General features: G+C 72.2%; 51 protein-coding genes and 2 pseudogenes. 29 read left to right on the forward strand and 24 right to left on the reverse strand.

Going from position 1 to position 48292, the window contains the following annotated elements; all coding sequences use genetic code 11:
* The 3 genes and pseudogenes from E6U81_RS34340 to E6U81_RS34350 all read right to left on the reverse strand — a co-directional run.
* Positions 1–102: pseudogene (locus E6U81_RS34340) on the reverse strand (ectoine/hydroxyectoine ABC transporter ATP-binding protein EhuA); the annotation flags it as partial.
* Positions 103–268: 166 nt separating this feature from the next.
* Positions 269–1225, reverse strand: coding sequence for an ABC transporter substrate-binding protein (locus tag E6U81_RS34345; protein WP_136233913.1), 957 nt, complete (start codon positions 1223–1225; stop codon positions 269–271).
* A gap of 91 nt (positions 1226–1316) precedes the next feature.
* Complete coding sequence (locus tag E6U81_RS34350; RefSeq protein WP_136233957.1) at positions 1317–2840, reverse strand: PLP-dependent transferase; 1524 nt, start codon at positions 2838–2840, stop codon at positions 1317–1319.
* Positions 2841–2918: 78 nt separating this feature from the next.
* Here E6U81_RS34350 and E6U81_RS34355 point away from each other — a divergent pair, with 78 nt between their 5' ends.
* Together E6U81_RS34355 and E6U81_RS34360 are read left to right on the forward strand one after the other, a co-directional pair.
* Positions 2919–3836, forward strand: a complete 918-nt coding sequence (locus tag E6U81_RS34355) for a LysR family transcriptional regulator (protein WP_136233914.1) — start codon at positions 2919–2921, stop codon at positions 3834–3836.
* A gap of 167 nt (positions 3837–4003) precedes the next feature.
* Complete coding sequence (locus E6U81_RS34360; RefSeq protein ID WP_168714822.1) at positions 4004–4438, forward strand: hypothetical protein; 435 nt, start codon at positions 4004–4006, stop codon at positions 4436–4438.
* A 44-nt stretch (positions 4439–4482) separates the two neighbouring features.
* Here E6U81_RS34360 and E6U81_RS34365 read toward each other — a convergent pair whose 3' ends face one another.
* Both E6U81_RS34365 and E6U81_RS34370 read right to left on the reverse strand, forming a co-directional pair.
* Positions 4483–5349 (reverse strand): hypothetical protein, encoded by an 867-nt coding sequence (locus E6U81_RS34365; RefSeq protein WP_136233916.1) that lies wholly within the window; start codon positions 5347–5349, stop codon positions 4483–4485.
* 88 nt (positions 5350–5437) lie between these two features.
* Positions 5438–5839 carry a GntR family transcriptional regulator gene (locus E6U81_RS34370; protein WP_136233917.1) on the reverse strand — a complete coding sequence of 134 codons (402 nt, stop codon included), beginning with the start codon at positions 5837–5839 and terminating at the stop codon, positions 5438–5440.
* Between the two features lie 176 nt (positions 5840–6015).
* Between E6U81_RS34370 and E6U81_RS34375 the strand changes: the two genes are divergently transcribed.
* Both E6U81_RS34375 and E6U81_RS34380 read left to right on the forward strand, forming a co-directional pair.
* On the forward strand, positions 6016–7173 hold the full coding sequence (locus E6U81_RS34375; protein WP_136233918.1) for an ALF repeat-containing protein: 1158 nt from the start codon (positions 6016–6018) through the stop codon (positions 7171–7173).
* 287 nt (positions 7174–7460) lie between these two features.
* Positions 7461–9191, forward strand: a complete 1731-nt coding sequence (locus E6U81_RS34380; RefSeq protein ID WP_136233919.1) for a PKD domain-containing protein — start codon at positions 7461–7463, stop codon at positions 9189–9191.
* Between the two features lie 537 nt (positions 9192–9728).
* On the opposite strand, the gene E6U81_RS34385 is transcribed toward E6U81_RS34380, so the two are convergent.
* Entirely contained in the window at positions 9729–10946 is a 1218-nt protein-coding gene (locus E6U81_RS34385; RefSeq protein ID WP_136233920.1) for a PP2C family protein-serine/threonine phosphatase, read from the reverse strand.
* A 159-nt stretch (positions 10947–11105) separates the two neighbouring features.
* Between E6U81_RS34385 and E6U81_RS34390 the strand changes: the two genes are divergently transcribed.
* The gene (locus tag E6U81_RS34390) at positions 11106–12374 is read left to right on the forward strand and encodes a bifunctional GNAT family N-acetyltransferase/ATP-binding protein (protein WP_136233921.1); all 1269 of its coding nucleotides are present in this window, start codon (positions 11106–11108) and stop codon (positions 12372–12374) included.
* Between the two features lie 11 nt (positions 12375–12385).
* On the opposite strand, the gene E6U81_RS34395 is transcribed toward E6U81_RS34390, so the two are convergent.
* The 4 genes from E6U81_RS34395 to E6U81_RS34410 form a co-directional block, all read right to left on the reverse strand.
* Complete coding sequence (locus E6U81_RS34395) at positions 12386–12670, reverse strand: hypothetical protein (RefSeq protein ID WP_136233922.1); 285 nt, start codon at positions 12668–12670, stop codon at positions 12386–12388.
* A 58-nt stretch (positions 12671–12728) separates the two neighbouring features.
* Positions 12729–12995: a hypothetical protein gene (locus E6U81_RS34400; protein ID WP_206310099.1), complete on the reverse strand. Its 267-nt coding sequence runs from the start codon at positions 12993–12995 to the stop codon at positions 12729–12731.
* Positions 12996–13089: 94 nt separating this feature from the next.
* On the reverse strand, positions 13090–13278 hold the full coding sequence (locus E6U81_RS34405) for a hypothetical protein (RefSeq protein WP_136233923.1): 189 nt from the start codon (positions 13276–13278) through the stop codon (positions 13090–13092).
* Between the two features lie 5 nt (positions 13279–13283).
* Complete coding sequence (locus E6U81_RS34410; RefSeq protein ID WP_136233924.1) at positions 13284–13859, reverse strand: DUF5994 family protein; 576 nt, start codon at positions 13857–13859, stop codon at positions 13284–13286.
* Positions 13860–14143: 284 nt separating this feature from the next.
* Here E6U81_RS34410 and E6U81_RS34415 point away from each other — a divergent pair, with 284 nt between their 5' ends.
* Both E6U81_RS34415 and E6U81_RS40225 read left to right on the forward strand, forming a co-directional pair.
* Entirely contained in the window at positions 14144–14626 is a 483-nt protein-coding gene (locus E6U81_RS34415; protein WP_136233925.1) for a DUF5994 family protein, read from the forward strand.
* Between the two features lie 78 nt (positions 14627–14704).
* Positions 14705–14872 carry a hypothetical protein gene (locus E6U81_RS40225; protein ID WP_168714823.1) on the forward strand — a complete coding sequence of 56 codons (168 nt, stop codon included), beginning with the start codon at positions 14705–14707 and terminating at the stop codon, positions 14870–14872.
* A 63-nt stretch (positions 14873–14935) separates the two neighbouring features.
* On the opposite strand, the gene E6U81_RS34420 is transcribed toward E6U81_RS40225, so the two are convergent.
* Together E6U81_RS34420 and E6U81_RS34425 are read right to left on the reverse strand one after the other, a co-directional pair.
* A complete protein-coding gene (locus tag E6U81_RS34420; RefSeq protein ID WP_136233926.1) occupies positions 14936–15163 on the reverse strand; it encodes a hypothetical protein in 228 nt (75 codons plus the stop codon).
* A gap of 237 nt (positions 15164–15400) precedes the next feature.
* Positions 15401–17110, reverse strand: a complete 1710-nt coding sequence (locus tag E6U81_RS34425; RefSeq protein WP_136233927.1) for an allantoin permease — start codon at positions 17108–17110, stop codon at positions 15401–15403.
* Positions 17111–17658: 548 nt separating this feature from the next.
* Between E6U81_RS34425 and E6U81_RS34430 the strand changes: the two genes are divergently transcribed.
* The 3 genes from E6U81_RS34430 to E6U81_RS34440 all read left to right on the forward strand — a co-directional run bounded on the left by E6U81_RS34430 (position 17659) and on the right by E6U81_RS34440 (position 20607).
* Entirely contained in the window at positions 17659–18447 is a 789-nt protein-coding gene (locus E6U81_RS34430; RefSeq protein ID WP_136233928.1) for an ATP-grasp domain-containing protein, read from the forward strand.
* A gap of 87 nt (positions 18448–18534) precedes the next feature.
* Positions 18535–19983, forward strand: coding sequence for a DUF6493 family protein (locus E6U81_RS34435; protein WP_136233929.1), 1449 nt, complete (start codon positions 18535–18537; stop codon positions 19981–19983).
* Between the two features lie 78 nt (positions 19984–20061).
* Positions 20062–20607, forward strand: coding sequence for a GNAT family protein (locus E6U81_RS34440; protein ID WP_136233930.1), 546 nt, complete (start codon positions 20062–20064; stop codon positions 20605–20607).
* Positions 20608–20707: 100 nt separating this feature from the next.
* Here the strand turns inward: E6U81_RS34440 and E6U81_RS34445 are convergent, their stop codons facing one another.
* The 3 genes and pseudogenes from E6U81_RS34445 to E6U81_RS41435 all read right to left on the reverse strand — a co-directional run.
* Positions 20708–21766 (reverse strand): DUF1152 domain-containing protein, encoded by a 1059-nt coding sequence (locus tag E6U81_RS34445; protein ID WP_168714824.1) that lies wholly within the window; start codon positions 21764–21766, stop codon positions 20708–20710.
* Entirely contained in the window at positions 21763–22281 is a 519-nt protein-coding gene (locus E6U81_RS41430) for a hypothetical protein (protein ID WP_240804185.1), read from the reverse strand. Before E6U81_RS41430 ends, E6U81_RS34445 begins: the two co-directional genes overlap by 4 nt.
* A 271-nt stretch (positions 22282–22552) precedes the next feature.
* Positions 22553–23284, reverse strand: a pseudogene (locus tag E6U81_RS41435) (radical SAM protein); the annotation flags it as partial.
* 137 nt (positions 23285–23421) lie between these two features.
* On the opposite strand from E6U81_RS41435, the gene E6U81_RS34455 reads away from it, so the two are divergent.
* From E6U81_RS34455 to E6U81_RS34470, 4 genes are read left to right on the forward strand one after another with little or no spacing between them, the layout of a single operon-like run.
* Positions 23422–24675, forward strand: a complete 1254-nt coding sequence (locus E6U81_RS34455; protein ID WP_136233932.1) for an ATP-grasp domain-containing protein — start codon at positions 23422–23424, stop codon at positions 24673–24675.
* Positions 24676–24682: 7 nt separating this feature from the next.
* The gene (locus tag E6U81_RS34460; RefSeq protein WP_136233933.1) at positions 24683–25933 is read left to right on the forward strand and encodes an ATP-grasp domain-containing protein; all 1251 of its coding nucleotides are present in this window, start codon (positions 24683–24685) and stop codon (positions 25931–25933) included.
* The gene (locus E6U81_RS34465; protein ID WP_136233934.1) at positions 25930–27180 is read left to right on the forward strand and encodes an MFS transporter; all 1251 of its coding nucleotides are present in this window, start codon (positions 25930–25932) and stop codon (positions 27178–27180) included. The genes E6U81_RS34460 and E6U81_RS34465 overlap by 4 nt, the downstream gene beginning before the upstream one ends.
* Before the next feature lie 5 nt (positions 27181–27185).
* The gene (locus tag E6U81_RS34470) at positions 27186–28199 is read left to right on the forward strand and encodes a peptidogalycan biosysnthesis protein (protein ID WP_136233959.1); all 1014 of its coding nucleotides are present in this window, start codon (positions 27186–27188) and stop codon (positions 28197–28199) included.
* Positions 28200–28212: 13 nt separating this feature from the next.
* Here E6U81_RS34470 and E6U81_RS34475 read toward each other — a convergent pair whose 3' ends face one another.
* Entirely contained in the window at positions 28213–29262 is a 1050-nt protein-coding gene (locus tag E6U81_RS34475; protein WP_136233935.1) for a winged helix-turn-helix domain-containing protein, read from the reverse strand.
* A gap of 88 nt (positions 29263–29350) precedes the next feature.
* On the opposite strand from E6U81_RS34475, the gene E6U81_RS34480 reads away from it, so the two are divergent.
* The gene (locus E6U81_RS34480; RefSeq protein WP_240804180.1) at positions 29351–30649 is read left to right on the forward strand and encodes an MFS transporter; all 1299 of its coding nucleotides are present in this window, start codon (positions 29351–29353) and stop codon (positions 30647–30649) included.
* Between the two features lie 93 nt (positions 30650–30742).
* Here E6U81_RS34480 and E6U81_RS40660 read toward each other — a convergent pair whose 3' ends face one another.
* Positions 30743–31261: a hypothetical protein gene (locus E6U81_RS40660; protein WP_136233936.1), complete on the reverse strand. Its 519-nt coding sequence runs from the start codon at positions 31259–31261 to the stop codon at positions 30743–30745.
* Positions 31262–31321: 60 nt separating this feature from the next.
* Between E6U81_RS40660 and E6U81_RS34490 the strand changes: the two genes are divergently transcribed.
* The 3 genes from E6U81_RS34490 to E6U81_RS34500 are packed head-to-tail and all read left to right on the forward strand — an operon-like array spanning position 31322 to position 34012.
* On the forward strand, positions 31322–32095 hold the full coding sequence (locus tag E6U81_RS34490; RefSeq protein WP_136233937.1) for a CPBP family intramembrane glutamic endopeptidase: 774 nt from the start codon (positions 31322–31324) through the stop codon (positions 32093–32095).
* A 1-nt stretch (position 32096) separates the two neighbouring features.
* Entirely contained in the window at positions 32097–33416 is a 1320-nt protein-coding gene (locus E6U81_RS34495) for a sensor histidine kinase (protein WP_240804181.1), read from the forward strand.
* The gene (locus E6U81_RS34500; RefSeq protein WP_136233938.1) at positions 33368–34012 is read left to right on the forward strand and encodes a response regulator transcription factor; all 645 of its coding nucleotides are present in this window, start codon (positions 33368–33370) and stop codon (positions 34010–34012) included. The genes E6U81_RS34495 and E6U81_RS34500 overlap by 49 nt, the downstream gene beginning before the upstream one ends.
* Positions 34013–34135: 123 nt before the next feature.
* On the opposite strand, the gene E6U81_RS34505 is transcribed toward E6U81_RS34500, so the two are convergent.
* The 4 genes from E6U81_RS34505 to E6U81_RS34525 form a co-directional block, all read right to left on the reverse strand.
* Positions 34136–34510: a hypothetical protein gene (locus E6U81_RS34505; RefSeq protein ID WP_240804182.1), complete on the reverse strand. Its 375-nt coding sequence runs from the start codon at positions 34508–34510 to the stop codon at positions 34136–34138.
* A gap of 19 nt (positions 34511–34529) precedes the next feature.
* Positions 34530–36098, reverse strand: a complete 1569-nt coding sequence (locus tag E6U81_RS34510) for a hypothetical protein (protein WP_168714821.1) — start codon at positions 36096–36098, stop codon at positions 34530–34532.
* Positions 36099–36534: 436 nt separating this feature from the next.
* Positions 36535–37590 (reverse strand): serine hydrolase domain-containing protein, encoded by a 1056-nt coding sequence (locus E6U81_RS34520; protein WP_168714827.1) that lies wholly within the window; start codon positions 37588–37590, stop codon positions 36535–36537.
* Positions 37591–37658: 68 nt separating this feature from the next.
* Positions 37659–38789 carry a helix-turn-helix transcriptional regulator gene (locus tag E6U81_RS34525; protein WP_168714828.1) on the reverse strand — a complete coding sequence of 377 codons (1131 nt, stop codon included), beginning with the start codon at positions 38787–38789 and terminating at the stop codon, positions 37659–37661.
* Positions 38790–38912: 123 nt separating this feature from the next.
* Here E6U81_RS34525 and E6U81_RS34530 point away from each other — a divergent pair, with 123 nt between their 5' ends.
* Entirely contained in the window at positions 38913–39272 is a 360-nt protein-coding gene (locus E6U81_RS34530) for a hypothetical protein (RefSeq protein WP_136233944.1), read from the forward strand.
* Between the two features lie 81 nt (positions 39273–39353).
* Complete coding sequence (locus E6U81_RS34535; protein WP_136233945.1) at positions 39354–39773, forward strand: hypothetical protein; 420 nt, start codon at positions 39354–39356, stop codon at positions 39771–39773.
* A 68-nt stretch (positions 39774–39841) separates the two neighbouring features.
* Here the strand turns inward: E6U81_RS34535 and E6U81_RS34540 are convergent, their stop codons facing one another.
* A complete protein-coding gene (locus E6U81_RS34540) occupies positions 39842–40474 on the reverse strand; it encodes a TetR/AcrR family transcriptional regulator (protein WP_136233946.1) in 633 nt (210 codons plus the stop codon).
* Positions 40475–40581: 107 nt separating this feature from the next.
* Here E6U81_RS34540 and E6U81_RS34545 point away from each other — a divergent pair, with 107 nt between their 5' ends.
* The 4 genes from E6U81_RS34545 to E6U81_RS34560 all read left to right on the forward strand — a co-directional run bounded on the left by E6U81_RS34545 (position 40582) and on the right by E6U81_RS34560 (position 43067).
* Entirely contained in the window at positions 40582–41625 is a 1044-nt protein-coding gene (locus E6U81_RS34545; protein WP_136233947.1) for an ABC transporter permease, read from the forward strand.
* 60 nt (positions 41626–41685) lie between these two features.
* Positions 41686–41931 (forward strand): antitoxin MazE7, encoded by a 246-nt coding sequence (locus E6U81_RS34550; RefSeq protein ID WP_136233948.1) that lies wholly within the window; start codon positions 41686–41688, stop codon positions 41929–41931.
* Between the two features lie 2 nt (positions 41932–41933).
* The gene (locus tag E6U81_RS34555; RefSeq protein WP_136233949.1) at positions 41934–42314 is read left to right on the forward strand and encodes a toxin Doc; all 381 of its coding nucleotides are present in this window, start codon (positions 41934–41936) and stop codon (positions 42312–42314) included.
* Positions 42315–42398: 84 nt separating this feature from the next.
* Positions 42399–43067, forward strand: coding sequence for a glyoxalase (locus tag E6U81_RS34560; protein WP_136233950.1), 669 nt, complete (start codon positions 42399–42401; stop codon positions 43065–43067).
* A gap of 22 nt (positions 43068–43089) precedes the next feature.
* Here E6U81_RS34560 and E6U81_RS34565 read toward each other — a convergent pair whose 3' ends face one another.
* Positions 43090–43578, reverse strand: coding sequence for a hypothetical protein (locus tag E6U81_RS34565; RefSeq protein WP_136233951.1), 489 nt, complete (start codon positions 43576–43578; stop codon positions 43090–43092).
* 94 nt (positions 43579–43672) lie between these two features.
* On the opposite strand from E6U81_RS34565, the gene E6U81_RS34570 reads away from it, so the two are divergent.
* Positions 43673–44104: a GNAT family N-acetyltransferase gene (locus E6U81_RS34570; RefSeq protein WP_136233952.1), complete on the forward strand. Its 432-nt coding sequence runs from the start codon at positions 43673–43675 to the stop codon at positions 44102–44104.
* 15 nt (positions 44105–44119) lie between these two features.
* On the opposite strand, the gene E6U81_RS34575 is transcribed toward E6U81_RS34570, so the two are convergent.
* Positions 44120–45112 (reverse strand): helix-turn-helix domain-containing protein, encoded by a 993-nt coding sequence (locus E6U81_RS34575; RefSeq protein ID WP_136233953.1) that lies wholly within the window; start codon positions 45110–45112, stop codon positions 44120–44122.
* Between the two features lie 72 nt (positions 45113–45184).
* Between E6U81_RS34575 and E6U81_RS34580 the strand changes: the two genes are divergently transcribed.
* The 4 genes from E6U81_RS34580 to E6U81_RS34595 all read left to right on the forward strand — a co-directional run bounded on the left by E6U81_RS34580 (position 45185) and on the right by E6U81_RS34595 (position 48169).
* Positions 45185–46477 (forward strand): MFS transporter, encoded by a 1293-nt coding sequence (locus E6U81_RS34580; protein ID WP_240804183.1) that lies wholly within the window; start codon positions 45185–45187, stop codon positions 46475–46477.
* A gap of 83 nt (positions 46478–46560) precedes the next feature.
* A complete protein-coding gene (locus tag E6U81_RS34585) occupies positions 46561–46860 on the forward strand; it encodes a hypothetical protein (RefSeq protein ID WP_136233955.1) in 300 nt (99 codons plus the stop codon).
* Positions 46861–46918: 58 nt separating this feature from the next.
* The gene (locus E6U81_RS34590) at positions 46919–47404 is read left to right on the forward strand and encodes a hypothetical protein (protein ID WP_240804184.1); all 486 of its coding nucleotides are present in this window, start codon (positions 46919–46921) and stop codon (positions 47402–47404) included.
* 357 nt (positions 47405–47761) lie between these two features.
* Positions 47762–48169, forward strand: coding sequence for a PPOX class F420-dependent oxidoreductase (locus tag E6U81_RS34595; RefSeq protein ID WP_136233956.1), 408 nt, complete (start codon positions 47762–47764; stop codon positions 48167–48169).
* Positions 48170–48292 lie beyond the last annotated feature (123 nt).

Consider the following 48292-nt stretch of genomic DNA (forward strand, 5'->3'; position numbering starts at 1 on the left):
GCCGACCAGGCAGAAGACCTCACGCGGGGCGACCTCCAGGTCGATGCCCTTGAGGATGTGCGCCGCACCGTAGGACTTGTGGACGCCCTCGGCCTTCACCATGGCAGTCATCAGGCCACCGCCTTGCGGTCGCCCAGCGGCCGTGGTGGCGGACCGGAACGGCCCGGATGGCCCGCTGGGGGACCCCGGCCGGAGCGGGCGTCGCTCCGGCCGGGGGAGACGGGTCGATGACGTCAGTCACTACGACTGCCCTTCGGTGTGCTGGGGTTCAGGAGCCGGTGTTGACGTCCGCCGTGGCGACGGCGCCTGTTCCGGCGCCCCACTTGTCGAGTGCCTTCTGGTACGAGCCGTCCGCGATGCTCGCCGCCAGTGCCGCCTTGAGTGCGTCGCGCAGTTCGGGGTTGCCCTTGGCCACGGCGATTCCGAAGGGCCCGGCCTGGATCTGGTTGCCGACGACCTCGAAGGCGTTCCCGCCGTCGGCCTTGAGGGCCAGGTGGGCGGCCACGGGGTAGTCGTTGACCCCTGCGACGGCGCCGCCCGCCTTCACGCGCGTCTGCGCCTCGGCGTCCGTCGGGAAGGACTCGATCGCGAGAGCCGGCTTCCCGGAGGCTTCGCACTCCTTCGAGCGAGTCCTGGCCACCTCCTCGAAGGTGGTGCCGCGCTGGACGGCGGTCTTCTTCCCGCAGAGGTCGGCGATGGATCTGATCTGTTGGGGATTGCCCTTCTGGACGTACACGACGGAGCCCGCGACGAAGTAGTCCACGAAGTCCACGCCGTTGCCGGTCTTCTGTCCCTTGTCGTCCAGTCCCTGCTGGCGGGCCATGGTGTCGCTCATCGACGACATCACGACGTCCTGGCGTCCGGAGTTGAGGGAGGTGATGAGGCTGTCGAACGTACCGCTGGTGAACTCGAACCTGACGCCAAGGTGCTTGCCGAGCGCGGCGGCGACGTCCGGGTCGACGCCCACGATCTTTCCGTTCTCGACGAACTCCATCGGGGCGTAGGTGGCGTCCGTGCCGACCTTGATGACACCGGCTGCCCGGATGTCCGCGGGCAGCTTGGCGAACAGCGGAGCGTCGCTCTTCGCGGCTCCCGCGCCGACTCCGTCGGCGCCGGAGCTCCCGCCCGCTGCGGTCCGGTCGCCGCAGGCACTCAGCAGCAGGGAGGCGGTGGTTGCGGCGAGGACGGTGGCGAGGGTCCGTCGGGTCGGTATGCGTACGGCCATGGCAGTGCTCTCTCTCGGGGGCGGTGTGCGCGGGAAGGGGGGTGCGGGGGCGCGGGCGCCGGCCGGCCGGTCGGCCGGTGGGCCCGCGGTCTCAGGCGACGACGCGCAGGCGCGTCACGCCCGGGTCGAGCGCACCGCGTACGTGGCCGTTCGGTGCGGCAGCGGTCCGCTGGAGGAACCGGACGACCTCGGCGGTGACGACCTCGCCCGGCAGGACATTGGGGATGCCCGGCGGGTACGCGGCCAGCGTGTCCGCGGAGATCCGGCCGACGGCCTCCTCGGCGGCCACGACGCGGGTGGGACTCAGGAACGCCTCGCGGGCGGTGAGCTTCGTGGCGCCGGGCTCCGGCAGCCGCAGCATCCCGCCGGCGCCGCCCGGGTCGGTGAGCGGGGAGGGCAGGGTGTGCAGTGCCTCGACGAACCGGTCGGTGTCGGGGGCGGAACCCGCACCGATCACGGCGACGATCGCCGCGTCGGTCGCCACCTCGACCATGATCTGGTGGTCCCGGAAGAGCCGGCGCCGAGCCTCGTGGCCAGTGATCCCGCCGACGCGGGTGTCGATCGCGATCCGCAGCGGGTCGGCGCCCACGACATCGGGGAAGACGTGGAATCCGTCGCTCACCACCGTGAATCGGCCCAGTGCGCGGACCGCGCTCCGCACCCGGTCCGCGGCCCCGACGCTGCCGCCCGTCGCCACGGCGTCGGCGACCAGACTCCTCCGGGCGAGATCCAGCGACGCCGTCAGCAGGGCACTCGCGCTGGTCGACTGGACCAGCCGGAACGCCCGGTCCACGAGCGGTTCGAGCCGGTCCGCGAAGGGGCCCTGCGCCAGGTGGAGCATCGCCGACTGCGTCAGGCTGCCCGCCAGCTTGTGCGTACTGGAGGTCACCAGGTCCGCGCCCAGGGACAGGGCGCGCGCGGGAAGCGCCGGATGGAAACCGAAGTGCGACCCCCACGCCTCGTCGACGATCAGCGGGACGCCCGCCGCATGGGCGGCGTCCGCGATGGCGCGTACGTCGGCGACCGCGCCGAAGTAGCTCGGCGAGACGATGTACACGGCGGCCGCGTCCGGTGTCCGCTCCAGCGCCGCCGCCACGTCCGAGGCGGTCACCCCGTGGGCGATGCCCTGCCCGGGGTCGACGGACGGCTGGACGAAGACGGCGTCCATGCCGGACAGCACCAGCCCGTCGATGACGCTGGAGTGCACGCTGCGCTGTACGACGAGCGTGCGCCCCAGGGCGGGGGCGACCATCGAGGCGATCTGGTTGCCCTGCGAGGCGCCGTTCGTCAGGAACCACGTGCGCCGCGCCCCCCAGGCCTCGGCCGCCAACCCCAGCGCCCGGTCCAGCGGGGTGCCCGGGCCGAGGTCGATGCCGTCCAGCAGCGGCGGGAAGTCCAGGGCCGTGATCCTCGCGCCGAAGAAGCCGGCGAGGTCCGACCCGGGGGTGGCGGCGTGCCCGGGGACGTTCAGCCTCAGCCAGTCCCGTCCGGCATGGCGCAGCACGGCCTCGGCGTACGGGGCACCCAGTTGGCCGGCTTCGGAACCGCAGGAGGCCGGGACGGGGGAGGGGGACGGGGAGGGGGAGTACGGGGTGTGCTGATCGGTCGTTCTCATGTTCACGGTGGGAGCGTGACAGCCCCTGCCCCATCGAAGAAGGGTGGACTTTTCGTTACCCCTCCATAGGATGTCTATATGCTCGACGTCAGGCATCTCCAGGTGCTGCGGTCCATCGCGCAGGAGGGCTCGCTCGCCGCCGCCGGCCGCGCACTGCACTACAGCCAGCCCACGATCACCCACCACCTCACCGCCCTGGAAGCCCACTTCACCGCCCGGCTCGTGCAGCGCGGACCGCGCGGGGCCACGCTGACCGAACTCGGCGAAGCCCTGCTGCCACACGCCGAGGCCGTACTGGAGCGGCTGCGTCAGGCTGAACTGGAGGTGCGCAGCCTCGCCGAGCGCGGCACGCGCACGCTGCACATCGGTACGTTTCCCACAGCCGGCGCCCTGCTGCTCGCGCCTGCGGTCAAGCGCCTCCACCGCCAAGGGGTGCACATCTCGCTCACCGAGGGCGAACTGCCTTTGCTACTGCGCGGGTTGAGAGCCCGGGAGCTCGATGCCGCCCTCGTCTTCTCGCAGCCGGGCGATCGTCTCGACCTCGACGAGGACTTCGAGGTGCACCCGCTGCTCGCCGATCCGCTCCTCCTGGTCATGCCGGAGGACCACCCGTGCGCATCGCTGGAGCGGGTGCCGCTCGGCGAGCTGCGGCACGCCGCGTGGGTGGGGGCGGCAGACCCCCACGACCCGTGCGACCGCGTGCTCGCCTGGGCGTGCGCCCAGGAGGGGTACGAGCCCCTGCACGTGATGCGCACCGACGACTACGCGGTGGTCCAGGGCCTCGTCGCGGCGGGTACGGGCGTGGCCCTCGTACCCCGGCTCGCCCTGGGGCACCCCCGGCCGGACCTGGCGGTGCGCCCCCTGGCCCACCCCGACCTCGCCCGCGAGATCAGCGTCGCCCTACTGCGCTCCACCTCGGCCGCCGCAGCCCAGGAGCTGATCGCCGCCCTGCAGGAACAAGCCGCCTTGATCGCGGAGCGCTGGTCCGCGACCTAGTGCTGTGGCAAAGGTTTGCGGGCGCCGCGACACGGTGAACCTTTCCGGTCACAGCACCAGCCCCGGCGGAAGTGTGTGAGCGCCATGGCGAGGGCCCCTGGGGAAGCCGACCCCGTCAGGGTTCCCGGGAGGAGGCCCGCGTCGGCCCTTCGCACGGCTGGGATACCTTGAACGCGTTCAAGGCGTCGAGTCGGATCCTGGGGGCGGCCATGCCGGTCATGTCGGTCGCGGCACGCGAGCGCGTTCATCCGTGGCAGTTCGGTCTGGCGGTGTGCGCCGCGGTCACCCCGTTGCCGCCGGTCCTTGCCTCCGGGGAGGGCCTCTTCGCGCTGCCCCTCGTGGTGGCGACCACCGCGGTACTTGCCGTGCCGCTGTTCCTCCACGCCCGGCGTTCCGCCTTCGAGCGGGCCGCCCGGGTCGTCGCGGCGGTGCTGGTGCCGTGGTCGCTGATCGGCGCATGGTTCGGGATGTTCGTCTACCTCCCTTCGGCCCTCCTCCTGCTCCTCGCGTCCCTGGCGGACCCGCGTCGGCGTCCGACGGCCGCCGTGGCCGCGGCCGGCGCCGGCCTCCTGCTGGCCGCCGCGGTGGTGCTGTCCTGCTGAAGCCGCGGGCAGGGGGAACCCTGCCCGCGGGCGGGTGGTCTGCGTCAGCGGTGCCGGCGGCGCAGGAGAGTGAAGGCCGCGACGATCGCGACGGCGGCGAGCGTCAGCAGGATCGCGCTCTCGACCAGTTGCAGCGGCCAGAAGTGGGACTCGGGGTGGTGGCGGACCCCGATGCGATCGACCGGACCGGAGAGGTCCCAGACGTTCCCGCCGTGCGCGGGCCCGTCGAGGGCGGGCCAGAGCCGGGGGCGGAGCAGGTCGAGGGCCACGCCGACGGTACCGGCCGAGGCCATGGCCGCAGCGACGGCGGGTACCGTGCGTCCGATCGCCAGGCCGGTCATCGCCCCGACGGCGATGCCGAGGAGGGCGTGGGCCACCGCCACCGGTCCGATCGCCCCGTAGAAGGGAAAGACGTACCAGTGGATGGGGTACCAGGTCTCCAGGGTCCCCCGCCGGATCCAGGCCGCCAGCACCACGAAGCCGGGCAGCAGGAGCAGCACGGCGGCGACCGGCACCGCAAGCCTGGCGGCGAGCCAGCGGGCCGGGCTGACCGACTGGCTCCACTGGAGTCGGTAGGTTCCGGATTCCAGCTCGCGCCCGATCAGCGGGCCCGCGACGAACGCTGCGAGGAGCAGAGGCAGCGCCGCCGCGGCGAGCGCCACGAAGTGGGACACCTTTTCTAAGTACAGGCTGCGGGAGAGGAAGCCGCGGACCTGGATGCCGCAGCCGGAGACCGTCTGCTCCACCTTGCAACCTGTCGCGGCGAGCTCCTCGCCCAAGGACTGGACGTACCAGCGGCCGGCAGGCAGGGCGAGGGAGACGAGCAGGACCAGGGCGAGTGCGACCCACAGCACGTGGCGGTGCAGGCGGACTGTGGCCCGGACGGGGCCGCGCAGGTCGGAGAGCGTCATGCCGCTGCCTCCCCGGCCTCGGCGAGCCTGCCCCCGGCGACCGGGTCCCGGAACCTTCGTCCGAGGCAGTGCGCTTCGATGGCTGCAGTCATTCTTCGTCCCCCTGGTTCGGTTCACTGCCGGATTCGCTCAGCACGGAGGTGACCAGTGCGGTGATGTCGTCCTGCTCCAGGCCGGCCTGCCGAGCCCGTGCGAGCCACTGGGCGAGTTCGGCGCGCAGCGCGGTGTCCGCCGCCCTGCCTTCGCCCAGCGTCCGCCGGACGAAGGTGCCGAGCCCCCTTCGGCCCTCCACCAGACCCTCGCGTTCGAGCTCCCGGTAGGCCTTGAGCACGGTGTTGGGGTTGACGGCGAGGGCCTCGACCACCTCGCGGGCGGTGGGCAGCCGGTCCCCGGGCTCCAACAGCCCCAGACGCAGAGCCTGTTTGGTCTGCTGCACGATCTGGAGATAGGTGGCCACACCGCTGCGCCGGTCGATGCGGTACTCGATCACGCCTGCTCATCCTCCTTTCACTAAGGAAGTAGTGAAATCGTGCCCGCGGGTGCCCCGACTGTCAATCGCCAAGGGCGATCGCGAGGGCAGGCTCGAAAGGATGCCGCACCGGTGCAACCATCGGCGCAGCTCAAGCGTCTGGTGTGGCGAAGAAACGTTTCCAGGGGGTTTTGTCTGTGAAGTTGTCCCGGATCGCTGCAGCGGTCACCACCGCTGCCCTTGCTCCGGCCGTCCTCATCGCGTCACCGGCGTTCGCCGCCGGTTCGGACGCTCCGGCCGCCGGCAACCAGCCGGCTCCGACCACGCCGGACCAGTCCGTGCCCGACCAGGCCGAAGAGGACCGCAAGACCATCCTCGCGATCATCGCTCACCCGATGGCAAGCGAGTACATGAAGGAGGCCGGCCGGAAGGCCATAGCCGACGGCCCGCAGGCCATGAGGAAGTTCATCGAGGTGGATCAGCACAAAATCCGCATCGACGACTACCGCGTGGCCATCATGCGGCTCAGCCACGATGCGGGCCCGGCCCTGAAGGCGGGCATCGACAAGGTCTTCCAGGGCGGGGAGACCCTGGAGCAGCTGCGCCACTTCTACGAGGTGACCCAGCACGAGCTCCGCGACGAGGACAACAAGGTCGAGATCTCCAGGCTGATCGGCACCGGCGGTTCGGCGGTGAAGGAGGCCGGCAAGAAGGCGCTCCAGGGCACCCCCGCCGACCGCACCGCCTTCCTGAAGACCGGCCGCTACCTCGCCCAGGCCTCTGACGACCGCGTCGAACTTTCCCGCATCGACGAGGGCTGGGACGGCCCGATCCTGAGCGAGGCGATCAGCAAGCTGCTCAACGGGTCGCCCACCCCGGCCGAGCTGCGTCACTTCCTGGAGGTGACCCAGCACGAGCTGCGCGACCAGGACAACAGCGTCGCCATCGCCCAGATCATCCACGGTGGCGGGCCGGAGCTCGTCAAGGCGGGCCGCGCCGCGCTCAAGGGAACGCCCGCCGACCGGGCCGAGTTCCTGAAGACGGGCCAGCACGAAGCCCGTGCCAAGGACCAGGCGGCCAAGGACAAGGAAAAGGAAAAGGACAAGACCGACCCGGGCCAGGACGGGAAGGACCAGCGCCAGGGCAGCGGCTCCGGCCAGGGCTCCGGCAGCGGCTCCGACAGCGGCTCCGGCAACTCCGCCGTCACCGCCCAGAGCGGCAACGGCGCGCCCCTCGCCACCACGGGCGCGGGCGACAACACGACCCTGATGGCGGGCGGCGCGGGCACCGCCCTCGTCGCCGGCGCCGGGCTCCTGCTCGCCGCCCGCATGCGCCGGGCCGGCGCGAAGGCCTGACCGGGTCCGCCCGTCGCACACCTGCGCGATGAAGGGCCGTCACCCTCACGGGTGGCGGCCCTTCATCGCGTTCGAACAGCTCGCGGATCCGGCAGGTCGTGCCCGTCGTCCCGAGGGAACGGCAGGCGAGCTCCGGTCGATCGCAAACCGCACAGCCGGTAAAGCGTTGGCCCCTATGGAGTGAATCGTGCCAGAACCCCGTGACCCTTGGCCGGAACTTTCCATACGGTGGCCCCTCTTCGCTCATCACCACACCTGGGGGGCCGGTGCGCAACCACCGACTCGTAATGACCGCTGCCTTCGTGGCGGCCGGTCTCGGCATCATTCCGGGCACCGCGCAAGCGGCTGATCCCGTACCCGTCGCGGCCGGCGTGGCCGAGGCGATCACCAAAGCATCCACGTCCGAGGGCTTCCACAGCCCCGCGGACCGCACGATCCGCACCACCCTGCCCGCTGCCGCCAAGGGGAAAGCCGGGCCAGGGACCGAGGCCGGGACCGGGGGCGGGGCCGGCGCCAAGACCGCCGCACCACAGACCGCCGCGGCCGCGGCGGCCGAGCAGGCCGCACTCGACGCGGGAGCCAACCCCACCCTCGCGGTGGACGTCAGCGGCACCAGCTACACCGCGCACGGGATCGAGCTCACCACCCTGATCACGAGCGCCGACTTCGCACTCGGCGTCGTCATCGACTGGGGCGACGGGAAGACCGACACGGTCACCGCCCAGGGCAACGCCGAACTGCACCACTCGCACACGTACGACAAGTCCGGCGAGTACCAGGTGAAGGTGACGGTGACCGACACCACCAACGCCGTCCAGGCCACCAACGGCGGGGCCTTCGTCACCCCCGGCGCCGACTTCACCCCGCACGCGCCGACCCGGCTCCTCGACACCCGCAACGGCACCGGCGCGCCCGTGGGCAAGGTTCCGGGCCAGGGATCCGCGCGGGTCAAGGTGGCCGGCAACGCCTCCGTCCCGGCCGGCGTCACCGCGGTCGCCCTCAACGTCACCGTCACCGAGACCGTCGACAGCGGCCACGTGACCGTGTGGCCCGGAGCGGGCTACGACCGCCCGATCACCTCGAACCTGAACTACACGGCCGGCCGCTCCGTGCCGAACCTGGTGATCGTGCCGGTGGGCGAGGACGGCTACGTGGAGCTCTTCAACGGCGGCTGGAGCTCGGTGGACCTCATCGCCGACGTCACGGGCTACTTCACCCGGGCCTCGGACAGCGGCTACACCTCGATGGCGCCCGCCCGCTTCGTGGACACCCGTGAGGGCGTCGGCACGACCAAGGGCATGCTCGCCTCCCGCAGTGCCTTCACGACCCGGATCGGCGGCCTGCAAGGCGTGCCCCAGAACGTCACGGCCGTGGCGCTGAACGTCACGGTGACCGAACCCCAGGGGCCGGGCCACCTGACCGCCTTCTCCGGCACCGGCGCCGTCCCGACGGCGTCGAACCTGAACTTCGTGCCCGGCCAGACGGTGGCCAACGCCGTGATCGTGCCGGTCGCCGCCGACGGAACGATCAAGATCTTCAACGGGGCCTGGTCGCCGACCCACGTGGTCGTCGACGTCGTCGGCTACTACAGCAAGGACAGCAAGGCCGCCTTCCTGCCCTTCACCCCGTTCCGGACGCTGGACACCCGGGAGGAGGCGTACGGCTGGCCCGGCGGCAGGTTCCGGGCCCGGGAGTACATCACGCAGGGGTTCACCCCCGAGAGCGCGACCCCGGCGGGCGTCGAGGCGTACGTGCTGAACGCCACCGTCACCGAGACCGGCGGCACCGGATTCCTCTCGGTCGCGCCGAGCCCCTACGCGCTGCCGGCGGAGGGCGGGCCCGCCGCACCCGCAGCGACGCGTCCCGTCGCTTCCACCCTGAACTGGACGGCCGGCACGACCGTGCCGAACCTGGTGCAGGCGAGCGACGGCGACCACGGCGTCATCAACTTCTGGAACCAGGGCCACGAGGACGCCGACCTGGTGCTCGACGTCTTCGGCGTCTACCAGACGAAGTGACCCCCGGGGGTGGCGCACGGGCGCGCCTCCCCTCCGCAGGGGTCTGCACGGCGCCGGCAGCAGCCGCTGAAGCACAGGTGGGCGCCATGACCCCCGTGACGGCACCGGCCACGGCGAGCGCCACCGAAGCCGCGCCGGGCGGCCGCTCCGGGGGCGGCTCCGGCGACCCGGCCGGTTCCGGGTCCGGTGCCGTGCCCGGTTCGGCATCCGGTTCCGGCGCCGGCTCTTCGCGCGCAGGACCAGGAACGGCACGCTCGTGCGCGTTGCGAGCAGCGCGGCCGCTGCCGGGGGCAAACGGATCGGCACGGGGGAGCCCGCAGCGGTCTGAAGGTGACCGGCCTGACGTCGCAGACGCCACGCTCGCCGCACCTCCCGCCGCCGAGCCGGCCCTCGGCGTGACCGGCGCCGCGTACATCGACAACGCCCTGGACGCGGCGACGGCCACCATCCTGTCCGGCGTCGACGCCGGACCCGGCGCGGGCTTGACGCCGGGCGAGGGGCCATCACTCTTCGGACATGGTGCGGCACGGCCTTCCGTCATCCACGCCATTCGAACAGGACGATCGTCGCGTCGTCCGACGTGGTTTCGCCGCGTGCCCTCTTGAGGGTGTGGGACAGGTCCCGGGCCACCGCGCGGATCCCGTGGTCGGCCTGCTCCAGCTGGTTCACCCAGTCGATCAGCCGTTCCTCGCCGAACTGTTCCTGCCCGCTTTCGTGTTCTTCGATCAGGCCGTCGGTGAAGCAGAGAACGCGGTCGCCGGGCTCCAGCTCCACCGCGCTGACCTGTGGCTGGTCCCCTCCGAAGCCGACGGGAAGGGTCGTGGGGCTGTCCAGACGGCGTACGACGCGGTGCGCGCGGATCAGCATCGGCGCGGGATGCCCCGCGTTGACCCACTGGAGGCGCCCCGTTGCCGTGTCCAGACGCATCATCTGTGCGGTCACGAAGTGGTCCGGGTCGAACTGCTCGGCGACGGCCCGGTCCATGAAGAGGTAGATCTCGGACAGTTCGATGCTGATCCGGCGGGCGTGACGGTACGCACCGATGGCCACCGTGGCCATCGTGGCCGCGTCCAGGCCGTGCCCCATGGCATCGACCATGGCGAGGTGCAGGATCTCGCTGTTCAGGGCGTAGTCGAAACTGTCTCCCGCCACGGCGTACGCGGGCTCCAGGACTCCGGCGACCGCGACGCGAGGCATCAGCATCGACAGCGGGGGCAGCAGGGACCATTGGATCTCCGCGGCCACGCTCATCGGTTCGCTGCGGCGGGTCCGGAAGAAGAGGTCGGTGTAGCCGTTCTTGGTCTGCAGCAGGTCGGCCACCAGGCCCGCGATCCTGCGCAGCAGGCGGCGGACGTCGTCGTCGATCCTGCCCAGGGTGACCGAGAGGACCCCGACCTGGTCACCGCCGTCCAGCAGGGGCAGGTGGACCCGTACGCCGTCGGGCGACAAGACTTCGACGGTGCGTGACTCCAGGAAGCACCGGCCGGCTTCGGACCGGTCGATGGGCTGCGGATCACCGGTGGCCACACCCTCGACGGGCAGGGGGACCAGCTGCTGCTGGCCGTAGTCCTGGAGCAGGATCTGCGGCACGCGGCCACCCATCCGGGCCAGTGTCTCCGTGACGAGCGGTCCGACCAGATGGGGTGGCAGCTCATGCGCACGATCCAGGAACACCCCGAGCAGCTCCTCGCCGAAGCTCTCCGAGCGGTCCCAGCGGTCCCAGCGGTCCGGGTCCCCGCGCCCTCCGACAGTCATCCTGTTGCCTCCAACCAGGCGGCGGGGCGGCGTCCGGTTGCACGGGCGGCGTGGCCTCCAGGATGCACCCCGGTGACCGGGCACGCCACGCGGCTTCCGTGCGCGCCCCGGCTCGCGTCGGCCGATGATGGGAGTACGGCCGAGCAAGCGGAGCTGACCATGACGGGTTGGCATGTCAGGGACTACACCCAGGACGATCTCGAAGCGGTGCTCCGAGTCGACGCGGAGAGCGGCACGGCCGAAGAGTCACCCCTCTTCCCCCTCTCGGACACCGTAGCGGCCCTACAGGCCCTCCACCCGGCGGTGGTGGCCACCGCCGACGAAGAGGTGGTCGGTGCTGCCGTGAGCAGGGTGGAGGGTGAGCGGGCGTGGATCCTGCGCATCAGCATGGCGCCCGCCTGGCGGCACCAAGGGCTGGGCAGCGACCTGATCACCGCCCTGGAGCACCGGCTGTTCGCCAGTGGAGTCCGCACGGTGCACGCGGTCCTGCCCGACGGTGAGACCGGTGCCACCGCCCTGCACAACTGCGGCTTCGGTGCCCGGCCCGGCCTGGTCTTCTTCGAGAAGCGAGGGCGGGTGACCCCGCAGGCGGTCAGCATGCTCGCGTCGCTGGGAGCGGAGCTGCCGCCCGGGGGACTGTGGCAGAAGGTCGCGGGCATGCAGAAGGAGAAGGAGCTCATCGAGCGGCGCCTGGTCCTGCCACTGGCCCACCCCGAAATGGCCGCTCAGCACGGGGTGGAGCTGCCACGGGCGGTGATGCTGTTCGGTCCGCCCGGAACCGGCAAGAGCACGTTCGCGCACGCCATCGCCAGCCGTCTGGGATGGCCTTTCCTCGAACTGTTCCCCGCCCGGCTGGCCGCCGAATACGGGCTTGCCAGCGGGCTGAACCGGCGCTTCGACGAGATCGCCCGGCTCGACCACGTCCTGGTCTTCATCGACGAGGTCGAGGAGATCGCGGCGACCCGGAGCGGCGCCGACGCAACCGCCGTCGGCGTCGTGAACGAACTGCTCAAGGCGATCGTCCGGTTCCGGGGCCAGGACGGACGGTTGCTCGTCTGTGCCACGAACGACGTGACCACGCTCGACTCCGCGTTCCTGCGGCACGGCCGGTTCGACTACGTGCTGCCGATCGGCCCGCCCGACGACCGGGCGCGGACCGCGTTGTGGGAGAGCTATCTGACCCGGGCGGGCGCGGAGGCCGACAGCGCGGCGCTGGCGTCCGCCAGTGAGGGCTTCACTCCTGCCGACATCGCCCATGTCGCGCGCACCGTCTCCCAGGTCCAGTTCGAGCGCACCTTCGACACCGGAGCCCGGGCCCGCCCCACCACCGACGACTACCTGCGCACGATCGGCGGGACCAGGCCCACGGTCAACGCGGCCATGGCACAGGAGTTCGCGCACCAGACCGAGAGGTTCGCCCGCATCTAGTGCTGTCCGGATCACGCCGAGCCCGTGGCCGTCCCTTCCTCCTCGGCCTCCATGCGCCGGATTCCCTCGTGGGTGAGGGTGACCATCGCCGGGGTGTTGCCGGGTTCCCAGTCGACGGTGATCAGTCCTTCGCCCGCCAGGTAGGTACAGGCGGCGGCCAGGTCCTGTTCCGGTACCCGGAGGTCGCGCCGCAGCTGTGATCCGGTGATGCCGAGGAGGCGGTTGCCCTCGACGGCTTCGTACAGGACCCGGAGCACTTGATCGCGGTACGTCTTGCGTTCGCGCAGCGTGGCCATGACCGCGTCCTTTCGTGTGTGGGGTGTCGGGGTGGGCTCCGGGGCCGGTCGGGGCTTCTCAGAACTCGTCGGAGTGCGCACCGGTGCCGGCCGGGGTCCTGCTGGCGGCCAGCCACGAGCGGGCGGGACCCGGGGGTGTCGCCGTGTCCACGGTGAGGTGGAGGCGGGTATTGCCGCCGAGGGCGGGGTAGCTGCGCTGTTCCGTGCCTGCGAAAGCGAGGCGGAGCACCTCCGCGACCGCTCGGGCGGCTTCCGGGTTGTGCGCGATGATCCGGACCTCGGCGTGCCCGAAGGAGGGCAATGTTCGGGTCTCGATGTGCTTCACGGACGCGTGTCCCTTTCGGAGTGGGCGAGAAGTCGGCGGGGCGGGGCGCCGGGGCGCCCCGCCCGCTGCCCCCGGTCGGAGGAAGGTCCGTTCCTCACCGGTCGGCACCCTTGTGGTGGGCTCGACGACCGGTGTCGTCCGGCAGGCCCGGAGGCCTCGGCAGGGGGTCGCTGAACCGATGGGCCTCGATCCGCGCGTCGTGCTGGGCGTTCGGCAGGTGGATCCAGCGCACGCCGATGGCGATTGCGAGGATGACCACCGAGACGAGGACGAGGGTCTCCACGGAACTCACCTCCAGCCGTTCGCGGACAGTGGGAGGGCGCTTCGTCCGAACGGCTCCCCGAAGGTGGACATGCAGGCCCCGCCCTCGTCCTCCCAGGCGGCTTCCCGGCGGCGTGCGTCGCTGGCGCCGCGTCCGATGACGGCTTCGTTGGCCATCAGGACGCCTGCGGTGAGGACGCTGCCCGGGATCGCCGCGGCAGCCATCAGGCGGGCCGCAGCCGCGACTGCGGTCTCGGGCGGGACGACGAGGAGGTCCCAGCGGCCGACGGTGTAGGAGAGCAGGATCAGCTTGTCGGGGTCCTGTTCGGTGAACCAGCCCACGTGCAGCACGCGCCCGGCCACCTCGACCGTGCGCGGGACGACGGGCCAGCGGGCGGGATTCACGGTGACGCGGGTGACGCGGCCCCAGGTCTCGTCCAGAGCGGCGGCGAGAGGGGGGAGTTCGACTTCGAGGTCACGCGTGCGGGGCCACCAGGCACCGTCCAGCTGACCTGCGAGGGTGGTCTTCGGGGTGAGGGACAAGCGTGCCGGAAGCCCTGTGGCGAGGTCGCGGGGCGCGGTCCGGTCGAGGGTGGTGGTCATGGTGTGGACCTGCCCCCGGACTGCCCGTCGGCAGCCCGGTTTTTAGGCGATCGCCGGAAATGACACCCGCGTGAAAGCCGGTGTGCGAAGTACTCCCGGTGCTTTCACTGTACGCCTGTTCGGCGTGATAAAGCCGATCTGACCAGGTATTTTCCGGCGGGCGAGGGGGCTGGGAGCGGGAGTACCGTGAAAGGACGACAGGTCGTGCACCTCGCCCGGTCGGCACCGCACCGGTGCCGACCTGCGACGCGGCTACGGCCCCACCCCCTAGGCGGGCGACTCGCATGGCTGATTCCGACGTCCCCCTCACGCCCACGACACCGCTGCTCCTGCCGGATGAGATCCACTGGGCGATCAAACCGGGTACGGCCCTGCTGCGGCTTGAGACCACGAGCTCCCGGGAGGGGCTCCTGGACGGCGCCTGGTGGCCGCGGACCCGCGACATCGTGACCGAGCTGCCCGCGCTGATCAGTGTCCTCACCGAGCACCTCGGCCCGATCACCCGGGTGGGCGTGGACGCGTCCGCCTGGAACGACCCGCCGGCCCGCCTGGTCGTCGACGGCCGGGTCGTGCACCTGGACTCCGACCCGGTCGGCGACGACACCGTCCTCGTAACGCGCGGCCACAACGACCACTTCGCCCTGCTGGTGGTTCCGCCCGGCACCACCGCCGACGCGGCCCGCAAAGCGATGGCCCGCGCGGTCCGTGCCGACAACATCACCCAGGCCGCTCAGATCCTCATCACCACCACGCCCGAACCCGAGTAGAAGGAGGCCCTTCGTCCGGCACGGACGACATCGCGGCCGCCGCTCGGCCCCTCACCCCTCCGAGGAGGTATCCACGTCGTGAAGGTCTTCTTGATCCTGGTCATCGTGGCGATGGTGCTGGGCATCATCGGCGCTGCCGTCGAAGGCATGCTCTATCTGCTGTTCATCGGCATTCTGGTCCTCGTGGCGGCCCTGGTGTACCTGGGCATGCACGGGCGGCGTTCCGGACGCCGGCACATCCGATGAGCCGACCGGGTTGGTCACCTCCGCGCCGTGGGCCACGCGCGTTGGGGGTCAGGACTGCGAAACTCAGAGGTTCTCGTCGTGCAGGTCCTCTTCGCGCAGCAGGTCGTCCTCAGGGCGACGCTCGGTCTCCTTCCTGCCCTGGCCCTGGCCCTGTTTCTGTGACTGCTCACGCTGTGACTGCTCACGCGACGGCCTGCCCGGCTGGGGGTGCGCGGGATCCCCGGGGCGGTGATGGGCCTGCGCCTCACTGCCCCTGCCCGGCTTCTGACCCTTGTGCTGCTTACCACCCATGACGACGACTCCTCGTGATGCGGGGGGTTCGGATCCTTCTCGGATCACGCTGACACGCACCGTCACGCTCTGCATCACGTCGCCGACGAAACGAGGCACTCGGATGAAACGGGTGGTCCGCCGCCGGACCCGCCTTCCTGCGTGCGTCCGGGGAACAGCGGGGTGCCTTTCGCCCACCTACAGGCACGGCCCGGCCCGGCTCATCCCCCACGAGACGGACCACTTCGAGGGCCACCCCTACGACGACCGGATGCGGGATGGCGTCACCCCCACCGCGGTTGCCGAGGTGGCCGGAAGGACGTGGTCGCCTGCCTTGTCGGTGCTCAGGCACAGCGAGCAGACCACCGCCTCGTGCCTGACACAGGCCGTGAGGTCGGGACGTTCGTAGGACTGGGCGCAGACGTGGCAGTCGAGGGTGACCCCGCTCGGGTTGCCGTCGCCGTCCAGCAGGGGCTCGGTGATGCCGTCGTCGGTGCGGCGCAGGTAGTAGCGGCCCTTGGTGACCACGGCCATCAACGGGGTGAGCACGAAGGCGATCACCGCCGCGGCCACGGGCGAGTACGGCTGGAGGGCGTCGCCGAGGAGGTGGAAGTACATGGCGATCGACAGGCCCGACGCGGCGACGAACGCCACGACCCCGACCGGATTGACCGCGTGCAGCATGCCGCGGCGGAACTCCGGCTGGAGCGGCGACAGCTTCAGCACGTACTTGTTGACGCCGATGTCGGTCGCCACGGTGACCACCCAGGCGATCGCGCAGTTGGAGTAGAAGCCCAGCAGGCTGTTGAGGAAGCTGAACATGTCGGCTTCCATCAGCACGAGTGCGAAGGCCAGGTTGACCAGGACGAAGACCATGCGGCCGGGGTAGTGCCCGGTGACGCGCGTGAAGGAGTTCGTCCAGGCCAGCGAGCCGGAGTACGCGTTCGTCACGTTGATCTTGATCTGGCTGATGACCACCAGGACCACGGCCAGCGGGACGACCATCCAGGACGGCATCATCGCCTCGAAGGCGCCGCGGAACTGCTGGATGGGCTCCGGAGCGGCGACCGGCCCGACCTCGGCGAGGATGTAGACGGCGAGGAAGACGCCTATGGCCTGCTTGAGCGCGCCGAGGACGACCCACCCCGGGCCGGCCATGACCACGGCGGTCCACCAGGTGCGCTTGTTCGCCTCGGTCTTGGGAGGCATGAAGCGCAGGTAGTCGATCTGCTCGCCGATCTGCGCGATCAGGGACAGGCACACCCCTGCCCCCAGCATGACGGAGGCCGTGCTGACGGCGCCGTCGCCGTCCGTGCCGGGGTGGGCCAGGAAGCGGTCCACCGTGCCGGGGTCGTTGGCGATCAGGTGGACCAGCGGCGCGACCATGAGCAGCAGCCAGATCGGGGTGGTCCACACCTGGAGCTTGCTGAGCGCCTTCATGCCGTACACGACCAGCGGGATCACCATGAGCGTGGAGACGGCGTAGCCCAGCCACAGCGGCAGACCGAAGCCGATTTCGAGGCCCTGCGCCATGATCGAGCCTTCGAGGGCGAAGAAGATGAAGGTGAAGCTGGCGAAGATGATGCTGGTCAGGACCGAGCCGTAGTAGCCGAAGCCCGAGCCGCGGGTGATCAGGTCCAGGTCGATGTTGTAGCGCGCGCCGTAGTAGGCCAGGGGGAAGCCGGTGACGAAGATGACGACCGCGGCGAGCGCGATGGCCAGGAGCGCGTTGCTCGTTCCGTGGGCCAGGCCGATGCCGGCGCCGATGGAGAAGTCGGCCATGTAGGCGATGCCGCCGAGGGCCGTGGTGGCCACGACCATGGGGGTCCACCGGCGGTAACTGCGCGGTGCGAAGCGGAGCGTGTAGTCCTCCAGGGTCTCCTTGACCGCCTGGTCGGCAGCGGTCTCCGCCGTGCCGGCCGTGCCGGCCGTGTCCGTTGTCGTCCGTGGTGACTCGGTGGTGCTCATGCGACGCCTCCCGATGGGGCTGGGTGCAGGTGCTGCGATGACGTGCGGAGCCCCGTGCGGCACCTTTGGCAGGACGGGGGAGTGACGGGCCGTCATGAAGGGTCTCCGGCGACCCTGTTCAAGGCGTTGGTCCTACGGTCGGTCACGGTAGAAAGCGGTTGTTACCCCGGGTGCGCCATGCGGTGAACACCATGTTGCTGCAGGCGACCACAACTCGCCGGCTGGGCGCAGGCCGCCGCCGGCAGTGCGTGGGGGCGCGGGTGCCGGTCGTACGGCGGCATGCGGACGCGGCCCTGCTTGAGGTGCCGCATCAACTCGACGGCACCGAAAGGCTCCCGCCCGTGGACGAGGACCCAGGGCCTGAACCGGATGCACGGCGCGTGCGCCCTGGTCTCGTCGAGCCCGGTCCCGCCCGTCCACGCCGCCGTTGCCCCGACCACCTGGGCGGGGCAACGGCGCACGCACAGGCCATGCGGGGCCCCGGTCCTTCCCCCGGGTACCCACGGCACGTGAGGACCACCACGTGAGGGTTCGTTAGGCTCACGGGAATGGAAGCCCTCGCCGCGCCCGTCCTCCTCCTGTCCGCCCCCCGGACCTCGACCGCCGAACTCATCGCCCGGGCGGCGGCCTGGCGGGGCTACGACGTGACCGAGCGGGCCACGGGTGTCGCAGGGCGCACGGTGCACTGGTACGGAGGGCCCCGTGCGGCCGCCCGCCATGCCGGCCCCCTGGGCATCGGACTGCTCGAACCGCACGACGACTGGCTGACGCACGTACCGCGCCCCCTCCTGCGGCGCAGTGTCCGGCTCACCACCCTCGGCGAGGCCCGGAAGCTGCGGGAGCGGGTCTTCGTGAAGCCGCCGTCGGCCAAGATCGACCTTCTGCCCGCCGCGGTTCACGAGGACGGGACCAGCCTGCCCGCCGGGCTCGACGGCTCCACGCCGGTCCTGGTGAGCGGCGTGGTGGAGTTCGCCGCGGAGTACCGGCTGTTCGTCCTTGACGGCGAGGCCGTCACCGGCAGTCGGTACGCCGTCCACGGGCGCCTCGATCCGGCTCCCCTGGACGCCGGGAGCCGGGCCTTCGCCCGTACGGTCCTGGACGCCACGGCCGCCGGCCTGCCCGGCGCGGTGTGCCTGGACATCGGCCGGCTCGGCGACGGCGACTGGGCGGTGGTCGAGGCAAACATGGCATGGTTCGCCCACTGCTACGCCGCCGAACCGGACCGCGTCCTCGATACCGTGCTCCGTGCAGCCGGCCCGATCGCCGCGGTCGCGGACCGGGACCGGCCGTACCTGAGCGGGTCGGCGGCCCGCCCGGAACAGGTGCAGGACGCCTGACGCGGCACACGGCGCGGCCCGGGGCACGGCCACCACTGCGCGCAGGGCCGGTGCCGGGCCCGACGGCCACAGCACTACCGTTGCGGCATGACCTGGACCGCTGCCAAGGACATCCTCCCGCCCGTGCCTCCCGCGCGGCGGCTCGACGCCGCGCCCGAGGGGCTGGCCGAGACCGTCGAGCTGACGGCGGCCCACCTCGAGTCACGCGCCCACACCGTGGCGGACTTCGAGCGCTCCCTCGACGGGCTGGTGCGGCACGCCCACCGCGATCGCCACCCGCTCGCGCGCGCCCTCTCCTCCGCCCTCGGCCACCGCTACAAGGAGCAGGAGATCGAGGCGCAGCGCCTCGGCGGGGTGGACGCCGTCGTGGCCTCGCTGCTGTGGCTGGTCCCGGGATACAGCCTCAAGCCCGAGTACGTGCGCCGCCATCGGGGACACGAGGAATGCGCCCAGGAAGGCCTGGAGGTGGTGATCGCGGCGCGGCTGCGCGAGGTCGGGTACACGCTCATGTCCAAGGACCCGCTGCCGTTCCTGCTGTCCACGCCGACCTGGGACACGGGCGCCCTGGATGCGGCCGAACTGGTCGAACGGCTCACCGAGTACCGGCGGCTGGGCGTCCGGCCCGGCCCGGCCGACTTCGGGCAGGCGCTGCTGCGCATACGCCGCGACGACCCGGCAGCGGGGGCGGCCGCCGAAGCCGCCGCCCGCCTCGGCACCGCCGAAGGCACCCGGCTCGCCGCCTGGCTCGGGCCGGACGGTGAACCGGCCCCGGCGCTGCGCCGCGTCGCCGAACCCGACCCGCAGGTGCACAGGGCCTGGCAGCGGATCGGCACCACCACCGCGCAGGTCGTCTTCCGTACGGGTGAACGCCCTGCTCTGCAGCGGGAGTTCCCGGAGTCCTTCCACTGGCTGGGCCGCCCGCACGAGGGATTCACCCAGTGCTATCACTGGCACCAGGGGCACCCCGTACGGGCGTCGGTGCTGCCCGAGGACCGGGACACCCAGGCTGCGTGGCTCCTGCCGCACATCACGCTGGCCGCGACGGCCGACGACCACGGAGGCGCGTGGATGCTGCCGCAGCTCGCCCTGCTGGGCGGGCCCGCGGGGCCGGCCCTGCACGCCGCCGTGGCGGCGGGACTGGGCGGCCGGTACGCGGACAGCCGCCGCCCTGCCGTGGAGGCGCTGCTGCTGCTGGCCGCCCGGGGAGAGCTCGACGCCCCGCTGCTCGGCCGCGAGCTCGCCGCCATGACGGCCCTGGGCACGGTCAAGCCCAACCGGCTCGCGGACGCGGCCCGTTGCGCCGCGGCGGCGGGCGCGCACGCGACCCTGTGGACCGTCCTCGCCGAGGTACTTCCCGCCCTCCTGCCCTCGGTGCGCGGCGCGGGCGAGGTACTGGCGGTCGCCGCCTCCTGCGCCGAGCGCTCCGGAGCCACGGGCCCGGTCCCCGAAGCGGTGGCGGCCGCGGCGGCCCGGCGCGGCACGTCCGCCGTGGCCACCGAGGCCCGCCGGCTGAGCGCCGCCCTCACCTGCGGGTGAGGCGAGCCGGCGCCCGGACCTGCGGGCCACCGAAAAATCAAGATCACCGACACCGTGTCAGCCCCTACGATCATGTGCATGATCGATGGAAAGCTGGTGAGGCTGCGCGCACTCCGCGCGCAGGACGCGGGACACCACCTCAAGTGGCGCAACGACCCGGAAGTGGTCCACTGGGCCACCGGGGGCGACCCGTGCTTCGGTCCGGTCACCGCGGAGGCCGTGGACCTCGGATTCGACACGATGCTGCGGCTCAATCCGAGGGAGTCGGCCGTCTTCACGGTCGAGGACCTGGCCGACGGCACGGTGATCGGCATGGCGGACTACCGCGACCTGGATCCGATCACCGGGCTCGCCACGGTCGGCGTCACCATCGGTGAGCGGGACCGCTGGGGCCACGGCCACGGCTCCGACGCGCTGCGCCTGCTGGTGGGGCACCTGTTCGGAGCCCTCGGACTGCACCGGATCGAACTCGACACCTGGAGCGGCAACGAGCGGGCCGTCCGCGCCTTCACCAGGGCGGGCTTCCGTGAGGAGGGCCGCCGCCGGTCCGCCGTCCTGGTCGCGGGCAAGCGCTACGACAGCGTGCTGTTCGGAATGCTGCGCACGGAATGGCCGGGCGCGTAGCCACGGCACCCGACGCCCGGCACCCGACGCCCGGCACCCGACGCCCGAGGCCCGACGGCCGGGTCCGGCCGCACTGTGGTGCGGCCGGACCCGGCTGCGTTCACGGCAGCGGGAGCAGCGGGGTGTCGCAGCCGAGGAGCCTGCGCAGGGCCGGGATGTCGGTCCAGTCGAGGCCGAGGGCGCGGGCGGCGAACCGGAGGGTGACGTGGCCGGCGCCGCCGGCGGCCTCGTGGAGGGCCTTGACGGCCGTGTCCCGGTCGAGGAAGGCGATCCCGCCCGCGGGCCGGTCCTGCCGGGGCGCCCGGGCGTGCTCGGGAGCCAGCCCGTGGATGCCGGTCAGCCGGTGGGAGAGGTCGGCCGCCTCCTGGAGGGTGGCGGGCCGCTCGTCGAGGAGAGCGCGTGCGACCGGGTTGTGGCCGATGGCTTCCGCGAGGGGCAGGGGGTACAGCCCCGGCGAGGACTCGGTGAGTTCGAGGGTGTGGCTGACGGCGCGGACCGTTCCCCGGGCGCCCAGGACGGCGGCGGCCCACAGGGCCGATGCCTCGGAGGGGTGCCAGGCCAGCGCACGGCCGGCCGCCGAGACCGCGGCCGCCCCCGGGGTGAGGGGGTGGCATCCGGCGAGGCGCCCGAGCAGGGACCGCTCGTCGATCTCCCCGTCGAGGCCGGGCCCCGCGACGTGGACGGTCGTCGGGAGCCCGGTGAGGTGGCAGGCGGCGAGGGTGAGGGCGTCCCCGAACGGGCTGCACAGGCCCGGCTCGTCGCCGTGCGTGAGGATGTCGCCGCCGATGTCCACGATGCGGATGCGGCCGCCCGTGGCGGCGGCCACGGCTCCGATCTGCCCGGCCAGGGCCTGCAGCCCCCGGGAGGGGTCGAGCAGCAGCAGCCGGGCCGGAAGGTCCCGGGCCAGAGCGGGCAGGGTGGATCCGGCCGGGCGTCGGGCACGCGTGTCAGGGGTGAAAGCGGCGGCGCCGCCCGCATCGCGGACGAGCCCGGTGAAATGCTCCTCCCCGAGCGGCCCGTGGGTGGGATCGACCTCGGGGCGCTCCCACGCGTACGTGGCGATCAGCGCCCGCTCCGGGACCGCGGTGACGGTCCGAGCGGCGATCAGGGTGCCGAGGGGGTCCCCGCCCCCGCCCGCCGCGACGTACAGGTCGCTCACGCCACGCCCTCGCGCAGGTCGACGCCGGTGATGCGCACGGGAGTGGCACCCATGTTCTTGCGGGCGCGGACGTTCACCGCGTGCAGGTTCTCGTAGTACTCGCGGTCGAGCCCCTTGACGGTCCCGGAGTAGAACATCCAGGACAGGACGTCACGGTACTTGAAGCCCTTGGGGGTGAGCTGGATGCGGCGGCCGAGCCGGTGGAGGAGCCCGTTGGCCTCGGCGGCGTCCAGGATCGGCTCGAACTCCGCGGCGTGCTTCTGATAGCCGAAGCGGTCGAGTTCGGTGAGGTCGAGGTCGAAGGAGTCGAGGACGAGGCGCTTGCGGACGATCTCCTCGCCGGTCAGCTCGATGCCGGTGACGGGGGTGATCTCGTGGTTGCGCGCCTTCCTGATGTAGTCGGCCACCTCGCCCGTCGAGGGCTTCACGCTCCCGGTCATGTAGTCGAGCACGCTGGTGTACGAGCGGGCGCCTACACCGAGGCCCAGCAGGGGCACGCCGTGGAAGGTGAGCACCTTCTGGGCGTAGCCGCCACGGCCGGGGATCTTGTAGCGGACGGACCCCTCCTGGACGTAGCCGTGGTCGAGGAAGACCTGGCGGGCGTAGTCGTAGCTCGTACAGCTCGGGCTGCCACATGTACTGGTAGGCGCCGGTCTTGGAGAACCAGGCGTCCGGCCGCACGGTGAGGAAGTAGGTGCTGATGGTGGTGGGCCGCAGGGCGGCCAGCTCGTCGACGCTGTGGCGCCAGGTCTCCGGCGTCTGTCCGGCGAATCCCATGATCAGGTCGGTGGACAGGTCGGGCAGGCCCAGTTCCTGTGCGGTACGGACCGCGCGGCGGATGGCGCTCTCGTCCTCGCCGCCGCGCCCGGCCTCGCGGATCTCGCGGGGGACGAGGGACTGGATGCCGACGTTGGCGCGGGTGAGGCCCATGTCGATGAGGGCCTTGAACTCGTGGGGCGCGTCGGCGATGGAGGACGGGGTGGCCTCCACGGCGACCTCCTCCACGGTGGAACGCCAGTTGGGGTAGATGCGGGCAAGAGTGGTGAAGATCTGCTCGAAGTGGCGGGGCTTGAGCAGGGCCGGGGTTCCGCCGCCGATGTAGACGGTGCGCAGCCGGCGGGCCCGGATGATCTCGGCGTGGTCCTCCAACTGCGTACACAGGGCGTCGGTGTAGGCGTCGAAGACGTCCTCGTCGGTGCTGATGATCGTGTAGAGGTTGCAGAAGCCGCACTTGCGGTCGCAGAAGGGGACGTGCAGGTACAGGTTCAGCTCGGGGACCTGGTAGTTGGCGAGGTCCGAGGCCCATACGTCAGGGATGGTCCACTTGCCCTCCGGGAGGGGGCGGTAGGTGGAGCGGGGCGGATAGGAGTACTGGTAGGGCGGTATGACGCCCTGCTCGATCTGGTCGGCGAGCTGCTGGCGCAGGCTGGTCACTATGCTCGTTCCCCGTTCGGGTCGCGGGTGGTGCGGGTTTGCCCGGCCCGGCGATCCGACCACGGGACGCGCGCGCCGCTCCATGGGTCGTGTGCACCAAATGCCGCCCTGTTACTCACCGGTTGATTGGTCTTTGCTCCAAGTCGGCGTGCTTTGCGGCGAGTTATTTTCGTCTGTCAGGCCCATAGCCGCCCCGTCCCGCCTGCGGCTTTGCTGGGCGAATGACTATCGGTGCGGGCCCGGGCGGCCCGGGAGTACTGGTCATCGAGCCGATGGGGAACGCGGGCCGTTTCCTCGTCGAGGCCGCTGACCGGCTGGGATTGCGCTTGTACGCCGCCACCCACAAGGAGGTCCACGACGCCTACCCCGACCGGCTGCGCTCCGCGCTCGCCGGGGTGTGCGCGACGGACCTCACGGACACCCCGAGGGCGCTGGCCGACATGGAGGCCTTCTGCCGCAGCCACGCCCTGGAGGGCGTCGCCGCCTGCTTCGAGCTGTTCACTCCGCTCGCCGCACTCCTGGCCGAACGCCTCGGCCTCCCCGGCAACGATTCGCTGCTCGCCCGGGCGGCCAGGAACAAGATCCTGATGGGCGAGGCGTTCGACGCCGCCGGGATCCCGGCACCCCGCTGGGCGGTCGCGCACGACGCCGACGAGGCCCACCGGGTGGCGCGGACGGGCGGGCTCGGCTGGCCGCTCGTGGTCAAGCCCGCCGAGCAGGGCGGCTCGTGGGGGGTGTCCGTCGTGGACGGCCCCGACCGGCTCACCGCCGCCCTGGCCGCGGCGCAGCGCTTCACCCACGCGCAGCCGCACGGCCTCCGGCTCGACACCAGGGCCCTGCTGCAGGAGTACGTCCCCGGGGCGGAGTACTCCTGCGAGACGGTCGTCGCGGACGGCGTGGCCCATCCGCTGCCGGTCGTGGCCAAGGACACCACCCGCGGCAGGTACCGCATCGAGACCGGACACACCTGCCCCTCGGGCCTGGACGGCCCGCTCGAACGGGCGGTGCAGCACACCGCGGCGCGCGCCGCGCTCGCCGTCGGCGTCCGCAACGGCATCGCGCACACGGAGCTGAAGATCCCACCGGGCTCGCGGACGCCCCACGTGATCGAGACCGGAGCACGCCTGCCCGGGGACAACCTGTGCGAGGTCGTGGAGGCCGCGACCGGCGTCAGCGAGGCCGTGGCCCACCTCCAGGCCGTCCTCGGCCGGGTCCCCGACACCGCCGCCACCACCACGGCCGCCGCCTCGATCCGCTTCCTGCTGCCCGTACGCGGCGGGGTACTGCGCCGGGCCTCCATCCCGCAGGTCCCCGGCACACACGGCGAGCTGCACCTGCAGCCCGGTGACACGGTGCCGGAGCCGGCGGACTCCGCATGCCGGATCGGACACGTCGTGGCCCGCGCGGCAACCGCCGGCCAGGCGCGCGACCTGGCGGCCGGCGTCGTCGCCCGGTCCCGAGTGGAAGTGGGCTGACACACCGATGCGGAAGATCGCATTCCTTCGGTCGGTGGGCATCCGCCGCGCCGATCCCTACATCCAGCAGGCCGTACGCGCCCTCGCCGCCCAGGGGATCGAAGCCGGTCTCTTCCACACCAGCGGCAGCGCCGGCGACGACGACTTCCCCGGCCACCGGCACAGACTCGACCGCGCGGTCACCCCCCGGCAACTGGCGAACACGGTCGCCGCCTGGGGAGCGGACGCCGCGGTGTCGATCTCCCTGCCCTGCGAGAACGCGCTGCGCGATGCCACGGCCGCGTCCCTCCTCGACGCCGCCGGCATCCCCACCGTCATGACACCGCTCGCGGCGACGATGCTGCTGGTGGACAAGTGGGAGACCAAACAGCTCTGTAGACGGGCCGGTCTCCACGTACCGGACGGCATCCGCGCGGACTCCGGGCTGCTGGCCGGCGGGGGCCTGCCCGTACCCGCGTACCGGGACGCACTGCGCGCGCAGGCCGCCCGGATCGGCTACCCGCTCATGGCCAAACCCGTCTGGGACTCCACCAGCGCCGGCATCCGCACCCTGCGCACCCCGGCCGACCTGGACGCCTGGCTGGCCAGCCCCCCGGAGGCCTCGGCGGTGCTGGAGGAAGTCGTCGAAGGGGACCTCTGCACCGTGGACATCGTGGGACGCCCCGGCTCCTACCAGGTCCTGCCCCTGTGCTGGACCGGACGCGCGGGCGCGGACCCGGTCTTCACCTTCGCCGACCTGCGCTGGTGCGGGCCCCACCCCGAGGCCGACGCCGCGTTCGCCGCAGTCGCCCGTGCCCTGGTCCGGCTCTGCGGGGAACTCGGGGTGTACGGCTCGGTCAACGTCGACATGGTCCACACGGGCGGCCGCTTCGTGGTCCTGGAGGTCAACCCGCGCATCGGCGGCGCGACGACCCTGTCGTGCGCCGCGTCCGGCACCAACACCTTCACCACCCTCGCCCGCATGGCCCGCGGCCTCCCCCCGGGCGGCGGGCCGGTACGGCGCACCGGGTGGGCGGTCGAGTTCCTCACCGACGGTCCCGTCCCCCCGGCTGCGCTGGCCGAGCTCCGTGAGCACGTCACCGTCGTCACCGCGCACGAGCTGGTCATCGACGGAGCCCCGCGCGGCGACATCGTCGTCCTCACCCTCCCCGAAGGACAGGAGGCGCCGACCGTGCGGGCCCTGACGGACCTGCACGCCAGGACCGGCTTCCCCGCGGCCGGCGTCCTGGGCAGGCTGACCTCCCTGCTGGTGCGATGAGCGCGGCCACCGGGACCCGCCGCCCCAGCACCGCGTCCCGGCTGGGCATACCCGAGCTGCGGGGGCACGGCCGGTTCGTCACCGGCAACCTCATCGACTCCGTGGGCAACGGCATGCTTCTGCCCCTCGGGCTGCTCTACTTCACCGACGTACAGGGCCTGCCGCCGTCGCACGTCGGCATGGCGATGACGGTGGGACAGGCCATCGCCCTGCCCGTCACTTTCCTCGCCGGCCAGCTCATGGACCGTCTGGGGCCCCGGCCGGTCGTCGTCGCGGCGAACGTCCTGTCCGCCCTCGGATTCGCCCTGTTCCTGTTCGCCGACCGGTTGTGGCAGGTCGCCGCCGTCCACGTACTGGTGCAGGCCGGGATCAACATGTACTTCACCGCCCAGCGCACCCTGATCCTGCACGTCACCGAACCCGGCCAGGAGCGTGCGTGGTTCGCGTTCACCGGCTCCCTGCGCAACATCGGCCTCGCCGCCGGAGCGGCGGCCGCCGCAGGGGCCCTGACGCTCTTCGGGAAGGGCGCCCTGTGGTGGCTGATCGCGGTCGACGCCGCGACCTACCTGCTCGCCGCGCTCTGCTTCGCCACCCTCACCACCACCCCGCCCGAGCCGGACGGGCCGCCGCCCGGCGCACGGGTGCCCCGGACCGACCACACCCGCCGCTACCTGCTGCTCGTCGCGGTGAACCTGCCCTACGTACTTGCCCAGGCGGCCCTGTCCGTCCTCGTCGCCCTCTACACCACCCGGGCCCTCGGGCTTCCCGCGTCTGCGGCCAGCCTGCTGTTCGTCGTCAACACCGTCATCGTCTCCGGGTGTTCCACGGTGGTCACCGCCCATCTCGCGCCGAAGGCGCCCCGCCGCGCCGTCGCGGCCGGATACCTCGTCATGGCCGCCGGGATGGGGGCGTTCATGCTGCCCGGCCTGCCCTCCCTCGCATTCACCGCCTGGGCCGCCCTCGTCGCCGCGATCACCCTGTTCAGCGTGGCCGAGATCCTCCTGGGCCCGGCACTGAGCGAGCTGTCGGTCACCCTCACCCCCGAAGCGGCCGGGGGCTTCACCCAGGGCCTCTACCAGTTCTCGTGGGCCATCGGCATGGTCGCGGCCCCCGCCCTCTTCACCCTGCTCCTCGAGGCCGGGCCCCTGCTCCCCTGGGGCGCCGAAGCCGTGGCCTGCCTGATCGCCATGGCCGCCGCTCCCGCCCTGAAGTCCGCCAGCCGTCACCGCCGGAGGGATCCCCGTTGATCACTATGCTCGTCGAGTCCGTCCACGCCGTCCCGGCCGCAGAGTGGGAGCGGCTCGCCCGCCGGGCCGGCCTCTACCTCTCCCACCGGTGGCTCGCCGCCGAGGAGGAGGATCCGACCGCGAGCGCCTCGTACGCGCTCGTCCGGGACGACGACGGAGAACTGATCGCCGCGGCGCCCCTCCACCTGGTGCACGACGAGCCGAACGACGCCTACAGGCCCGGCGGCCTCCTGCCCCCGCGGCTGCGGCCCCGCGTGATCGCCGGAGCCCGCCGCGGCTACCACAACACCCCGCTCACCGCCCCCGGCCTGGGCCCCGTACGACGCCACGCCTGCCTCACCCTCCTGCGGGACGCCGCCCGCGCACTCGCCGACCGCAACGGCACCACGCACTGGTGGCCCTACCTCACCGCCGAGGCCACCGCCCGGCTCGCCCCCCTCTACCCCGACGACCCCGTCCACCTGGAGGACGACGCCCTCATCCCGCTGCCCGGCGCGGACTTCGAGGGGTACGTCGCCTCCCTGCCCTCACGGCGCCGCGTCGGCGTGCGCCGCGAACACCGCGAGTTCACCGTGAACGGACCGGACGTACGGCACCTCACCCTCGCGGACTGCGCCGAGGACGCCGGGGTCCTGCTCGCCGGCCACCAGCAGGACCACGGCCACGACCGGGACGGCATCGCCGCGATGACCGCGCTGCTCAAGCGGCAGGCGGCGGCGATGGGCAGCGCGGCACGCGTGGTGGCCGCCTACGACGGCCGACGCATGGCCGGCTTCTGCCTGTACTACCACTACGCGTCCACCACGTGGATCCGCGCGGTCGCCGTCGACCGCACCCACGCAGCACCCCATCTGTACTTCAACCTCATGTACTACCTGCCCATCCAGGACGCCTACGCCCACGGCTCGACGGCCCTGCACGCAGGCATGACGACCGTCGAGGCCAAACGCCGCCGCGGCGCCGTCGTCACGGGCCTGTACGCCCTGGCCGACCGGCAGCGTCCGACCGCGCAGGCATGAAGCGGGACGGCGGTCAGAGGGCCGTCGGGCCACAGCCGTCCAGCAGCAGGTCGCCGAGCGGACTGCGGCGGTAGAGGACGTGCCGTCCGTCACGTGTCCGCGTGACGAGGCCCGTTGCGTTCAGCACCCGCAGGTGCTGGGAGACGGCGCTCGGGGTGACCCCGAGCCGCCCGGCGACCGTGACGGTCGCGAGCGGCTCCTCGAGCAGGCCCAGGAGCCGGGCCCGGGGAGCCCCCAGCAGGGAGGCGAGGGCCGGCGGGGTCACCACCGGAGCCGACTCCCACAGCGTCGCCGCACCGCGGCTCGGGTACGCCAGCGCCGGGGGCCCGTCGGGGTCGACGGGTGGTGCGGGCTTGTGCGCGAAGACGGACGGCACCAGCAGCAGACCGCGGCCGGAGGCCTGCACGTGATGCCGGCTGATCATCTGCCCGACGTGCAGGACCCCGTCCTTCCAGCGCAGGTTCGGATGCATGTCGGCGAACAGCAGCCGGGCCCCGCCGAGGGCGAGCTGCCTGGCCCGATAGGTCATGTCCGCCTCCAGGACCAGACGCATGCGCGGCCACACCGGCCGCACGGCCGCCTCCCAGTACCGGCGCAGCGCCGCGCAGAGCGCGTCGCGCAGCCCTGCCACGGCGGCGTTGTCGCCGAGGGCGTCCTCCAGCGGTGCGGGCAGCGGGTCGGGAGCGTGCGCGGCCAGCAGGTCGCGCCGCACCACAGCGGGAGGGGTGCGCGCCACGACGGCCAGTTCCTCCTCGAAGGAGCCGTCGAAGCGGGCGGGCCGCGGCGTGAGGAAGTCGGGCAGGGTCCGCCGCACCGGCATGAGCGACATCAGCAGTTCGACGTCGCCCGGACGGAGACCGCCGACGCCGCCGACGCCGCCGAGGCCGCCGGCGTCACCAGTGCCACCGAGGTCGCCCCGGAGGACGGCCCTGCGCCACGGCAGATGGATCGCGGACAGGCCCGGCTCGCGCAGCACCCGCAGGCTCAGCACGGTCTCGTACAGCGGGGACAGGGCGAAACGGGTGTCCGCCAGGTCCTCCACCCCCAGTTCGAACGTGATCATTAAGCCCCAGGCTACATCCGTTGGCGCTGACGACCCGGTGCCGTCAACTCTCCCCATGACACCCAACCGTCCGCGACGGTCCGCCGACGTGGACCGACGAATGCTCCTGCTGCTGTCCCTGACCTGCGCCGTCGGCGTGGGCAACGTGTACTTCCCCCAGGCGGTCGGCCCCCTCGTCGCCGCCGCCCTCGACGCCCCGCAGGAGTCCGCCGCCCACGTTGTGACGGCCACACAACTCGGCTACACGGCCGGGATCTTCCTCCTGGTTCCCCTGGGCGACCGGATCCCGTACCGCCCCCTCCTCGTCGCGCTCCTCGGCCTCGCCGGAGCCGGACTCGTCGCCGCCGGATGCGCGCCCGCCCTGGGGCCGCTCGTCGCCGCGAGCGGGCTCGTCGGCCTCACCACCGTGGCCGCGCAGCTCGTCGCACCGCTGGCCGCCGGACTGGTGGGGGAGGACCGCCGCGGAGCGGTCATGGGCACCCTGCTCAGCGGTTCCCTCGCCGGCATGCTCCTCGCCCGCACCTTCAGCGCGACACTCGGCGAACGCCTCGGCTGGCGCGCCCCCTACCTCGTGGCCGCCGCGGTCGTCCTGCTCCTCGCGGCCGTCCTGGCCCGTACCCTGCCGGCCACCGACCCGCCCTCCGGCCACCCGTACCGCTCCCTCCTCGCGGAGCCGCTGCGGTTGTGGCGCGGCGAACCGGACCTGCGCCGCTCGTGCCTGTACCAGGCCACCGTCTTCGCCGGGTTCTCGGCCGTCTGGACGTGCATGGCGCTGCTCCTGACCGGCCCCTCGTACGGCCTGGGCGTCCACGCCGTCGGACTGGTCGCCCTCGTCAACGCCGTCACGATCCTCTGCACGCCACTCGCCGGACGGCAGGTCGACCGCAGGGGCGCCGACGCCGTGAACCTCGTCTGCCTGCTGGCCGTCCTCGCCGCGGCCGCGCTCCTCGCGGTCGGCTCCCGGGGCGGCACGCCTGGACTCGCCGCGCTGGTCGCCGGAACACTCCTGCTCGACGTCGCGATGCAGTCCGGCATGATCGCCAACCAGGCCCGTGTCTTCGCCCTGCGCGCCGACGCCCGCGCCCGGCTCAACACCGCCTACATGACCTGCGCCTACGCGGGCGGCAGCGCGGGTTCCTGGCTCGGCGTACGGGTCCACGGCCTGGCCGGCTGGGGCGGCGTCTGCGCCCTGGTCGCGGCCCTCGCCGGAGTGGCACTGGCCCGCCACCTCACCGTCCTGCGGCGCGCCCGGCCCGGCGTACCGCCCTCGCTTCGGTGCGCTCCACGGGACCCCGGCCGTGGGCGTGGACCAGTGCCAGGTGGAACAGGGCCGGGGCGACCGGCGCCCAGTGGTGGATCCGGTCGTCGCGCAGCACGTACTCGATGACGTCCGTGGGGCGGAAGGGCACGTGGTCCTGGATCTGGTGCTCCCACCGGTCGGTGACGCCCCGGGAGATCCGCGTGCGCAGGGCCTCGCCTGTCACACGGCACCGGGCGCGAGGTCGTGCGTGCCGTCGCCGTCCACGATCAGCGCGGAGGTGTGCAGGTGACCGAGCGAGAACGACGACCACGTGGAGAGGGTCCCGTCCGAGTGGTGCGTCAGGCCCCGCACCGCGGTCGCCGACCGGCGGCGAACCGTGGACCACGCGTCCTGCAAAGGCTGTTGGAACAGCGTCACCGGCACGATGCCGAAGACGGCCCCGCGATCCCGTTGGCCCCGGACCCAGGGGTGCACCTGGGTACACCCCGCTTCGGCAGCCACGTACAAGGCCCGGCCGGATCCCTGGCGGCAGAGTCGACGTGGGCGTGACGGGCGCGCCCCGCAGCGAACCAGGGGAGGCCGGGCAGCATGCAGGAACAGGAACAGGAACAGGAACAGGAACAGGAACAGGAACAGGAACAGGAACAGGAACAGGAACAGGAACAGGAACAGGAACAGGAACAGGAACAGGAACAGGAACAGGAACAGGAACGGGAACGGGAACGGCAGCAGGCGCACGAGCGGGGTCGGCGGCGGGCGCCGCGGGCGCCGCGGACGGCCTGGGCGGCGCAAGCGGGGGTGTTCCTCGCGGTCGCCTTCGTGGCGGCGGGGGTGTGCGGAGGTCTCCAGACCGCCTCCGGCATCCCGCCCGAGGTGGTGCAACTGACGCAGTTCGGGCCCGCCGTCGCCGTGGCCGCCGTGGCGCTGCTGTGGCCGGGCCGGACCAGGCAGCGGCTCGCGGGTACCCTGCCCACCCGCGACCGCGCCGACGGAACGGGCGGGCGCCGGGCGGCCCTGCTGCTCACTCCCGTCCTGATCACCGCCCTGTGCGTGGGCGGCGGCCTGCTCACATCCGGCTCCCTCCCCGTCACCGCCCCCCGGGCCCTCGCCCACCCCCTCGCCCTGGTCGTGGCCGCCCAACTCCTCGGCGCCTGCGCCGAGGAGATCGGATGGCGCTGCTATCTCCAGCCGCTGCTGCGCACCCGCTTCGGCCCGGTCACCGCCTCCGCGGCCGTCGGGGTCGTCTGGGGCCTGTGGCACGTACCGGTCCTCGCGCAGGCGCCGGCCTTCGCCGCCGGGTTCCTGCTGGCCACCACCGCGATGTCCGTCATCCTCGGCCTGGCCCTGGACGGCGTACGCAGCAACCGGCTGCTGCTCGCGGGCGGCTTCCACACCCTGATCAACCTCGGCATGCTGTACGTGACCGACGAGACGGCCGCGGCGACCGCGCCCATGCTGATCCTCGGAGCCGCGAGTCTGGCCGCCGCGCTCCCGTGGATCGCCGCCGCCCGCCGGACGGCACACGCGGCGCCGGATAGGATCATCGTCACAACGGCGCCCGGAGCGCGCTGACATGACGGGGCGACAGGTGGGAATGGCGGGGCAGGGGAGCAGGCTGCGGCACGGCACCAGGGGTGTGCCGGCCGACTGGGGCCGCTGTCAGCTGCTGTCCCTCTCCGCGCTCGCCGTGTCCGGGGCCGGCAGCCTCGTGATCGGCGCCCTGCTCCTCCTGCCCGTCGGCGTCGGCTTCCTCCTGCTCCCGCCCGCCGCGACGGTCCTGCGCCGGATGTCCGACCGCTACCGCGACCGGGCCGCCCGCTGGACGGGGACGGCGATCAGCCCGCCCCGTCCGCTCCCGCCCCTCCCCACCGGTCCAGGAGGCCGCCGCCGACGGGCCCTCGCGCTCCTCGGCGACACCGGGTTCTGGCACGACCTGCGCTGGGCCTGGGCGGAGCCGTGGACCGGCGCGCTGCTCGCCGCCGTACCGCCGTCCCTCGTCTGGTACGGGCTCTTCGGCGCGGCCGTCCAGCCCTTCGTATGGCGGCTCCTGGGCGACGGCAACTGGTACGCCTTCGTCCTGGTCGACTCCACGACGGGGATGCTCGCCGCGCTCGTCCTCGGCCTCGGGTTCACGGCCGCCGGACTGTGTCTGGCCCCCGCCGTCCTGCGGCTGCACGGGCGCTGGAGCGGGCGGCTGCTGGCCGCCCCTTACAGCACCGAACTCGTCCGCCGCATCGAGCACCTCGCCGGATCCCGGGCCGACGTCCTCGACGTCCAGGCCGCCGAACTGCGGCGCATCGAACGGGACCTGCACGACGGGGCACAGGCCCGGCTCGTCGCCCTGGGCATGACCCTGGACGAGGCCACCCGCCTCCTCGACCACGACCTGCCGGCCGCCCGCGCCCTGCTGCAGGAGGTACGGGCCACCTCCCAGCGGGCGCTCCAGGACCTGCGCGAGCTCGTCCACGGCGTGCTGCCGCCCGTCCTCGCCGACCGGGGCCTCGGCGACGCCGTGCGCTCGCTGGCCCTCGACAGCCACGTCGACGTGCACGTGGAGGCGGCCCTGCCCGGCCGGCTCCCGGCCCCCGTCGAGTCAGCGGGCTACTTCGCCGTCGCGGAGCTGCTCGCCAATGCCGCGAAGCACTCCGGCGCTCCCGAGGTCCGGATCCGCCTGGGCCACACCGCGGGCGTCCTGCGGGTCACGGTCGCGGACGACGGCCGCGGCGGCGCCGACCCCGACGGAAGCGGCCTACGGGGCCTGCGGCGCCGCATCGAACCCTTCGACGGAACCCTCGTCCTGCACAGCCCGCGGGGCGGCCCGACCACCGCGACCTTGGAGATACCGTGCGCGTCGTCCTTGCCGAAGACCTCGTCCTCCTCCGGGACGGGCTGACGCGCACCCTCCAGGACCACGGCTTCGACGTCGTGGCAGCCGTCGACAACGGGCCCGCCCTGCTCAGGACCCTCATCGAGGAGGAGCCGGACGTGGCCGTGGTCGACATCCGGCTGCCGCCCACCTTCACCGACGAAGGACTCCAGGCGGCCCTGGAAGCCCGCCGGTCCCGGCCGGCGCTGCCCGTCCTCGTCCTGTCCCAGTACGTGGACCAGCTCTACGCGCACGAACTGCTCGCCGGCGGCCAGGGCGCCATCGGCTACCTCCTCAAGGACCGGATCACGCACACCGCCCAGTTCGTCGACGCCGTACGCACCGTGGCCGCGGGCGGCACGGTGATGGACCCCCAGGTCATCGCCCGGCTGCTGGCCCGCAGCGACGCCCGCGGCACCACGGCGGAGCTCACGCCGCGCGAGCTGGACGTCCTGCGCCTCATGGCCGAGGGCCGCTCCAACGCGGCTGTTGCGGGGACCCTGTTCATCAGCGAGAGCGCGGTCGCCAAGCACACCGCGGCCATCTTCACCAAGCTCCGGATCGACCCCTCTGCGGACGACAACCGCCGCGTCCTGGCCGTCCTGGCCTACCTGAAGCGGTAGCGGAGCCCGCTCCACCTGACCGTCGAGCAGCGCCCGAGCCCGTGTGGCCGTGGCTCATCGACTGACACCAACACGGTCGGGGAGCTTTTCCGCAACTCATCAGAAGGACCGTCACAACAGGCCCTAGATGAGGGCCGTCAGGAGAGTCGTCACGCCGCCCTGGATCGCCTCCACGTCGGCTGCGACGGCGGCCGTCGCGTGCACGCCTGGGGCGATGAAGCCAAGCCATCGCTGGATGCTGCTCCAGCGAGGCTCGTCCCGGTCGAGTTCCGCTTCGATCCGCTCCCCAGCTTCAACGAGCTCCGCGCCGTCCTCGTACTGCTCCTCGTTTTTGCGCAGCTCACCGACCAGCAGGCTCACTGCCCTGCGCAGCTCGGCAACTGCTGTCGCGTACTCGGTGGAAACCGGAGCGCCGGTCGCCGTGGAATGGCCCACGGTGACCGTGCTCTGCTCGATTCGCACGTCGCGACCTGCCTGGATGCCGCTGACGTGACTCATGCCGTGATCGGACATTGCGCTACCCCGATTTCACGGGCTGGGGACGGCCGGCTCCGGCCTGAACATTCGAGCGGGTGACAGAAATGTCGCGCCCGGCAAAGAGGCCAGAGTTGTAGATGGTCGTCTGCCTCTGGATGAGTTCGCTGGAGTCTATGTTGTGATCCTCGAGGAACTGCACGAGGGAATCCAGTACACGGTGTTCGACGGTCTGGGCGTACAGCTCTCGGTCCAGCATCTGGAAGTAGCGGTAGTAGAGCCGGCTGCTCGCGGCCTCTCTTACGCTGAACTCGGCGCCGTAGTTGAAGGTGCGCAGGCGGATCTGACGTGCTTGGCGTCTTTGTTCACGCCGCCTGGAGAATGGTGCGAGGAGATCTCCCATCAAGGAGAACGGGGCGCAGATCAGCAGGACCGGCGTGCGCAGGGCGGCCAGGCCCACGAGCGAGAACCACTGGCGCAGGGTGGGGGAGTTCAGGATCAGGTCCACGGCCCGGTATTTCTCATTCACGGGCGAGAGCAGGCAATTGCTTCCCTCGATGAATGCTATTTCGCGGTGAGGTAGCACCGTACATCTCAGGAACAAGGTGCTGACCAGCTCGCCGCCCCACCCCGTAACGCGGATCGCCAGGTACGGCCGTGCTCGGGCCGTGTCGACTTCGCGCAGCTCTCTCAGCAGAGACTCCGAGACGTGTGCCCCGGGTGGTCCGGCCGGGTTTCGCAGCACTTCGGATCGTGTGCGGCCGTCGATTCCGAACAAGAGGTCGGCCCCGTTCATCAGCAGCACCTCGGCCACTTCCATGCCCGGCAGTCGGAGGGCCCCGACCCTGGCAGAAATGTGTTCGTTCAGGTCGTGGATGGTGAACGGCGTGATCTGTTTTCCCTTCTCCGGGCGAGCGGTGTTCAGTGCGAACGACCAAGTGCTGTAGATGTCGCCGTGCCCGACGAAGGGGGCGAAGTGCGAGGACATCACGACGTTGCCGCGGTCACGCAGTTCGATCGCGTCGATGCGGGCGGCGTCCCCTCTGTTCCTGGGACGGGGGGCACGGCTCGGGTCGAAGTTCTCTCGTTTGAGCTGCCGTGAGACGACTCCATAGTGCGTCGAGAATATTTCGACAGCCACTATCGCCCATGCCGTGAGACAGCCCACGAGTAGGGAAACCGCGTAGGCGGCGGGCAGAATTTCATAGGTGGATGAAAAGGCAACCAGCAGGCCGATCAGGACGACGAGGATGAGCAGGAGGAGTGAGAGCGCGAGGTCCCGGCGGCGCTGCCGACGGCGGGCGGCGAGGGCGTGCCGGAGAACACAGGCCAGGTCCAGACCGGGTGAGGAGGCTGCGGCTCGGCGGGGTTCGTCCATGATCCGGGCAACGGTCTTGCGGGCGAGGCCGCTGTCGGTGTGCATCGCAGCGCACAGGTACCGGGTGACGTCGTCGTAGGCGAACCGGGAGGGGCCCGTCGCCGCCGGTGGCGGTGGCTCGGGCGTCGGCGGCCGCACGTAGTGGCTCTGGTGGCGGGCGGGCCGCGTGGGTCGTGGAGGAACCGGCGAGCCACCGAGGGGGCCGCCGGCGCGTGGGTCGATGGACGGGTTCATGATGACTGCCCCCGTGCTTTCCCCGGTTGGGTGCGTGCACGCCGGGTGGGGTTCCGCTGCGGTGGTCGTGAGCCGCGCGGGCGTTCTGGGCTCCCGAAAGGAGGCGCGAAATGATGTGAGGGGGATCTGGGATGGCTTTCAGCATTACCCAGAGATGATTCATCCTACTCCGATTCGCAGGAACCGGCATGCGTATTGGCCGTGATGGAAAACGGTGCAACACGTCGAAATCATGTTGAATGATGCATCACGCTCGTCGTTCTCTCCGGGGGCTTTTGCCCGAGAAGAATCCGCTGTCTGAACCGCGCGCCGGCCTACGCGCCGCCGGACCCCGTCCTCCGTGAGGGGCGCGGGACGCCCCGCAGGCCCTCTACAACGCGCACCGTTCCAGTTGACCCGTCATCAGGTCTCGCACCGTCCAGGACTCGCATGCCGGTCAGTTGGGCCCGGATGCGCGCTGTTGCTGGAGCGTGCGCAGGAGGTCGAAGGCGGGGCGGTCCACCGGGCGGCCGCTGGTGTTGCCGAGGACGATGACGGCGAGCCGCTTCTCCGGGTCGAAGCCCACGAAGGAGGAGAAGCCCCCCGTCCCTCCGTTGTGCCAGATCTGGAGGTGGGCGCCCTGCCGGGGGTGGAGGCGGTGCGCCGTCCAGCCGAGGTGCACCCAGCCGAAGGGGCTCGTACGGTGCTCCACCGATCGGCTCAGGCGGATCGCGTCGGCCAGTCCTTCGGGGCCCCCGTCCAACTGCGCGCGTACGAAGGCCGCCAGGTCCGTCGCGGTCGACCGCAGGGCGCCGGCGCCCGCCAGGTCCGCGAGGTGCCACGGTGTGACGGGCCGCCGGCGCCGGGCATGGCCCTGCGCACTGCGTCGCGAACGGGCCTCGTCCACCGTCACGATGGTGTCCTTCATGCCCAACGGGGCGCAGATCTCCTGGACGATGAGCGACTCGTAGTCCGTGCCGGCCCGGCGCGCGAGGGCCAGCCCCAGGAGTCCGGCCCCGAGGTTGGAGTAGCGGAAGCGCTGTCCCGGCACGGCTCCGAGGCGCGTCCCGGCCAGTCCGGACAGCAGGGCGTCCGCCGTGCAGTCGGCGTACGGATCCGGCTTCGACGGATGTAGCAGGGCCTGGAGCAGCATGCCCCGGGGCAGTCGGGGCAGGCCGGAGGTGTGGGTGGCCAGGTGCTGCAGGGAGATCTGCCGGCCGCCGCGCGACGGTACGGCCGTCCCGGCGGGCAGCAGATCGGCGAGCGGCTCGTCCAGCCCCGCCCGGCCGGTGGACACCAGGCGTGCCAGGGCCAGGGCGGTGAACGGCTTCGTCACCGACCCGATCTCGAAGAGAGTGTCCGGTGCCGGAGTACGGCCGTCGGCCGCGCCGGTGCTCCCGGAGCCCCGGATCTCCACGGCGTCGTCCGCCATCGCGGCCACCACCGCGCCGACGTGCTTCTCGGCCAGCCGGTCCGCGGTCTGCTGGGCGAGGGTTCCGAGGTCTTGTGCCATGACGAACATCATTGCGGCGCCGATCCTTCGGCCGGTGCGCCTGGATGATGATTTCCGCAGGCCGGTACTCAGACCTGAGCGGTACGGAACCAGCCGTGCCGTCCCATGGTGCGGCCGGTCTCGATGTCCGGCTGGTAGTGGCTGAAGTAGAGGAGCTGGAGGAGCCTTCCCCGGCTGTTCGTCGCGGTCTTGTCGAACACCTTCTTGAGGTGGTCCCTGACGGTGTGCGGGGATATCCCGAGCCGCCGGCCGATGTCGGTGTCGGACATCCCGTAGGTGACCAGCTGGGCGACCTGCTGTTCGCGCAGGGTGAGGCCGTACGCGTCCATCAGGATCCCGATGACGTGCTCGGGACTGCTGGGCTGGATCATGACGGCGACACCGCCGTCGGCGTCCGTGCGCGTCGCGGTGAGGGACACCCACAGGCCGGTCCGGCTGCGCATGCGCAGCGAGGCGTCGCCCGCCGTGCGGGCCCTGCTGAGCGCGTGGAGCACGGGTTGGGGGAGCGGGGCCGACTCCGCCGGGGCCGCGACCAGTTGTTCCAGCCACTGGTGCCCGGCCGGGGTGACCCGGTCGAGTTCTCCACCCGGGTGGAACATCAACAGACCGGGTGCGGTCGGCAGTTCGCAATCGGCGGCGGCGGCGTCGTGCCGCAGGTACGCGCCGCGCAGCACCTGGGCGACGGCCGGTGCGAGCGCTGCCAGCGCGGCGACCTCGTCGTCGCCGAACGGCGCCCGGTCGCCGCCGCGGTGCAGTACCAGCGCACCCCACACGGTGTGGCCGGTGCGCAGGAGCACCCGCATCTCGTCGCCCATCCCGGCCGGGCGGTAGACGTCGCGGTAGCGGGAGCTGCAGTGGGGCCGGTGACGGGTGGCCTGCCAGAGCCCCGCGGCGGTCCCGCCGGCCTTCACCAGGGCGGGGAACTGGTTCACGTCCTCCTCGCCGTACTCGATCTGCAGCAGCCGCGGCAGGTGGGTGTGCGGTACGCCCCCGTGATGGAAGCCGCCGGTGTGCAGGAGGGTGGCGGGGTCGAGCGTCAGCCCGCACACACCGTCCGCCCCGACCACCGTGGGAACGATGTCCGCGACCCGGGCGAAGAGCGTCATCGGGTCGGGCGACTCCCGGCCCAGCCTCGCGATCCGTGCATGGGCGCGGCGCAGTGCGGAGCCGCTCGGCGGAGCGGGGTTCGTTCGGGTCACGGGGGACTGGTACCGCACCGCTTCGACCGCCGAAACCCCCACTTCCGGGGATCGCGCGCTTCCGGACGGCGGAACTAGCGTCATTGCGCCACCACACGCGCATCCACGACCGATGGGGGACCGATGAGGGCCACACGAGCCGTACTCAAAGCCGCTGCCACACTCGCCATGGCGTCCGCGCTCACCCTGGGCACCGCGCTGTCCGCCCACGCGGCCAGGCACTCCGTCCACCACGGCTCCGACTACGCGACCTATGACACCTCGAACGGCTGGTTCGAGGTCTGCGACATGGAACAGGACGGCAACGGGGTCTACGTGTACTTCAGCAAGACCTACGGCAGCCGTGACACAGGACAGTACGGCGACGCCAACGGAAGCCAGGGCGGCTGCGGCAACGGCCACATCACCGGATACAAGTACATGAACATCTGTGAGGACATCGTCGGTTGGGACGAGTGCGTCTCGGTGACCATCAAGCCGTAGCCGTCCGGCCGGCGCAACGTCCGGCCGGCGCAACGTCCGGCCGGGCCTGCCCCGGCTCCCCTCACACCGTCTGGAGGATCGATGCACTTCCGCGCCGCCGGGTCCGTACGGAACGCCGTCGTGCTGCTCACGGCCCTGGTAATCGCCCTCGCGGCGAACGCCTCCCTCGCAGCGCCGCGGGCGCACGCCCACGGCACGTACTGGATCACGACGTTCGCCCGGGCGAACGGGTACCCGAACACCGTCTGCGGCACGAGCAACGGACACCCGTGCGGCCCCAACGGCTACCTCTACGCGGGCAGCAACTACGTCAACTGCCGGGCCTGGGGCGGCGAGGTCAACGACGGCCAGGGCAACTACAACCGCTGGTGGCTGCTGACCGACCTCGACACCCCGGCCGGCAGCCGCGGCTGGGTGTCCGCCTACTACCTCTCCGGCCAGGGCAACGACCAGGCCGACTACTGGAACGGCAGCCGCTGGGTCCCCATCCCGAACTGCTGACACCAGGACGGTGGCGGGCGCCGGCCCACGGCCGATACTGACCCCGGCGGGAGCTCGTCCCGCCGGGGTCAGCGGTGTGCCGGGGCGGCGTCGCCCATGGACATCAGGCCGCGCAGTCCGTCACGGAGCATCCCGGGGTCGATCCCGCCGAACAGCGCCTGCTGGGTGATGTACCCCTGGGCCGCCGCGATCAGGGTCCGCGCGATGTGTTCCGCGGGGACGTCCGAGGGGAGCATGCCCGCCTTCCGGTAGCTCTCCACGAGCCCCACCCACGCCCCGCTGATCTCCTCGTACCCGCGGCGCAGCAGGGCGGCGAGGTCCTCGTTGCGCAGCGTCTCGGTCCAGACCTGGAGCATCAGACGGGGGAAGTCCCGGGGACCGGCCCCGGGCTCCCCGGCCCGCACGTCCAGGATCGTGCCGAGGACCTGGGAGATCAGGAGGTCCGGGCCGGGCGGCGGGTCCTGCTCCGCCGCCGCCTCGAACGCGCCGCGGATCAGCAGGAAGGTCTCCTCGGCGATCGCGGCGATCAGTTCCTCCTTGCTGCGGAAGTAGCGGTAGACGGCGCCGGCGGACAGATCCGCCTCCTTGAGCACGTCCTGCATGGACGTGGCGTGGAAGCCGTTGCGCGTGAAGCAGCGGGTGGCGCCGTCGAGGATCTGCCGGCGGCGGGCGTCGAGGTGCGCCTGGGATACACGTGCCATGCCCCCACGCTAAAACGAACATTCATTCTTGACAAGGAGGAGAGGTCGGCACACAGTGGGCCCAGGGCGTAAAACGAACGATCCTTCTCTTTGAATCGAGTCCCGCCATGCCAGTGACACCCGCCTCCCACCCCACGGTCCCGGCCTCGCGCCGCGTCCTGGCCGTGATGGTGATGGTCCCGCTCCTCGCCGCGCTCGCCCTCTGGGCCTTCGCCTGGCCCGCCACCCGGATGGCCCCCCGCGACCTGCCCCTCGGCATCGCCGGACCCGCTGCCGCGGCCGCCCCGCTGGAGCAGCGGCTCGCCTCCCGCGAGGGGGCCTTCGAGATCCACCGGTACGCCGACGAGGCCGCCGCCCGCACCGCCCTGGAGAACCGCGAGGTCTACGGCGCGGTCGTCGCCACCCCGCAAGGGCCGCACCTGCTGACCGCGTCCGCCGCGAGCCCCGTCGTCGCGCAGCTGCTGACGCAGGCCCTCACCTCCCAGGCGCCGGCCGGGGCGCAGGCCGTACCCGTCACCGACGTGGTCCCCGCGCCCGCCGCCGACGCCCGCGGCAGCGGCTTCGGCGCCAGCGTCCTGCCGCTCGCCCTCGCCGGAGTCGCGGCCGGAGCCCTCGTCTCCCTCAGCGGACTGCGCGGCGGCCGCGCCGTCACCGCCGTGCTCGGCGCGGCGACCCTCGTCGGCCTGACCGGAGCCGCGCTCGCGCACAGCTGGCTGGGCGTCCTCACCGGCAACTGGTGGGCCGAGGCGGGGGTCCTCGCCCTGACCGTCGCGGCCATCGCCGGCGGCGTAGCGGGGCTCCATGCCCTCCTAGGCAAGGCGGGCATCGGTCTCGGCGCCCTGCTGATCGTCCTGCTCGGCAACCCGTTCTCCGGCGCCGCCGGCGCGCCGCAGCTGCTGCCCGAGCCCGCCGGGCTCGTCGGTCAGTGGCTGCCGCCCGGCGCGGGCAGCTCCCTGCTCCGCTCGGTCGCCTTCTTCGACGGCGCCGGCGCGGCCCGGCCCGCCCTGGTCCTGTCCGTGTGGGCCGTGCTGGGCGTGACCGCCATCGTGTTCGCCGGGCGCCGTTCCGCCCCGGCCGCACCGGCTGCCCAATCCCTCCCGGCGGCCTCGGCCCCGGTGGAGGCGGCTCCGGCTCCCGCTCCCCGGTCGTGACGCCGTCCCGGCATCCCCGTGCCGTATTCATGAAGGTATTCACGGGTGCATACTCGGGTCATGGCAGACACGACTGTGAAGATCGACTCGGCGACCCGGGACCGGTTCGCCGCGGTGGCCGCCGCCCGCGGCATGAGCGTCCGCGCCTATCTGGCGGAGCTGGCCATCGAGGAGGAGAACCAGCTCGCACTGGGCAGGGCGACCGCCGTGTTCCGTGAGGTCGTCGGCCGGCCGGGCGTCGCGGAGGCGTTCGACCGTGAGTTCGGCGGGCTGCCGTCGTCCGCCCGCGCGGACCGGGCGGCCTGATTTTGGAGCTGCACATCGACATCCGGTGGCTCCTGGACCGGCAGGAGGAACTCCTCGGCCAGGACCTGGGCGTGCTCGACTACTCGGGCCTGGTCGCCGCCGTCGCGCGGCACCGGGTGAACACCCCCGCGCTGGCGACCGACCCACCGGACGCGTACTGGCGGGCAGCGGCACTGCTGGAGCAGATCGTGCTGCTGCGTCCGCTGCCCGCCAGGAACGAGTACTTCGGCTACGGCGTCGCCGTGGCCTACATCAGGGCCTCGGGCCAGGAGGTGGACACGGCCTTCGAACCGTGGCGCGACCTGATCACCGACATCCGCGGCCTGCGTCTGAACGTGTACGACGTGGCCGACCGGCTGCGTGCGATGCGCCCGGATTCCTGACCGGGGCGGCCGGCCGCGGCGCTGCCCGAGACCGGTCAGGAATGGAGAAGCCACGGCCGCCCTGCGGCGCCTAGCGTGAAGGACATGGCAACCACCACGCACACCGCGGCCCGCACGTCCCCCACGTCCCTCGCGTCCGTCACCCTCGAAGTGGCCGACCTCGAAGCCGCCCGCCGCTTCTACGACGCCTTCGGCGTCGAGGCGTACGTACGCCTGCGGGCCTCCGACGCGCACTCCACCGGATTCCGCGGCTTCACCCTCGGCCTCACCGTGTCCGGCCCCGCCACCGTGGACGGCTTCGTCGCCGCCGCCGTGGACGCCGGCGCCACGGTGCTGAAGCCCGCCGCGAAGTCCCTGTGGGGCTACGGCGGCGTCGTCCAGGCTCCCGATGGGACGATCTGGAAGATCGCCACCTCCGCCAAGAAGGACACCGGACCCGCCACCCGCGAGATCGACGAGGTCGTCCTGCTGATCGGCGTCGAGGACGTCAAGGCCACCCGGCAGTTCTACGTCGGACGCGGCCTGACCGTGGCCAAGAGCTTCGGCGGCAAGTACGCGGAGTTCACCGCCGACGCGTCCGGCCCCGTCAAGCTGGCGCTGTACAAGCGCCGCGCCCTGGCCAAGGACCTCGGCGTCCCCGCCGACGGCACCGGCTCGCACCGCATCGTCCTCGGCGGTACCCCCGACGCCTTCACCGACCCGGACGGATTCGCCTGGGAGGCCCCCGAACCGCCTGCCCCGGCGCAGTCCTGACGCGCGGCCGGACGAGGCCGGGTCAGGCCGCGCGCGGCACCACGCGCGCGTTGTCGACGTACAGGCACAGCGCCCCGTCCTCGGGGCACCTCAGGCCGACCGAGATGCCCCGCAGCACCCCGTCCGCAGCGAGGGCGAGGGCGACCGCCACGTGGAACACGTCGTGTCCCGCGGGGCAGCGGGGCAGGTCCGACGGCTCGAAGCCCGGGCCCGGCGAGGCGGGCGGCAGCGGTGCCCCGGAGGGCTCCAGCCGGCACGGGCGGGCGGTGGCGGGGTGCACGTACCCGTCGGTGATACCGAGCGGAATGCGGCAACCCACGCAGAAGCACTCGCCCTTGGCGGCCTCGAACTCCATCTCTTCGGGCCCGCACATCTCGCACGCGGCCACCGCGATCTCGACGCGCCCGCCCGGCTCCGCACGGACGGTGTTCCGCAGCAGGCGCAGGACGTCCTCGGGTCCGGCGGAGGCGTGACCCGCCGCGCCGGGCGTCCAGGCGATCTCGTGATCCATGGTGTGGATCCTCGCACGCGGTCCCCGTGAGGTGATCATTTCGCGGAACGAAAATCAGCGGTGGGGGAGCGGGCGGAACTGCTTGGATGCAGCCATGACCACTGATCTTCCCGCTGAATACGAGATATCCGCCGACTCCGCCCGGATCGATGCCGCCCTGGTCCACCGATGGCTGTCGCAGGACGCGTACTGGGCCCGCGACCGGTCCCGGGAGAAGCAGGACCGGGCCATCGCCGGTTCCCTGAACTTCGGCGTCTACGAGCGGGCCTCCGGCGCGCAGGTCGGCTATGCCCGCGTCGTGACCGACAAGGCCGACTTCGCCTGGCTCTGCGACGTGTACATCTCCCCGCAGGTGCGCGGCAAGGGAATCGGAACCGCGCTCGTCACCGCGGTGCGCGATCACCTCGCCCCGTACGACCTGCGCCGCATCCTGCTGGCCACCGCGGACGCGCACGAGATCTACGCCGGGATCGGCTTCGTCCCGCTGGAGGCGCCCGAGCGCTGGATGGCGCTGGGCAGGCAGTGAGCCGCCCGGCCCCGGCTACCCGACGGCCCTCTCCGCACGGAACGCGCGCCGGTACGCGGCGGGCGTCGTGCGCAGGGCCTCGTGGAAGCGCCGGCGCAGGTTGACGGCAGAGGAGAGGCCGACCCGCCGCGCGATGGTCTCCACGGGCAGGTCGGTCTCCTCCAGCAGGGCCCGGGTGGCGGCGATCCGCCGGTCCAGCAGCCACCGTCCGGGACTGATGCCCAGCTGCTCGGTGAAGCGCCGGGTCAGGGTGCGGGAGGAGACCTGCGAGCGGGCGGCCATCTCGGCGACGCTGACGGGCTGGTCCAGCCGCCCGTCCAGCCATTCCAGCAGCGGGGCCAGCGAAACGGCCACCGGCGCGGAGGCGGGCAGCTCGGCGTACTGCAGCTGGCAGCCCTCGCGATGCGGCGGCATCACCATCTGCCGGGCGATGCGCATCGCGTACGCGGCGCCCTGATCGACCCTCACCAGGTGCAGGCAGAGGTCCACGCCGGCCGCGGATCCGGCGCTGGTGGCAACGTCGCCGTGGTCGACGTAGAGCACGGCGGGATCGACGCGGACCCGCGGGAACCGGGCGGACAGCTCGGCGGCCCGGGCCCAGTGGGTGGCGGCCCGACGGCCGTCCAGCAGCCCTGCCGCGGCGAGCACGAAGGCGCCCGAGCAGAGGCCGACGACCCGCGCGCCGCGCGCGTGCGCCCGGCGGACCGCCGAGACCACCGCCGGCGGCACCTCCGTGCCGGCCGGCTGCTGCCAGCCGGGGACCAGGACGGTGTCGGCGCGCTCCAACGCGTCCAGGCCCGTCATCACCAGCACGTCGTAGCCGGCTTCGGTACGCACCGGACCGGGATGCTCGGTACAGACCTCGAACGCGTAGCGGGCGGGGACCGCCGGACCGTGATCGCCGAACACCTCGCTCGCGCAGGCCAGGGGGAACGCGGACTGCGGCGGCTGCAGGAGGGCCACGACCCGGTGCGGCGCGGGGGACTTCGGCGGCGGACGCGGCGTCATGGCGGGAAAGTACCCCATCATGTCGTTCAGGACACTGGGACCGGGCGATTGGTCCAGTCCAATATCGGTGCCGTGACCACGACACAGACGCCCAACGGCCCCCCTGCCCCGGCCGATCCGCAGGCAGCCCGGCTCCCCTTGTGGGACCGGCGGTTCACCCTCTACTTCACCGCCCGCGCGGTCTCGCTCCTCGGCGACGCGATGATGCCGGTGGCCGTCGCCCTCGCGGTCGGTGCGCTGTACGGGATTTCAGGTGTCGGCCTCGTCCTCGGCGTCTGGACGGGGACGTTCGTCCTCCTGGTCCTCTTCGGCGGGGTGTTCGCCGACCGGTTCGGCGCACGCCGGATGATGGTCGGCGCCGACCTCGTCCGGGTGTTCACCCAAGGGGTGCTGGCCGTCGCCTTCTTCACCGGGAAACCGCCCTTCTGGCTCCTGGTGGCCATGGCGGCGCTGGCCGGTGCGGCTGTCGCGATGTTCCTGCCGGGCGTGAACGGGATGGTCCCCCTCGTCGCCCGCGAGCCGCAGCGGGCCAACGCCACGCTCAAGGTCGCCGACGCGCTCGCCCACCTGCTCGGCCCGGCCCTGGCGGGCCTGCTGATCACCCTGACCAGCGCCGGAACCGTCTACGCGATCGACGCCGCCACCTTCCTGCTCAGCGCCCTGTGCCTGGCTCTCATCCGGTTCGACCCCGTGGCCACGCCCGCGCACACCCCGGCCGCCGCCGACTCCCGGCCCCGCACGGGCCGGTCGCTCCGCCGCGAACTGCACCAGGGCTGGCGGGAGTTCCGCGCCCGCACCTGGATGTGGGCGGTGATCCTGATCTGGATAGGCTACGGCGTCCTGGTCTTCGGCCCGCTCGTACCGCTCGGCTCGGCCCTGGTCGGCGCCCGCCTCGGCCCGAACGCATACGGCCTGGCGGTCTCCTTCCTCGGCGCCGGAACGGTCCTCGGAGGCCTGCTGGCACTGAGGCTGCGCCCGGCCCGGCCCCTCGCCGCCGGTGCGGTGGCGATGGCCCTCTACACCTCCCTGCCGCTCTGCATCGCACTGGGCGCCGGCCTGCCCGTGCTGCTCGCGGGCCACGCCCTGGGCGGCGCGGCCATCGCGTTCTGGTCGGTGATGTGGGCGACCAGCGTGCAGACCCACACCCCGGCCGCGGTCCTCAACCGGGTCACCGCGTACGAGCAGGCGGGCTCGGTGTCCGGCATCGCACTCGGCCAGACGCTGGCGGGACCGGCCACCGCCCTGGCCTCCCCGGACCGGCTGCTGTGGGTGTCGGCGGGCGCCTGCCTGGCGGGCTGCGCCGCGCTCTTCGCGATCCCGGCGATCCGCACCCTGCACCGGGCCGCACCCCGGGCGAAGCCGTGAACAGGCCCTGGGACCAAAGAAGCGCACGCGCGGACAAGTCCGTTCGGATTCAATGGGGGTGACCGATCGGGAGGGGGACCCGGGTGAGCGACGGCATGCCCGCAGGGGACGGCGCGCCGGCCGCCGGCACCGCAGGACGGACCCGGCGCATGGCGGAGGTGGCCACCGCGGCGTCGGCCGCCACCGCACTGGCCGCCCTGGTGTTCGCCGTGTTCGGGCTCACCGGCGGAACGGGCGGTACGCCGCGGTTGTCGGGCCCGCGCGGTGCCACGTCCGCTCCGCCGGCGGAACCGCCGTCGGCCCGCCCGACCGCGACGGACGGGGACCTGGACCGGTCGTCGGACCTCACCAGCCCTGTGGTTCGCCGCCAGGGCGACGGGTGAGGGATCATGATGGTGTGGTGCGGTGCGGTTCGGCTCGGGTGTGAAGGAAAGACAGGCTGTGCGGGAGGCGGAGTTCGTAACGGTCGCGGGGCTGGTCGCGGCGGTGGCGCAGGGGGAGAGCGGCGCGCTGTGGCGCCTGGAGGGTGCCGACCGGCAGCTGGACGCGAACCTGGTGCGCCACCTGCCCGGGACCGGCGGTGCGGCGTACGTCGAGGACGAGGTCGACGTCATGCTGGTCGTCGTCGGAGGCGGCGGCACCCTCACGTTGGACGGCGCCAAGTCCCGGCTGGCTCCGGGTTTCGTCGGACTGCTGCCGCGGGGCACCTCCCGGGCGCTGCTGGCCGGCCCCGAGGGCCTGCTCGTGCTCACCGTGCACCACAGGCGCCGCGGCATGAGCATCGGACGGACCACCCCTGCCGTCGCGCCCGAGCCGTGCGCGCTGCACCTGGTGTGCGGCCGGTGCCACCGGCACGCGATCGAGGCGGACGCCCGCTACTGCAGCGGCTGCGGCACCGCGTTGACCGACCGGCCCGAGGCCCGCTAGTGCTGTGGCCGGAAAGGTTTGCCGGGTCGCGGTGTCCGGTGCGGTGGATCGCGAGGCGGAGGGCCACGGCGCGTACTGGACGTACTTGCGTGGTTCGACAACGCGGCGAGGTGCCGTGCCGGGCGCCGCGAGGCGGTGAACCTCTCCGGTCACAGCACTAGGCAGCCGTCAGGGGCGCCCGGGGCTGCCGCCGCCGGACCGGCCGGTCCCGGGGGCTCCGGCGTGCCGGTGATCCGACATCGGAAGCCGCGCCGTCACGCTGAGTCGCGCGGTCACCGGTCTATGGTGACCCAGGGTCAGATGTTGTCGGGTTCCGTGCCGCGGGCACGGGACGCCCTTCCGGAAAGGCTTGCGCCCGTGTCTGCTGCACTCTCCGATGATCTGAAGCGCATCATCGACGAATCCCCCATGTTCGCGACCGTGGCGACCATCCAGCCCGACGGCAGCCCGCAACTGTCCGTGACCTGGCTCATGCGCGACGGCGACGCACTGCTCATCTCCACGACCGAGGGCCGCCGGAAGGAACAGAACCTGCGCCGTGACCCGCGTATCACCGTGATGATCAACCCGCCCGACGCGCCGTACACCTACGCCGAGGTGCGCGGCACCGCCGAGCTGACCACGGAGGGCGGCCAGGAGCTGATCAACGAGCTCTCGCGCAAGTACACGGGCAAGGACTACCGGGACTTCAACCCCGCCTCCGTCGACGACGCCCCGCGCGTCGTGGTCAGGGTCGTTCCCCGCAAGGTCGTCGGCTCCATCTAGGTCCTGTCCGGCGGATCTTGTGACTGTCTGCTTGTCCGGTCGTTAGGTCGGGCATGGGGCGGGGTGATCTGACGAATGCGGAGTGGGTGCGGCTTGAGGCGCATCTGCCCGCCGCCGGCCTGC

The organism is Streptomyces sp. A0592, from assembly GCF_004795115.1.
In the GTDB taxonomy this organism is placed as follows: domain Bacteria; phylum Actinomycetota; class Actinomycetes; order Streptomycetales; family Streptomycetaceae; genus Streptomyces; species Streptomyces erythrochromogenes.

Excerpts from the sequence above, each read along its gene's own strand:
- E6U81_RS34345 (WP_136233913.1), bottom strand. The coding sequence starts at position 1,225 with ATGGCCGTACGCATACCGACCCGACGGACCCTCGCCACCGTCCTCGCC.
- E6U81_RS34350 (WP_136233957.1), bottom strand. The coding sequence starts at position 2,840 with ATGAGAACGACCGATCAGCACACCCCGTACTCCCCCTCCCCGTCCCCC.
- E6U81_RS34355 (WP_136233914.1), top strand. The coding sequence starts at position 2,919 with ATGCTCGACGTCAGGCATCTCCAGGTGCTGCGGTCCATCGCGCAGGAG.
- E6U81_RS34365 (WP_136233916.1), bottom strand. The coding sequence starts at position 5,349 with ATGACGCTCTCCGACCTGCGCGGCCCCGTCCGGGCCACAGTCCGCCTG.
- E6U81_RS34380 (WP_136233919.1), top strand. The coding sequence starts at position 7,461 with ATGACCGCTGCCTTCGTGGCGGCCGGTCTCGGCATCATTCCGGGCACC.
- E6U81_RS34385 (WP_136233920.1), bottom strand. The coding sequence starts at position 10,946 with ATGACTGTCGGAGGGCGCGGGGACCCGGACCGCTGGGACCGCTGGGAC.
- E6U81_RS34390 (WP_136233921.1), top strand. The coding sequence starts at position 11,106 with ATGACGGGTTGGCATGTCAGGGACTACACCCAGGACGATCTCGAAGCG.
- E6U81_RS34395 (WP_136233922.1), bottom strand. The coding sequence starts at position 12,670 with ATGGCCACGCTGCGCGAACGCAAGACGTACCGCGATCAAGTGCTCCGG.
- E6U81_RS34410 (WP_136233924.1), bottom strand. The coding sequence starts at position 13,859 with ATGACCACCACCCTCGACCGGACCGCGCCCCGCGACCTCGCCACAGGG.
- E6U81_RS34415 (WP_136233925.1), top strand. The coding sequence starts at position 14,144 with ATGGCTGATTCCGACGTCCCCCTCACGCCCACGACACCGCTGCTCCTG.
- E6U81_RS34420 (WP_136233926.1), bottom strand. The coding sequence starts at position 15,163 with ATGGGTGGTAAGCAGCACAAGGGTCAGAAGCCGGGCAGGGGCAGTGAG.
- E6U81_RS34425 (WP_136233927.1), bottom strand. The coding sequence starts at position 17,110 with ATGAGCACCACCGAGTCACCACGGACGACAACGGACACGGCCGGCACG.
- E6U81_RS34430 (WP_136233928.1), top strand. The coding sequence starts at position 17,659 with ATGGAAGCCCTCGCCGCGCCCGTCCTCCTCCTGTCCGCCCCCCGGACC.
- E6U81_RS34435 (WP_136233929.1), top strand. The coding sequence starts at position 18,535 with ATGACCTGGACCGCTGCCAAGGACATCCTCCCGCCCGTGCCTCCCGCG.
- E6U81_RS34440 (WP_136233930.1), top strand. The coding sequence starts at position 20,062 with ATGATCGATGGAAAGCTGGTGAGGCTGCGCGCACTCCGCGCGCAGGAC.
- E6U81_RS34455 (WP_136233932.1), top strand. The coding sequence starts at position 23,422 with ATGACTATCGGTGCGGGCCCGGGCGGCCCGGGAGTACTGGTCATCGAG.
- E6U81_RS34460 (WP_136233933.1), top strand. The coding sequence starts at position 24,683 with ATGCGGAAGATCGCATTCCTTCGGTCGGTGGGCATCCGCCGCGCCGAT.
- E6U81_RS34465 (WP_136233934.1), top strand. The coding sequence starts at position 25,930 with ATGAGCGCGGCCACCGGGACCCGCCGCCCCAGCACCGCGTCCCGGCTG.
- E6U81_RS34470 (WP_136233959.1), top strand. The coding sequence starts at position 27,186 with ATGCTCGTCGAGTCCGTCCACGCCGTCCCGGCCGCAGAGTGGGAGCGG.
- E6U81_RS34475 (WP_136233935.1), bottom strand. The coding sequence starts at position 29,262 with ATGATCACGTTCGAACTGGGGGTGGAGGACCTGGCGGACACCCGTTTC.
- E6U81_RS34495 (WP_240804181.1), top strand. The coding sequence starts at position 32,097 with ATGACGGGGCGACAGGTGGGAATGGCGGGGCAGGGGAGCAGGCTGCGG.
- E6U81_RS34505 (WP_240804182.1), bottom strand. The coding sequence starts at position 34,510 with ATGAGTCACGTCAGCGGCATCCAGGCAGGTCGCGACGTGCGAATCGAG.
- E6U81_RS34510 (WP_168714821.1), bottom strand. The coding sequence starts at position 36,098 with ATGAACCCGTCCATCGACCCACGCGCCGGCGGCCCCCTCGGTGGCTCG.
- E6U81_RS34520 (WP_168714827.1), bottom strand. The coding sequence starts at position 37,590 with ATGGCACAAGACCTCGGAACCCTCGCCCAGCAGACCGCGGACCGGCTG.
- E6U81_RS34530 (WP_136233944.1), top strand. The coding sequence starts at position 38,913 with ATGAGGGCCACACGAGCCGTACTCAAAGCCGCTGCCACACTCGCCATG.
- E6U81_RS34535 (WP_136233945.1), top strand. The coding sequence starts at position 39,354 with ATGCACTTCCGCGCCGCCGGGTCCGTACGGAACGCCGTCGTGCTGCTC.
- E6U81_RS34540 (WP_136233946.1), bottom strand. The coding sequence starts at position 40,474 with ATGGCACGTGTATCCCAGGCGCACCTCGACGCCCGCCGCCGGCAGATC.
- E6U81_RS34545 (WP_136233947.1), top strand. The coding sequence starts at position 40,582 with ATGCCAGTGACACCCGCCTCCCACCCCACGGTCCCGGCCTCGCGCCGC.
- E6U81_RS34550 (WP_136233948.1), top strand. The coding sequence starts at position 41,686 with ATGGCAGACACGACTGTGAAGATCGACTCGGCGACCCGGGACCGGTTC.
- E6U81_RS34560 (WP_136233950.1), top strand. The coding sequence starts at position 42,399 with ATGGCAACCACCACGCACACCGCGGCCCGCACGTCCCCCACGTCCCTC.
- E6U81_RS34565 (WP_136233951.1), bottom strand. The coding sequence starts at position 43,578 with ATGGATCACGAGATCGCCTGGACGCCCGGCGCGGCGGGTCACGCCTCC.
- E6U81_RS34570 (WP_136233952.1), top strand. The coding sequence starts at position 43,673 with ATGACCACTGATCTTCCCGCTGAATACGAGATATCCGCCGACTCCGCC.
- E6U81_RS34575 (WP_136233953.1), bottom strand. The coding sequence starts at position 45,112 with ATGACGCCGCGTCCGCCGCCGAAGTCCCCCGCGCCGCACCGGGTCGTG.